The organism is Streptomyces sp. NBC_00029, from assembly GCF_045160505.1.
In the GTDB taxonomy this organism is placed as follows: domain Bacteria; phylum Actinomycetota; class Actinomycetes; order Streptomycetales; family Streptomycetaceae; genus Streptomyces.
Map to the genome: position 1 here is coordinate 4465172 of NZ_CP108292.1, position 55971 is coordinate 4521142.

Annotated in this window: 55 protein-coding genes, 9 tRNA genes, 1 other RNA gene and 1 pseudogene (2 of these 66 only partly in view); 35 read left to right on the plus strand and 31 right to left on the minus strand. The window is 71.6% G+C overall.

Features of this window, described 5'->3' with window-relative positions; genetic code table 11:
* The 5 genes from OG753_RS20880 to OG753_RS20900 form a co-directional block, all read right to left on the minus strand.
* Positions 1-607: the beginning of a DEAD/DEAH box helicase gene (locus OG753_RS20880; protein WP_327263243.1), read on the minus strand. It extends 1751 nt beyond the left edge of the window; the window shows 607 of its 2358 coding nt (coding positions 1-607); the start codon lies at positions 605-607; the stop codon falls past the left edge of the window.
* 278 nt (positions 608-885) lie between these two features.
* Positions 886-1419, minus strand: coding sequence for a hypothetical protein (locus OG753_RS20885; RefSeq protein WP_327263244.1), 534 nt, complete (start codon positions 1417-1419; stop codon positions 886-888).
* 99 nt (positions 1420-1518) lie between these two features.
* Complete coding sequence (crcB, locus tag OG753_RS20890) at positions 1519-1893, minus strand: fluoride efflux transporter CrcB (RefSeq protein ID WP_405789599.1); 375 nt, start codon at positions 1891-1893, stop codon at positions 1519-1521.
* Entirely contained in the window at positions 1890-2357 is a 468-nt protein-coding gene (locus tag OG753_RS20895) for a FluC/FEX family fluoride channel (protein WP_405792744.1), read from the minus strand. Before OG753_RS20895 ends, crcB begins: the two co-directional genes overlap by 4 nt.
* Positions 2358-2437: 80 nt before the next feature.
* Positions 2438-2788: a metallopeptidase family protein gene (locus OG753_RS20900; protein ID WP_030012899.1), complete on the minus strand. Its 351-nt coding sequence runs from the start codon at positions 2786-2788 to the stop codon at positions 2438-2440.
* A gap of 127 nt (positions 2789-2915) precedes the next feature.
* Here OG753_RS20900 and OG753_RS20905 point away from each other — a divergent pair.
* The 3 genes from OG753_RS20905 (at position 2916) to OG753_RS20915 (ending at position 3200) form a co-directional block, all read left to right on the plus strand.
* Positions 2916-2988: transfer RNA gene (locus OG753_RS20905), tRNA-Glu, on the plus strand.
* 39 nt (positions 2989-3027) lie between these two features.
* Positions 3028-3101: transfer RNA gene (locus tag OG753_RS20910), tRNA-Asp, on the plus strand.
* A 22-nt stretch (positions 3102-3123) separates the two neighbouring features.
* A tRNA-Phe gene (locus tag OG753_RS20915) sits at positions 3124-3200 on the plus strand.
* A gap of 38 nt (positions 3201-3238) precedes the next feature.
* Here the strand turns inward: OG753_RS20915 and OG753_RS20920 are convergent.
* The 3 genes from OG753_RS20920 to OG753_RS20930 form a co-directional block, all read right to left on the minus strand.
* Positions 3239-4087, minus strand: coding sequence for a cytochrome c biogenesis CcdA family protein (locus tag OG753_RS20920; protein WP_405789601.1), 849 nt, complete (start codon positions 4085-4087; stop codon positions 3239-3241).
* Positions 4084-4839 carry a DsbA family protein gene (locus OG753_RS20925; RefSeq protein WP_405789603.1) on the minus strand — a complete coding sequence of 252 codons (756 nt, stop codon included), beginning with the start codon at positions 4837-4839 and terminating at the stop codon, positions 4084-4086. Before OG753_RS20925 ends, OG753_RS20920 begins: the two co-directional genes overlap by 4 nt.
* A gap of 66 nt (positions 4840-4905) precedes the next feature.
* Complete coding sequence (locus tag OG753_RS20930) at positions 4906-5370, minus strand: hypothetical protein (RefSeq protein WP_405789604.1); 465 nt, start codon at positions 5368-5370, stop codon at positions 4906-4908.
* Positions 5371-5460: 90 nt separating this feature from the next.
* Here OG753_RS20930 and hrpA point away from each other — a divergent pair, with 90 nt between their 5' ends.
* Both hrpA and OG753_RS20940 read left to right on the plus strand, forming a co-directional pair.
* The gene (hrpA, locus tag OG753_RS20935; protein WP_405789606.1) at positions 5461-9399 is read left to right on the plus strand and encodes an ATP-dependent RNA helicase HrpA; all 3939 of its coding nucleotides are present in this window, start codon (positions 5461-5463) and stop codon (positions 9397-9399) included.
* Between the two features lie 81 nt (positions 9400-9480).
* Positions 9481-9554, plus strand: a tRNA-Asp gene (locus tag OG753_RS20940).
* 689 nt (positions 9555-10243) lie between these two features.
* Here OG753_RS20940 and bldC read toward each other — a convergent pair.
* Positions 10244-10450, minus strand: coding sequence for a developmental transcriptional regulator BldC (gene bldC, locus OG753_RS20945; RefSeq protein ID WP_003949541.1), 207 nt, complete (start codon positions 10448-10450; stop codon positions 10244-10246).
* 568 nt (positions 10451-11018) lie between these two features.
* Positions 11019-11873, minus strand: coding sequence for a hypothetical protein (locus OG753_RS20950; RefSeq protein ID WP_405792746.1), 855 nt, complete (start codon positions 11871-11873; stop codon positions 11019-11021).
* Positions 11874-12067: 194 nt separating this feature from the next.
* On the opposite strand from OG753_RS20950, the gene OG753_RS20955 reads away from it, so the two are divergent.
* Together OG753_RS20955 and OG753_RS20960 are read left to right on the plus strand one after the other, a co-directional pair.
* On the plus strand, positions 12068-13162 hold the full coding sequence (locus tag OG753_RS20955; protein WP_327263251.1) for a Glu/Leu/Phe/Val dehydrogenase dimerization domain-containing protein: 1095 nt from the start codon (positions 12068-12070) through the stop codon (positions 13160-13162).
* A gap of 291 nt (positions 13163-13453) precedes the next feature.
* The gene (locus OG753_RS20960) at positions 13454-13717 is read left to right on the plus strand and encodes a DUF3073 domain-containing protein (protein ID WP_030009392.1); all 264 of its coding nucleotides are present in this window, start codon (positions 13454-13456) and stop codon (positions 13715-13717) included.
* Between the two features lie 80 nt (positions 13718-13797).
* Here the strand turns inward: OG753_RS20960 and purM are convergent, their stop codons facing one another.
* Both purM and purF read right to left on the minus strand, forming a co-directional pair.
* Entirely contained in the window at positions 13798-14868 is a 1071-nt protein-coding gene (gene purM, locus OG753_RS20965) for a phosphoribosylformylglycinamidine cyclo-ligase (RefSeq protein ID WP_189972406.1), read from the minus strand.
* A gap of 91 nt (positions 14869-14959) precedes the next feature.
* Positions 14960-16477: an amidophosphoribosyltransferase gene (gene purF, locus OG753_RS20970; RefSeq protein ID WP_030726287.1), complete on the minus strand. Its 1518-nt coding sequence runs from the start codon at positions 16475-16477 to the stop codon at positions 14960-14962.
* Between the two features lie 149 nt (positions 16478-16626).
* Here purF and OG753_RS20975 point away from each other — a divergent pair, with 149 nt between their 5' ends.
* Together OG753_RS20975 and OG753_RS20980 are read left to right on the plus strand one after the other, a co-directional pair.
* Positions 16627-16722, plus strand: coding sequence for a putative leader peptide (locus OG753_RS20975; RefSeq protein ID WP_324617183.1), 96 nt, complete (start codon positions 16627-16629; stop codon positions 16720-16722).
* A gap of 58 nt (positions 16723-16780) precedes the next feature.
* Positions 16781-18271: a sulfatase-like hydrolase/transferase gene (locus tag OG753_RS20980; RefSeq protein ID WP_405789622.1), complete on the plus strand. Its 1491-nt coding sequence runs from the start codon at positions 16781-16783 to the stop codon at positions 18269-18271.
* A gap of 15 nt (positions 18272-18286) precedes the next feature.
* On the opposite strand, the gene OG753_RS20985 is transcribed toward OG753_RS20980, so the two are convergent.
* The 5 genes from OG753_RS20985 to purS form a co-directional block, all read right to left on the minus strand.
* Positions 18287-19090 carry an META domain-containing protein gene (locus OG753_RS20985; protein ID WP_327263253.1) on the minus strand — a complete coding sequence of 268 codons (804 nt, stop codon included), beginning with the start codon at positions 19088-19090 and terminating at the stop codon, positions 18287-18289.
* A gap of 51 nt (positions 19091-19141) precedes the next feature.
* Entirely contained in the window at positions 19142-19933 is a 792-nt protein-coding gene (locus OG753_RS20990; RefSeq protein WP_405789623.1) for a sterol carrier family protein, read from the minus strand.
* A 195-nt stretch (positions 19934-20128) separates the two neighbouring features.
* Complete coding sequence (purL, locus tag OG753_RS20995) at positions 20129-22378, minus strand: phosphoribosylformylglycinamidine synthase subunit PurL (RefSeq protein WP_327263255.1); 2250 nt, start codon at positions 22376-22378, stop codon at positions 20129-20131.
* A complete protein-coding gene (purQ, locus tag OG753_RS21000; RefSeq protein ID WP_030390145.1) occupies positions 22375-23055 on the minus strand; it encodes a phosphoribosylformylglycinamidine synthase subunit PurQ in 681 nt (226 codons plus the stop codon). Before purQ ends, purL begins: the two co-directional genes overlap by 4 nt.
* Positions 23056-23057: 2 nt before the next feature.
* On the minus strand, positions 23058-23303 hold the full coding sequence (gene purS, locus OG753_RS21005; RefSeq protein ID WP_030009438.1) for a phosphoribosylformylglycinamidine synthase subunit PurS: 246 nt from the start codon (positions 23301-23303) through the stop codon (positions 23058-23060).
* Positions 23304-23630: 327 nt separating this feature from the next.
* Between purS and OG753_RS21010 the strand changes: the two genes are divergently transcribed.
* The 8 genes from OG753_RS21010 to OG753_RS21045 all read left to right on the plus strand — a co-directional run bounded on the left by OG753_RS21010 (position 23631) and on the right by OG753_RS21045 (position 28073).
* Positions 23631-23948, plus strand: a complete 318-nt coding sequence (locus OG753_RS21010) for an Lsr2 family protein (protein ID WP_405789624.1) — start codon at positions 23631-23633, stop codon at positions 23946-23948.
* Positions 23949-24036: 88 nt separating this feature from the next.
* Positions 24037-24108 (plus strand) — tRNA-Gly (locus OG753_RS21015).
* Positions 24109-24182: 74 nt separating this feature from the next.
* Positions 24183-24255: transfer RNA gene (locus tag OG753_RS21020), tRNA-Gly, on the plus strand.
* Positions 24256-24398: 143 nt separating this feature from the next.
* Positions 24399-25343 carry an ABC transporter ATP-binding protein gene (locus tag OG753_RS21025; protein ID WP_327263257.1) on the plus strand — a complete coding sequence of 315 codons (945 nt, stop codon included), beginning with the start codon at positions 24399-24401 and terminating at the stop codon, positions 25341-25343.
* Entirely contained in the window at positions 25340-26104 is a 765-nt protein-coding gene (locus OG753_RS21030; protein ID WP_327263258.1) for an ABC transporter permease, read from the plus strand. Before OG753_RS21025 ends, OG753_RS21030 begins: the two co-directional genes overlap by 4 nt.
* Positions 26105-26126: 22 nt before the next feature.
* The gene (locus tag OG753_RS21035) at positions 26127-27368 is read left to right on the plus strand and encodes a sensor histidine kinase (protein WP_405789625.1); all 1242 of its coding nucleotides are present in this window, start codon (positions 26127-26129) and stop codon (positions 27366-27368) included.
* A complete protein-coding gene (locus OG753_RS21040) occupies positions 27365-27976 on the plus strand; it encodes a response regulator transcription factor (RefSeq protein WP_327263259.1) in 612 nt (203 codons plus the stop codon). Before OG753_RS21035 ends, OG753_RS21040 begins: the two co-directional genes overlap by 4 nt.
* Positions 27977-28000: 24 nt before the next feature.
* A tRNA-Gly gene (locus OG753_RS21045) sits at positions 28001-28073 on the plus strand.
* A 50-nt stretch (positions 28074-28123) separates the two neighbouring features.
* Here OG753_RS21045 and OG753_RS21050 read toward each other — a convergent pair.
* The 6 genes from OG753_RS21050 to ffs form a co-directional block, all read right to left on the minus strand.
* A complete protein-coding gene (locus OG753_RS21050) occupies positions 28124-29029 on the minus strand; it encodes a phosphoribosylaminoimidazolesuccinocarboxamide synthase (protein WP_405789626.1) in 906 nt (301 codons plus the stop codon).
* A gap of 99 nt (positions 29030-29128) precedes the next feature.
* Positions 29129-30616, minus strand: coding sequence for a N,N-dimethylformamidase beta subunit family domain-containing protein (locus OG753_RS21055; protein ID WP_327263261.1), 1488 nt, complete (start codon positions 30614-30616; stop codon positions 29129-29131).
* A gap of 239 nt (positions 30617-30855) precedes the next feature.
* Complete coding sequence (locus tag OG753_RS21060; RefSeq protein WP_405789628.1) at positions 30856-32718, minus strand: hypothetical protein; 1863 nt, start codon at positions 32716-32718, stop codon at positions 30856-30858.
* A 288-nt stretch (positions 32719-33006) separates the two neighbouring features.
* Entirely contained in the window at positions 33007-34260 is a 1254-nt protein-coding gene (purD, locus tag OG753_RS21065) for a phosphoribosylamine--glycine ligase (protein ID WP_327263262.1), read from the minus strand.
* A gap of 60 nt (positions 34261-34320) precedes the next feature.
* Entirely contained in the window at positions 34321-36492 is a 2172-nt protein-coding gene (locus OG753_RS21070; protein WP_405789630.1) for a DNA polymerase III subunit gamma and tau, read from the minus strand.
* A gap of 65 nt (positions 36493-36557) precedes the next feature.
* Positions 36558-36656: signal recognition particle sRNA small type (gene ffs, locus OG753_RS21075), an RNA gene on the minus strand.
* A 107-nt stretch (positions 36657-36763) separates the two neighbouring features.
* Between ffs and OG753_RS21080 the strand changes: the two genes are divergently transcribed.
* Together OG753_RS21080 and OG753_RS21085 are read left to right on the plus strand one after the other, a co-directional pair.
* Positions 36764-36851 (plus strand) — tRNA-Ser (locus OG753_RS21080).
* 200 nt (positions 36852-37051) lie between these two features.
* Positions 37052-37276 (plus strand): annotated as a pseudogene (locus OG753_RS21085) (restriction endonuclease); the annotation flags it as partial.
* Between the two features lie 64 nt (positions 37277-37340).
* On the opposite strand, the gene OG753_RS21090 reads toward OG753_RS21085, so the two are convergent.
* Together OG753_RS21090 and OG753_RS21095 are read right to left on the minus strand one after the other, a co-directional pair.
* On the minus strand, positions 37341-37688 hold the full coding sequence (locus tag OG753_RS21090) for a DoxX family protein (protein WP_327263264.1): 348 nt from the start codon (positions 37686-37688) through the stop codon (positions 37341-37343).
* Positions 37689-37854: 166 nt separating this feature from the next.
* Positions 37855-38667, minus strand: a complete 813-nt coding sequence (locus OG753_RS21095; RefSeq protein WP_327263265.1) for a VOC family protein — start codon at positions 38665-38667, stop codon at positions 37855-37857.
* A 112-nt stretch (positions 38668-38779) separates the two neighbouring features.
* Between OG753_RS21095 and OG753_RS21100 the strand changes: the two genes are divergently transcribed.
* A complete protein-coding gene (locus tag OG753_RS21100; RefSeq protein WP_327263266.1) occupies positions 38780-39382 on the plus strand; it encodes an HhH-GPD-type base excision DNA repair protein in 603 nt (200 codons plus the stop codon).
* A 225-nt stretch (positions 39383-39607) separates the two neighbouring features.
* Positions 39608-40081, plus strand: a complete 474-nt coding sequence (locus OG753_RS21105) for a cupin domain-containing protein (RefSeq protein WP_327263267.1) — start codon at positions 39608-39610, stop codon at positions 40079-40081.
* Here OG753_RS21105 and opcA read toward each other — a convergent pair.
* Both opcA and OG753_RS21115 read right to left on the minus strand, forming a co-directional pair.
* Positions 40030-40962: a glucose-6-phosphate dehydrogenase assembly protein OpcA gene (opcA, locus tag OG753_RS21110; RefSeq protein WP_327263268.1), complete on the minus strand. Its 933-nt coding sequence runs from the start codon at positions 40960-40962 to the stop codon at positions 40030-40032. The two genes, OG753_RS21105 and opcA, sit on opposite strands and share 52 nt — an antisense overlap.
* Positions 40963-40983: 21 nt before the next feature.
* Positions 40984-42594 carry a helicase HerA-like domain-containing protein gene (locus tag OG753_RS21115; RefSeq protein ID WP_327263269.1) on the minus strand — a complete coding sequence of 537 codons (1611 nt, stop codon included), beginning with the start codon at positions 42592-42594 and terminating at the stop codon, positions 40984-40986.
* Positions 42595-42682: 88 nt separating this feature from the next.
* On the opposite strand from OG753_RS21115, the gene OG753_RS21120 reads away from it, so the two are divergent.
* Positions 42683-42979: a type II toxin-antitoxin system VapB family antitoxin gene (locus tag OG753_RS21120; RefSeq protein ID WP_030010424.1), complete on the plus strand. Its 297-nt coding sequence runs from the start codon at positions 42683-42685 to the stop codon at positions 42977-42979.
* Between the two features lie 92 nt (positions 42980-43071).
* Positions 43072-43743: a LytR C-terminal domain-containing protein gene (locus tag OG753_RS21125; protein WP_327263270.1), complete on the plus strand. Its 672-nt coding sequence runs from the start codon at positions 43072-43074 to the stop codon at positions 43741-43743.
* A 76-nt stretch (positions 43744-43819) separates the two neighbouring features.
* Here the strand turns inward: OG753_RS21125 and upp are convergent, their stop codons facing one another.
* Entirely contained in the window at positions 43820-44455 is a 636-nt protein-coding gene (upp, locus tag OG753_RS21130) for a uracil phosphoribosyltransferase (protein ID WP_030010426.1), read from the minus strand.
* Positions 44456-44619: 164 nt separating this feature from the next.
* Between upp and OG753_RS21135 the strand changes: the two genes are divergently transcribed.
* The 10 genes from OG753_RS21135 to OG753_RS21180 all read left to right on the plus strand — a co-directional run bounded on the left by OG753_RS21135 (position 44620) and on the right by OG753_RS21180 (position 51518).
* Positions 44620-45564, plus strand: coding sequence for a universal stress protein (locus tag OG753_RS21135; RefSeq protein ID WP_327263271.1), 945 nt, complete (start codon positions 44620-44622; stop codon positions 45562-45564).
* Between the two features lie 83 nt (positions 45565-45647).
* Positions 45648-45827: a hypothetical protein gene (locus OG753_RS21140; protein ID WP_327263272.1), complete on the plus strand. Its 180-nt coding sequence runs from the start codon at positions 45648-45650 to the stop codon at positions 45825-45827.
* A 402-nt stretch (positions 45828-46229) separates the two neighbouring features.
* Positions 46230-46778, plus strand: a complete 549-nt coding sequence (locus tag OG753_RS21145) for a hypothetical protein (protein ID WP_401690014.1) — start codon at positions 46230-46232, stop codon at positions 46776-46778.
* Between the two features lie 50 nt (positions 46779-46828).
* Entirely contained in the window at positions 46829-47257 is a 429-nt protein-coding gene (tadA, locus tag OG753_RS21150) for a tRNA adenosine(34) deaminase TadA (protein ID WP_327266850.1), read from the plus strand.
* A 97-nt stretch (positions 47258-47354) separates the two neighbouring features.
* Positions 47355-47439: transfer RNA gene (locus OG753_RS21155), tRNA-Ser, on the plus strand.
* A 107-nt stretch (positions 47440-47546) separates the two neighbouring features.
* The gene (locus OG753_RS21160) at positions 47547-47837 is read left to right on the plus strand and encodes a hypothetical protein (RefSeq protein ID WP_401689878.1); all 291 of its coding nucleotides are present in this window, start codon (positions 47547-47549) and stop codon (positions 47835-47837) included.
* A gap of 483 nt (positions 47838-48320) precedes the next feature.
* On the plus strand, positions 48321-48482 hold the full coding sequence (locus OG753_RS21165; protein WP_184791566.1) for a hypothetical protein: 162 nt from the start codon (positions 48321-48323) through the stop codon (positions 48480-48482).
* Positions 48483-48733: 251 nt separating this feature from the next.
* Positions 48734-49588 carry an RNA polymerase sigma factor SigF gene (locus tag OG753_RS21170; protein ID WP_327263274.1) on the plus strand — a complete coding sequence of 285 codons (855 nt, stop codon included), beginning with the start codon at positions 48734-48736 and terminating at the stop codon, positions 49586-49588.
* 230 nt (positions 49589-49818) lie between these two features.
* Entirely contained in the window at positions 49819-50670 is an 852-nt protein-coding gene (locus OG753_RS21175) for an RNA polymerase sigma factor SigF (protein WP_030768885.1), read from the plus strand.
* Between the two features lie 50 nt (positions 50671-50720).
* Positions 50721-51518 carry a hypothetical protein gene (locus tag OG753_RS21180; RefSeq protein WP_405789635.1) on the plus strand — a complete coding sequence of 266 codons (798 nt, stop codon included), beginning with the start codon at positions 50721-50723 and terminating at the stop codon, positions 51516-51518.
* 132 nt (positions 51519-51650) lie between these two features.
* On the opposite strand, the gene OG753_RS21185 is transcribed toward OG753_RS21180, so the two are convergent.
* Positions 51651-51884: a hypothetical protein gene (locus tag OG753_RS21185; RefSeq protein ID WP_327263276.1), complete on the minus strand. Its 234-nt coding sequence runs from the start codon at positions 51882-51884 to the stop codon at positions 51651-51653.
* Between the two features lie 208 nt (positions 51885-52092).
* On the opposite strand from OG753_RS21185, the gene OG753_RS21190 reads away from it, so the two are divergent.
* Positions 52093-52485 (plus strand): MarR family winged helix-turn-helix transcriptional regulator, encoded by a 393-nt coding sequence (locus OG753_RS21190; protein ID WP_327266851.1) that lies wholly within the window; start codon positions 52093-52095, stop codon positions 52483-52485.
* A gap of 58 nt (positions 52486-52543) precedes the next feature.
* Positions 52544-54127, plus strand: a complete 1584-nt coding sequence (locus tag OG753_RS21195) for an MDR family MFS transporter (protein ID WP_405792748.1) — start codon at positions 52544-52546, stop codon at positions 54125-54127.
* On the opposite strand, the gene OG753_RS21200 is transcribed toward OG753_RS21195, so the two are convergent.
* Together OG753_RS21200 and OG753_RS21205 are read right to left on the minus strand one after the other, a co-directional pair.
* Positions 54117-54782 (minus strand): TetR/AcrR family transcriptional regulator, encoded by a 666-nt coding sequence (locus tag OG753_RS21200; protein ID WP_405789637.1) that lies wholly within the window; start codon positions 54780-54782, stop codon positions 54117-54119. The two genes, OG753_RS21195 and OG753_RS21200, sit on opposite strands and share 11 nt — an antisense overlap.
* A gap of 122 nt (positions 54783-54904) precedes the next feature.
* Positions 54905-55971, minus strand: the end of a protein-coding gene (locus OG753_RS21205; RefSeq protein WP_405789639.1) for an ArnT family glycosyltransferase. It continues 1162 nt past the right edge of the window; the window shows 1067 of its 2229 coding nt (coding positions 1163-2229); the start codon falls outside the window, past its right edge; it ends in the stop codon at positions 54905-54907.

The window sequence follows — 55971 nt, forward strand, 5'->3', positions numbered from 1 at the left end:
GACGGCCGGGGGTGGCGACGAGGACGTCGACACCGCGCTCCAGGGCGTAGATCTGGTTGCTCATGGAGGTACCGCCGCAGACGACCTTCATCTTCAGGCCGAGCACGTCGCCGTAGGGCTGGAGCGCGTCCGCGACCTGCATCGCGAGCTCACGGGTCGGCGTGAGGATGATGGCGCGGGGCTTCTTCTTGTCCGTGTGACCGCCGGCCAGCGAGGCCAGGGTCGGCAGACCGAAGGAGAGGGTCTTGCCGGAGCCGGTGCGGCCGCGGCCCAGGATGTCCTTGCCGGCCAGGGCGTCCGGGATGGTCGCGGCCTGGATCGGGAAGGGGGCGGTGACGCCGTTCTGCGCGAGCTTGCGCACGATGCCCTCGGGGAGACCGAGGTCGCCGAAGGTGATCGAGGGCTCGGCGTCGTCGTCGGCGTCGTCGAAGTCGGTGGTCGAGTCCTCGAAGGACCCGTCGGTGTTCACGTCGGCCTCAAGAGCCTCGATGATCTCGTCCGCCTCAGCGGCCTCGATCGCCTCAGTGACCACAAGGGCCTCGGCGTCGATGATCTCGTTGGAGTCGTTCTCGGGCATGACGGAACGGTCAGAGCTGGAAATGGACATGCGAAATGCGAAACCTTCCGGAGTCTCGGCACGCGCCCAAACTCCGTGAATCGCAAATCGACCGCCTCAATGCGGTCAGCCACGGCTAGGGAGAGTACGCGCCACACGGCGCTCTTCGGATTCGGCGCCGGGCAATGGGATCAAACGATCTATAACCATACGCACCCTCCCCGGGGTCTGGCAAGTCAGTCCAGCAGAAACGTCCCTGACCTGCACAAACACCCTCGGGGCAGTCACCGGACCCGGCTCCGACGCAGCCGGCCGGACGCCCGCCCGGCCTAGAGTTCGGGCACCGGCGCGATGGTCGGCTCGGGCTGCGGGGTCGACGGCTGCGACGTGGGTTCCGTCACAGGCGGAGTCGTGGCGGGCGGCTGCGGAGTCGGGCTCGCCGACTGCTGTCCGCCGGCCGCACCGCCCGGGCCGCCGGCTCCTCCCGAACCGCCCGTGGTGGGTTCCTGCGGGCCCTGCCCGCCCGCCCCGCCGCCCGGTCCCGCCGACGGCGCGGGCACCCCCGGCTGACCGCTCGGCGCGCCCGCGCTCGGCGAGGCGCCGGTCGCGCCGGAGGCCTTGCCGTCCTCCTTGGGCCTGCCGTCCTGGCTCCCCGGACCGCCCTTGGCACCGCGCCCATTGCCGTGGACGCCGGAGCCGCGCCCCGTGACGGTCCCCGCACCCGCCTCGGCGCCGCTGCGGTGGTCCCCCGGGGCGGAGGGCCCGGGCTTCGCCGCGTCCTGGCCGATGCTCATGCAGCCGGCCGTCGCCGCGACCGCGAGCGCGGTGACGGCCAGTCGGAGGGAAGCGGACAACTGGCGCACGGGGGCACCTCCGGAGCCTGAAAGTGAACTTTCCGCATGAGCGGGTCAATGTGCCCAACTCCCTTCGGCCCGTGAGGGACACGCCCTCGGCCGAACACCTCAGGCGAAGAGCTGCCGCGCCACCTGCGCGCCGAGCCGTACGGCGCCCAGCCCGACCAGCACGGACGCCACCACGTTCGCCGCCGCCAGGAACCCGTGTCCGCGTTCGGCAAGCCGCAGCGTCTCGTACGAGAACGTCGAGTACGTGCTCAGCGCCCCGCACAGCCCGGTCCCCAGCAGCAACTGCAGCTGCGAGGAGGCTGCTCCGGCCAGCGCCGCCCCGGCCAGCACCCCGAGCACCAGGCACGCGCTCGCGTTGACGACGAAGGTGCCCCAGGGGAACGCGGAATCGTGCCGCGCCTGCACCCCACGGTCCATCAGGTAGCGCAGCGGCGCGCCGAACGCCGCGCCCGCCACCACGAGCAGCCAGTTCACCGGCCGCCCCCGCGACGCCCCCGGGCGGCGACCGCGAGCGCGTACCGCGTGGCCGAGGCCCCCGTCCACACCGCGCCGAGCGCCAGGGCGACCGTGAGCACGGCGTAGGCCGACGCGGTCCCGGCCTCCCCTGCGTCCAGGAGCCGCGAGAGATCCACCGCGTAGGTGGAGAAGGTGGTGAAGCCGCCGAGCACACCGACCCCGGCGAAGGGCCGCAGCAGCGGATGCGGGGACGTCCGGCCGCCCTCGCTGATCAGCACCATGAGTACGCCGATCAGCGCGCTGCCGGAGGCATTGATCCACAGGGTCGCCCAGGGGAGGGCCCCGGGCACGGCGGGCCACAGCAGGGAGATCCCGTACCGCGCCGCGCCCCCGATCGCACCGCCGGCCGCCACCGCCGCGAGCACCCGGCCCTGCGGCTCGGCGCGCTGCGCGGGCACGTGCAGGTCGACGTCCGGATCGATCGCCTCCGCCGCCCCGTCACCGGGAACGGGCGGGAGGGGAGGGACGGGCGGGACAGGTGGGACGGGCGGGCCCGATCCGGTCACCCGTACCCCAGCGCGTGCAGCCGTTCGTCGTCGATGCCGAAGTGGTGGGCGATCTCGTGCACCACGGTGACCTCCGTCTCCGCGACCACGCTCTCCCGGTCCTCGCACATCCGCAACGTGGGATTCCGGTAGATGGTGATCCGGTCCGGCAGCACCCCGGCGTACCACTCGCCGCGGTCCGTCAGCGGGGTCCCCTCGTAGAGCCCGAGCAGCTCGGGGTCGTCGGCGGGCGGTTCGTCCTCGACGAACACCGCCACGTTGTCCATCAGCCGCGTGAGCTCCGGCGGGATGCGGTCCAGGGCCTCTGCGACGAGCTCTTCGAACTCCTCGCGCGTCATCTCCAGCACCCGGCCATTGTCGCTCCGCGGCGGCCCCGTCCCCCGCCCGGGGGAGAAACCGTTTTGGCGATAGCTCACCGGATCCCATATGCTTCTCACGTCCCCGACGCGCTGAGAAGTGCCCGGCGGGCCTTTAGCCCTCATCGTCTAGTGGCCCAGGACGCCGCCCTTTCAAGGCGGTAGCACGGGTTCGAATCCCGTTGGGGGTACGCATTACCGTGTGCAAGACTTGTTCTCGCACACTGCAAGGACCTGTGGAGCAGTTGGTTAGCTCGCCACCCTGTCAAGGTGGAGGTCGCGGGTTCAAGTCCCGTCAGGTTCGCTGAAGCCGGAAACGGTTTCGTGGCTGGGTAGCTCAGTTGGTACGAGCGATCGCCTGAAAAGCGATAGGTCGCCGGTTCGACCCCGGCCCCAGCCACCATCAAGAAGGCCCCGTCCATCGGACGGGGCCTTCTGTGGTTACTCCCCCTCGGCCTCGGCCGGCGGCCGCTCCCGCTCCCGGCCGCGCCACTGCACGACGCCTACGGCCGCCGCCCCGGCGGCGACCAGCCCGAGCAGCGCCCAGTCGGGGACCGCGTCCGCCAGTGAGCCGACCCACTGCTCGACCGCGAACGAGTCGTCCACGTCCAGGAGCCCCGGCAGCGCGCTCGCCCCGTCGTACGCGAGGAACAGCGCCCCCAGGGTGATGAAGAACAGCCCGGACAGCAGCGAGGTGGTGTGCAGCTCGAAGCGGCCGACCCGCAGGGCGCGCCCGCGCAGCCAGCGCCGCCGGCCCAGCTCGAACCGCTCCCACAACAGGGCCAGCAGGAAGAGCGGCACGGCCATGCCCAGGGCGTAGACCGCGAGCAGCAGGCCGCCGTAGACGGGGCTGCCGCTCACCGCGGCGACGGTCAGGACGCTGCCCAGGATCGGGCCGGCGCAGAAGCCGGCCAGCCCGTAGACGGCGCCGAGCGCGTACACCGACAGGGCGGTGGTCGGCCGGATCCGCCCCGACAGCTCCGAGATCCGCTTCGGGGCGAAGCCGAGGCCCAGGATCTGCGCGAGGCCGAGCCCGATGATCAGCCAGCCGCCGGCCAGGACGAGCTGGTCGCGGTTGCTGTGGAAGAACCGTCCGGCGTACGAGCCGGCCGCCCCGAGGGGTACGAGGGTGCTCGCGAGGCCCGCGTAGAAGATCCCGGTGCGCGCCAGCAGCCGCGAGGTGGAGTCGATGGAGTACGCGAAGAAGGCCGGCAGCAGCAGCGCGCTGCACGGGCTGAGCAGCGCGAGGAGGCCGCCCAGCAGGGCGGCCAGGTATCCGATGTCGGTCACTGCTTCGCCGCCCCGGTCTCCGCCTCCGCCTTCGCCGCGGCGATCGCGGCGGTGAAGGTGGCAAGAGGCTGGGCTCCGGCGATCGGCCTGCCGTCCAGGAGGAAGGAGGGGGTGGAGGTGACACCGATGCGGTAGCCCTCCTCCTGGTCCTTCTTCAGGGCCGCCGCGGCCTGCTCGCCGGCCATGTCCGCCTCGAAGCGCTGCAGATCGGGGACACCGGCCTCGCGGGCCAGCTCCACGAGCCGCGGCCCGGCGAAGCCCTTCTCCTTGGAGCCCTCCGCGTACGCCGCCGCGTGGAAGGCGTCGAAACGGTCCTGCTGCCCGGCCGCCCAGGCGGCCTTGGCGGCGGCCTCGGATTCCGCGCCGAAGATCGGGAAGTTGCGCCACTCGATGCGCAGGGTGCCGTCCGCGACGTACTTCTTCACCAGTTCGGGCTCGGTGTCCCGGGCGAACTTGCCGCAGTAGCCGCACTTGAAGTCGGAGTACTCGATGAGCACGACGGGCGCGTCGGCGCGGCCGACGGCGAGCTTGTCGCCGGACTCGCGGCGGGCCAGCGCCTTGAGTTCGGCGGCGGCGGCGTCGGTGCGGGGCGCGGTGCGGGGCGCGGCCACGGCGCCGGAGCCGGAGCCGGCCGGGCCGCTCTCGGCGGGTTTGGTGGCCTGCCACGAGACGACGCCGAGGGTGATCGCGGCGAGGGCGACCCCGGCGGAGATCAGCAGGGGCTTCGTGGAGGTCGTACGGGACGAGGGCATGCGGGGGCTCCAGTGCTGCGGGTGGTGCGGGTGATGTGGGCGGGACCGGTGGGACGACCGGTCGGCCTAGACCCGCATCACGCACAGCTCCAGGGGGTCGGGCGCCGGGCGGCCGGGTCCGCGTACGAGGCCCCGTACGGGCATCGCCGCGGGGGGACCGGCCTCTTCGGGCGCCGACCGGACCGGCGGGACCTGCGCGTGCTCGCCCCGGGCGCGCGTGGGAACGGCGGGCGCAGCGCCGCGCTCGGGGCCGGCGGGCGCGCAGGCGGGCCCGCCCGCGTCGGCGGACACGGCCGCGTGCGGCCGGGCCGGGGCCGAGGCCGGCGTCGAAGGCGGGGCCGGTGCCGGAGCCGGAGCGGGGGCCGAAGCGGATGCCGGAGCAGGGACCGAGGCGAAGGCCGGAGCCGGCGCCGTCCGGTGCGGGGCGACCGCCACCGCCGGGGCCGCGCAGCCCAGGAGTACCGCCAGGACCACGCCGAGCAGGCTCCAGACGTGGCGGGGGCGGGACAAGGTGGGCTGCCTCTCATTCATACGGCCGACGGACTCGTCCCGAAATGGTACGGGTCCACCCGACAAATGCGTTCGCCACCCGGAGGGCCCAGGTGAGATCCTCGATCAGGTATGTCTACTTCCTTCGCCGCCCTGCAGACGCTTCTCGGTGAGATCCCCCTCCGTGACGCGCACCGCCTCGGCCGCCGCCTCGAGGGCGCCCGCCGTATCCGCAAGCCCGAGGCCAAGCAGGCCGTGCTCGACGAGATCGCCGCGGAGGCCACCAAGGCCGCCGCGCGACTGGCCGGCCGTGCCTCGCGGATGCCGGAGATCACGTATCCCGAGAACCTGCCCGTCAGCCAGAAGAAGGACGAGATCGCCGAGGCGATACGCGACCACCAGGTCGTGATCGTCGCGGGCGAGACCGGGTCCGGCAAGACCACGCAGATCCCCAAGATCTGTATGGAGCTGGGCCGCGGCGTCCGCGGCATGATCGGGCACACCCAGCCCCGCCGGATCGCCGCCCGCACGGTCGCGGAGCGGATCGCCGAGGAACTCAAGTCCGAGATCGGCCGGACGGTCGGCTGGAAGGTCCGCTTCACCGACCAGGTGGATCAGGACGCGACCTTCGTGAAGCTGATGACCGACGGCATCCTGCTCGCCGAGATCCAGACGGACCGCGAGCTGCGCGCCTACGACACGATCATCATCGACGAGGCCCACGAGCGGTCGCTGAACATCGACTTCCTGCTCGGCTACCTGGCCACGCTGCTGCCGAAGCGCCCCGACCTCAAGGTCGTCATCACCTCGGCCACCATCGACCCCGAGCGCTTCTCCCGGCACTTCGGCGAGGCGCCGATCGTCGAGGTCAGCGGGCGTACCTATCCGGTGGAGGTGCGCTACCGGCCGCTCCTGGAAGAGGACTCCGAGGATTCGGACCGCGACCAGATCACCGCGATCTGCGAGGCCGTGGACGAGCTCCAGTCCGAGGGGCCTGGCGACATCCTGGTCTTCCTCTCCGGCGAGCGGGAGATCCGCGACACGGCGGACGCCCTGAACAAACGCAGCCTTCGCTTCACCGAAGTCCTCCCCCTGTACGCGCGCCTCTCGCACGCCGAGCAGCACCGCGTGTTCCAGCAGCACACCGGCCGCCGGATCGTCCTGGCCACCAACGTCGCCGAGACCTCGCTCACCGTCCCCGGCATCAAGTACGTGATCGACCCCGGCACCGCCCGGATCTCCCGCTACAGCCACCGCACCAAGGTCCAGCGCCTGCCGATCGAGCGGATCTCGCAGGCCAGCGCCAACCAGCGCAAGGGCCGCTGCGGCCGGACCAGCGACGGCATCTGCATCCGGCTGTACTCCGAGGACGACTTCGACTCCCGTCCCGAGTTCACCGACGCCGAGATCCTGCGGACGAACCTGGCCTCCGTCATCCTCCAGATGACCTCGGCCGGCCTCGGTGAGATCGAGAAGTTCCCCTTCATCGACCCGCCGGACCACCGCAACATCCGCGACGGCGTCCAGCTGCTCCAGGAGCTCGGCGCGCTGGAGATGGGCGAGAAGTCCTCCGCGGAGGGCAAGCGGGGGCAGCGCCTGACGCAGATGGGCCGGCAGCTGTCCCAGCTGCCCGTCGACCCGCGGCTGGCCCGCATGGTCATCGAGGCCGACAAGAACAACTGCGTCCGCGAGGTCATGGTCATCGCGGCGGCCCTGTCCATCCAGGACCCGCGCGAGCGGCCCTCGGACAAGCAGACCCAGGCCGACCAGAACCACGCCCGCTTCAAGGACGAGACCAGCGACTTCCTCTCGTTCCTGAACATGTGGCGCTACGTGCGCGAGCAGCAGAAGGAGCGCGGCTCCTCCTCGTTCCGCCGGATGTGCAAGCAGGAGTACCTGAACTACCTGCGGATCCGCGAGTGGCAGGACATCTACTCCCAGCTGCGCACGGTCGCCAAGGGCATGGGCATTCACGTCAACGAGGCCGATGCCCCCGAGCAGGTCGTCCACGTCTCCCTGCTGGCCGGTCTGCTCTCGCACATCGGGCTCAAGGACACCGACAAGAACGAGTACCTCGGTGCCCGCAGCGCCAAGTTCGCGATCTTCCCGGGCTCCTCGCTCTTCAAGAAGCAGCCGAAGTTCGTGATGTCGGCCGAGCTGGTGGAGACCTCGCGGCTCTGGGCCCGGGTGAACGCCAAGGTGGAGCCCGAGTGGGTGGAGCCGCTGGCCCAGCACCTGATCAAGCGCACGTACAGCGAGCCGCACTGGGAGAAGGACCAGGCGGCCGTGATGGCGTACGAGAAGGTCACGCTGTACGGCGTGCCGATCGTCGCCCAGCGGAAGATCAACTACGGCCGCATCGACCCCGAGGTCTCGCGCGAGCTGTTCATCCGCAATGCCCTGGTCGAGGGCGACTGGCGCACGCACCACAAGTTCTACGCGGACAACCGCAAGCTCCTCACCGAGGTGGAGGAGCTGGAGAACCGGGCCCGTCGCCGCGACATCGTGGTGGACGACGAGACCCTCTTCGACTTCTACGACCAGAAGATCCCCGACCACGTGGTCTCCGGGGCGCACTTCGACTCCTGGTGGAAGCACAAGAAGCGCGAGGAGCCCGAACTCCTCGACTTCGAGCGCGCGATGCTGCTGACCGAGAAGGCGGCCGGGGTCACCAAGGCCGACTACCCGGACTCCTGGCGGCAGGGTCAGCTGAAGTTCCGGGTGACCTACCAGTTCGAGCCGGGCGCGGACGCGGACGGCGTGACCGTCCACATCCCGCTCCAGGTGCTGAACCAGGTCACCGACGAGGGCTTCGACTGGCAGATCCCGGGCCTCCGCGAGGAGGTCGTCACCGAGCTGATCCGCTCGCTGCCGAAGCCGATCCGCCGGCACTACGTGCCCGCGCCGAACTTCGCCGGCCGCTTCCTGGACACGGCGGTGCCCCTGCAGGAGCCGCTGCCGGTCACCCTCGCCCGCGAGCTCCAGCGGATGGTCGGGGTCCCGGTCTCGGCCGAGGACTTCGACCTCACCCGGATCCCCGACCACCTGAAGATCACCTTCCGGATCATCGACGAGCGCCGCAAGAACCTCGCCGAGGACAAGGACCTGGAGGCCCTGCGGCTCAGGCTGAAGCCCAAGGCCCGCCAGGCCCTGTCCAAGGCCGCCGCGGCCACCGCCGAGCGCGCGGGCGGGGAGTCCGTGGAGCGGACCGGCCTGACCGACTGGACGATCGGCACGCTGACCAAGGTCTTCGAGACCCGCCGGGCCGGTCAGCCCGTGAAGGCGTACCCGGCGCTGGTGGACGAGGGCTCGACCGTCTCCGTACGGCTCTTCGACACCGAGGCCGAGCAGCAGCAGGCCATGTGGCTGGGCACCCGGCGGCTCATCCTGCTGAACATCCCGGTGAACCCGGCGAAGTTCGCCTCGGACCACCTGACCAACCAGCAGAAGCTGGCCCTGTCCAGGAACCCGCACGGCTCCATCCAGGCGCTCTTCGACGACTGCGCGACCGCGGCGACCGACCGGCTGATCGCCGACCACGGCGGCCCGGCCTGGGACGAGGCGGCCTTCCGGAAGCTCTACGAGGCGGTCCGCGCGGACCTGGTGGACACGACCGTGCGCACGGTCGGGCAGGTTCAGCAGGTGCTGGCCGCCTGGCAGGCCTGTGAGCGCCGCCTGAAGGCCACCAGCAGCCTGGCGCTGGTCGCGAACATCCAGGACGTCAGGACGCAGCTGGCGGCCCTCGTGCCGGCGGGCTTCGTGACGCTCACCGGGCTGCGCAGGCTGCCGGACCTGATGCGCTACCTGGTGGCCGCGGACCGGCGGCTCCAGCAGATGCCCACGGGCGTCCAGCGCGACACCACGCGCATGGAGAAGGTCCACGAGATGCAGGACGAGTACGCCTGGCTGCTGGAGCAGTTGCCGAAGGGGCGGCCGGTCCCGTCCACGGTCACCGACATCCGCTGGATGATCGAGGAACTGCGCGTCAGCTACTTCGCGCACGCCCTCGGGACGGCGTACCCGGTCTCCGACAAGCGGATCGTGAAGGCGGTGGATGCGGCGGCGCCGTGACCCTTGCCGTGATCGGGTTCGACTGCACCCCCTGAGCTGCGGTACAGTCTGATTCGTAGCCGCCCAGCGGCCGCAAATCTAGGACCTGTGGAGCAGTTGGTTAGCTCGCCACCCTGTCAAGGTGGAGGTCGCGGGTTCAAGTCCCGTCAGGTTCGCAGAAACGTCAGGGCCCGTATCCCTCTGGGGATGCGGGCCCTGACGCGTTGGCGGGTGGCACCGCCCGGGGGGCCTTGGGGGCCGCCAGGGGCCCGTGGAGCGCCCACGTCGCCCGTGAACGCGTCCGGGCGCCCCTGCGAGGCTTCCGGGCCGCGTACGAGCCCGCCCCGAGCCCCGCGCCCGCGAAAGGACGCGCCGAGCACCCCGGGCGCACCGCGAGCGTGTGGAGCCGGCGGCGAAACGCGCCGGGGGAGCACCGCCGGGTGCCGGAAGGTGTCGGAGGAAGGCGTCGGAGGACGCCGCCGGGCCGGCCGCCACCGCGAATACCCCGTTCGCATGAGGTGCCTCGCGATGAGCATCCCCTTTACGGGGTGCATTACCGGATATACAAGAGTGATCATCTGTGACGGGAGTCACCGCATGAGTTTTTGAGACTCATACTTTTATCGCACTCATACGCCCGCTCGATAGAATATGTGCAATGGCACCTACCTCGTCGGCGCCCCCACGCGATCCTGAGACGGCCCTGACCTGGGCATAAAAAAGATCGCGCTGGACCCGGCGGAGTCCAGCGCGATCGAACGACCTGTGAACCTGTTGGGGCAGGCTCGGCCGTATGAAGCTATGTGGGTTTCATCGGATTGGGGGACCCGATATAAACCCGGTAAAGCGGGGTGTTTGCGCGACCTCAGGCCTCGCTGCGCTGCTGCGGAATTCCCGCGAGCAGTGCGCGAACCTCGGCCTCGCGGTACCGGCGGTGTCCACCCAGGGTGCGGATGGACGTGAGCTTGCCAGCCTTGGCCCAGCGGGTGACCGTCTTCGGGTCCACGCGGAACATCGTGGCAACCTCAGCCGGGGTCAGCAGCGGCTCGGCATCAGGGGTGCGAGCGGTCATGAGCGGCCTCCTCGGGAGAACCGAACCATCTCGGTTCTTTCCTCTAAATTCTGCACCTTGGCCCGCGGTGCCCGAAATGGACATACGCGGGCCGAGTCGGTTATAGGACGAACGGCTTGTCCTCGGCACTACAACTACACCATCCGTCCAGCCTCGACGGCCAAACCGACGGAATTGCCCTCCGAGGTGTTCATCAGCGGCGGAAGCCGATGGACCGTCCCATAACGGACAGTCACCCCACTGTGACGATCAGTCACAGAGCGATCAGGAGTCGTCAGACCCCCCGTAGAGTGCAATGCCGAGCATTCCGCCCTTAGTTGGGCGGAAGGAACCCTCCCCGGACTCCTTGTCCTATTTTGGCACGAGGGTAGGGGAAGGGCGCAAGGGTGTAGTTAGTGCGGTCCGTCACGCTTGGGCCAATGGCCCGTATCGGGACGTAGGTCCTGGTACTACGTCCCAAATGCCACGATCAGGGCTCTGATCAGCCACTTTTGACCGATCGACCGATACCGGACGATACGTACGGACCCCCCGATGGTGCGAATAAGTCACACCGACCACTTTCGGCCTAATTCGCGAAAAGTCGCTCCCGGACGGCCCTCCAGCGCTCCGCCAGCTCCCCGTACGCCTCCGTCGCCCCCTCCGTGTCCCCGGCCCGCAGGGCCTCGATCCCCGCCGCCAGGTCCCCCGCCGAGCGGTCGGCCGCCAGCCGGTCCGCCGGCAGCGCGTGCAGCAGCCCGCCGTAGTCCAGCTCGACCATCGAGCTCGGATGGAACTCCTCCAGCCAGCTCCCCACCTCCACCAGCCCGTCGGCGAGCATTCCGTACCCCTCTGCGTCGCGCAGGGTCCGCAGGGCCCGGGCGAGCCGCCGCCGCGCCTGCACCATCGGCGTGCGGTAGCGCAGCCGCTCGCCCGGCACGTACTCCCGCTCCTCGTCGGCCACCAGCACGAACCAGCGCAGCGGAACCTGCCAGACGCCCGTACGGATCCAGGGGCGCGCGTCCGGGTTCCGTACGCGCCAGCGCTCGTACTCCTCGGCCGCCTGCAGGCGCATCCCCGGGGGGAGCGCCGCGTCCAGCACCGGGCGCGGGAACCACTCGACGAGTTCCTGGAGGGCCAGCCAGCCGCGGAGCCGGGTGCGCCAGGGGCAGACCAGCAGCGCCCCGTCGACCACCGTCGTGAAGGCGTCCGCGCTCTCGTGCACCGGCACCCCCACCACCGGGACCCGCACCAAATCCGCCAGTGAGCGGCGCAGTTCGTCCTGGGCGGTCGGGGCATCCCCGCGCCGGGCGTAGTCGGACCAGTGCGCGCGCTCCGGCTCGGCGAAGGCGGCCAGCGGCTCGTAGACGCGCAGGTAGGAGGCGTAAGGGACGGTCGGCGCCGAGCGCGCGGAGGACAGCGGTGGATCGGAGGATTCGCTCACGCTCACGTACTGCCCTCATCCGGGGTCCGGTTCACCTCGGGGCGTCCCGCGACCTCCCGTACTCCGGGAGTGTTTCGATCCTCGGACAGGTCACCTACAGGCGGCCCACAGGTCTTACTCTGCTCCCAGCACGCCCTCCCCCACCCGCAGGGCGGGCGTCTTTCCGCCGCATCTCTTCCATGGGAGTCACCACCGTGACCGAAATGACCGACGGCGTCCTGCACACCCTGTTCCGTACGGAGCAGGGCGGCCACGAGCAAGTCGTGCTGTGCCAGGACCGCGCCACCGGCCTGAAGGCCGTCATCGCCATCCACTCCACCGCCCTGGGCCCCGCCCTCGGCGGTACGCGCTTCCACGCGTACGCCTCCGACGAGGAGGCCGTCCTCGACGCGCTGAACCTCTCGCGCGGCATGTCCTACAAGAACGCCCTCGCCGGTCTCGACCTCGGCGGCGGCAAGGCCGTGATCATCGGCGACCCTGACGTCCTGAAGACCGAGGAACTGCTCCAGGCCTACGGCCGGTTCGTGGAGTCCCTCGGCGGCCGCTACGTCACCGCCTGCGACGTCGGCACCTACGTCGCCGACATGGACGTCGTGGCCCGCGAGACCCGCTGGGCGACCGGCCGCTCCCCCGAGAACGGCGGCGCCGGCGACTCGTCGGTGCTCACCGCCTTCGGTGTCTTCCAGGGCATGCGCGCCAGCGCCCAGCACCTGTGGGGCGACCCGACCCTGCGCGGCCGCAAGGTCGGCGTGGCCGGCGTCGGCAAGGTCGGCCACTACCTGGTCGAGCACCTGCTGGAGGACGGCGCCGAGGTCGTGATCACGGACGTGCGCAAGGAGTCCGTGCAGCGGATCCTCGACAAGCACCCGGGCAAGGTCACCGCGGTCGCCGACACGGACGCGCTGATCCGCACCGAGGGCCTGGAGATCTACGCCCCCTGCGCACTCGGCGGCGCACTGGACGACGTCACCGTCCCGGCGCTGACCGCGAAGATCGTCTGCGGTGCGGCGAACAACCAGCTCGCCCACCCGGGCATCGAGAAGGACCTCTCCGACCGCGGGATCCTCTACGCGCCGGACTACGTGGTCAACGCGGGCGGTGTCATCCAGGTCGCCGACGAGCTGCGCGGCTTCGACTTCGACCGCTGCAAGGCCAAGGCGACGAAGATCTTCGACACCACACTGGAAATCTTTGCTCGCGCGAAGGCGGACGGTATCCCGCCGGCCGCCGCGGCCGACCGGATCGCCGAGCAGCGGATGGCCGACGGCCGCGCCGCGCGCGCGGTCTAGGCACTTCCCGGGGCTCTCCTGGTGCGCCCGCCGGGGTGCGGCGAGACGGAACTCACTGCACTTCGGCGGGTCGCCCGCCAGGAAAAGGTTAAAATCGCAGCTGACCAGCGAGGACGGGGCGCCTTGCTGGTTCTGCACCGGGGCGCGTCATGCGGGCGGCGTACCGTATGGCCGCGGAAGCAGGTACCGTTAAACCCCTACGGACGGTCTCTCCATGGAGAGCCCGCTCCGAACCATGAACGCGTGTCAGACTCTGGGGCCGTCGAGCCCCGTCACCGAGGGGGTCGAGCCATGGGGCGCGGCCGGGCAAAGGCCAAGCAGACGAAGGTCGCCCGCCAGCTGAAGTACAGCAGCGGCGGGACTGACCTCTCGCGTCTGGCCAACGAGCTGGGCGCATCGACCGTGGAACCGCTGCCTGTCAGCGAGCCGGTCGAGGTAGACGACGACGAACTGGACGAGGACGACCCGTACGCTCGGTACGCGGACCTCTACAACAGGGATGACGACGACGAGGACGAAGAGTCCGGGCCGTCGTCACAGCGTCGCGGCGCTTGACGCCCTGAGGCGTCTGCACGTCAGACAAAAAGACTGAAACCCGGTCCAGGGCATCGCCCCGGGCCGGGTTTCAGTGCTGCTCAGCTCGCGTAGGAACCGGTCAGGGTCGCACCCTCGGTGCGGTCGCCGCGGTCCAGGATCTCTCCCGCGACCCACGCGTCGACACCCCGGTCGGCCAGCGCGGTCAGGGCCACGTCCACCGACTCGGCGGGCACCACGGCCATCATGCCGACGCCCATGTTCAGCGTCTTCTCCAGCTCCAGCTGCTCCACCTGCCCGGCCTTGCCGACCAGGTCGAAAATGGCGCCGGGGGCCCAGGTCGTACGGTCGACCGTGGCGTGGAGGTGGTCCGGGATGACCCGGGCCAGGTTCGCCGCGAGGCCGCCGCCGGTGATGTGCGAGTAGGCGTGCACCTCGGCCGTGCGGGTGAGGGCCATGCAGTCCAGCGAGTAGATCTTGGTGGGCTCCAGGAGCTCCTCGCCGAGGGTCCGTCCGAGCTCCTCGACGTGCTGGTCGAGCGACATGCCGGCGCGGTCGAAGAGGACGTGGCGGACCAGCGAGTACCCGTTCGAGTGAAGGCCGGACGAAGCCATCGCGATGACGGCGTCACCCGTACGGATGCGATCCGCGCCGAGCAGGCGGTCGTACTCGACGACGCCCGTTCCGGCACCCGCCACGTCGAAGTCGTCCGGGCCCAGCAGCCCGGGGTGTTCGGCCGTCTCGCCGCCCACCAGGGCGCAGCCGGCGAGGACGCAGCCCTCGGCAATGCCCTTGACGATGGCCGCGACACGCTCGGGGTGCACCTTGCCGACGCAGATGTAGTCGGTCATGAAGAGCGGCTCGGCGCCGCAGACGACGATGTCGTCCATGACCATCGCCACCAGGTCGTGGCCGATGGTGTCGTACACGCCGAGCTGGCGGGCGATGTCCACCTTGGTGCCGACGCCGTCGGTGGCCGAGGCGAGCAGCGGGCGCTCGTAGCGCTTGAGGGCGGAGGCGTCGAAGAGGCCGGCGAAGCCGCCGAGGCCGCCGAGGACCTCGGGGCGCTGCGTCTTCTTCACCCACTCCTTCATCAGCTCGACGGCGCGGTCGCCCGCTTCGATGTCCACGCCTGCGGCTGCGTAGCTGGCACCGGTGGTCTTCTCTGTCATGACAGGAGAGAGCTTTCGTGTCGTTACTGCGTGTGGTGCCGGGCCCTGGGAGAAGCCTCAAAGACAGGGCCCGGCGCAGGTTGAGCCAGGGCTACGGGCGACGGAGCGCGTCGGCGGCGTCCGTGCCGCCGGCCAGCTCGGTCTCCAGGAGCTGCTTGCCCAGGAGCTGCGGGTCGGGCAGCTCCATCGGGTACTCGCCGTCGAAGCAGGCACGGCAGAGGTTGGGCTTCTGGATGGTGGTCGCCTCGATCATCGCGTCGAGCGAGATGTAGGAGAGGGAGTCCGCGCCCATGGAGGTGGCGATCTCGTCGACCGTCATCCCGTTGGCGATCAGCTCGGCCCGGGTGGCGAAGTCGATGCCGAAGAAGCACGGCCACTTCACCGGCGGCGAGGAGATCCGGATGTGGACCTCCGCCGCGCCGGCCTCGCGGAGCATCTTGACCAGGGCGCGCTGGGTGTTGCCGCGGACGATCGAGTCGTCGACGACAACCAGGCGCTTGCCCCGGATGACTTCCTTGAGGGGGTTGAGCTTGAGGCGGATGCCGAGCTGGCGGATCGTCTGCGAGGGCTGGATGAAGGTCCGGCCCACGTAGGCGTTCTTGACCAGGCCGGATCCGTACGGGATCCCGCTGGCCTCGGCGTATCCGACGGCGGCGGGCGTGCCGGATTCCGGCGTCGCTATCACCAGGTCGGCATCGACCGGGGCTTCCTTGGCCAGGCGCCGGCCCATCTCGACACGCGAGAGGTAGACGTTCCGGCCGGCGATGTCGGTGTCCGGGCGCGCCAGGTAGACGTACTCGAAGACACAGCCCTTGGGCTTCGCTTCCGCGAATCGAGAGGTGCGCAGACCGTTCTCGTCGATCGCGATGAGCTCGCCCGGCTCGACCTCGCGGACGAAGCTGGCGCCGCAGATGTCGAGGGCGGCGGTCTCACTCGCGACCACCCAGCCGCGCTCCAGGCGGCCGAGGACCAGCGGGCGGATGCCCTGCGGGTCACGGGCGGTGTAGAGGGTCCCCTCGTCCATGAAGACGAGGGAGAAGGCGCCCTTGACCTGAGGCAGGACCTTGGCGGCCGACTCCTCGATGGTCAGGGGCTTGCCCTCGTCGTCGGTCTGACCGGCGAGCAGGGCGGTGACCAGGTCGGTGTCATTCGTGGCCGCCACCTGGGTGGCACGGCCGTCCTGACGGGGGAGGTCGGCGACCATCTCGGCAAGCTCGGCGGTGTTCACCAGGTTGCCGTTGTGACCCAGGGCAATGGAGCCGTGGGCGGTCGCACGGAAGGTCGGCTGGGCGTTCTCCCAGACGGAGGCCCCGGTGGTCGAATAGCGGGCGTGACCGACCGCGATATGACCTTGGAGCGAGCCGAGAGAGGTTTCGTCGAAGACTTGGGAAACGAGGCCCATGTCCTTGAAGACGAGGATCTGGGAACCGTTGCTCACAGCGATTCCCGCGGACTCTTGTCCGCGGTGCTGCAGTGCATACAGTCCGAAGTAGGTGAGCTTGGCGACCTCTTCACCCGGAGCCCAGACACCGAAGACGCCGCAAGCGTCCTGGGGGCCCTTTTCGCCGGGGAGCAGGTCGTGGTTGAGTCGTCCATCACCACGAGGCACGCTTCCGAGTGTAGGCGAGATCGACCACTGGTCCGAATTGGGGATGGCCGGGAAATGTCACAGCACGGAGGGTGACGGATCCCTTCCGTCTCGCTATCCGGAATGCCCTTGTTGACAGGCGCATGGGCATTCGTCCAGGCTCTCGCCCCATGCAGCCTCTCGGTGACCGGACGGTCACCCTCGTCGAGCGCCGGCACGTGGACCTTGTCCGTGTCGCGAGCGCCATCTGTCGCTGTTCTGCGTAGTCACACGCCGCTTTCCGTTCTTTTTCTTTCCTGAGCCCTGCCCCGAGTCCGCCCTGCCGTGCCGCGCGCCGTCCCGCGCCGCCCGGGGCGGGCCGGCAGGCCATGCCTTGGAGTACCTGTGACCTCGTACGAACCCAACCTGTCCCGGCGCGCCTTCGGCGGCGCGGTCGGCGTGAGCGCGGCCGCCGCGGCGGTGGGGCTCGGCGCCTCCCCCGCAGCCGCGGCCCCGGCCGCCGGGGACGGGCAGAACGCGCCCCGGGAGCGGGAGTTCCGGGCCGGGAAGCGGGGGCCGTCCCGCCGTCCGAACATCCTGTTCATCCTCGGCGACGACCTCGGCTGGGCCGACCTCTCCTCGTACGGCTCCCCGCACATCGAGACCCCGAACCTGGACCGCCTCGCCCGCCAGGGCGTCCGGTTCACCGACGCCTACTCGGGCTCCGCGACCTGCTCACCGACCCGGTTCAGCCTCTACACCGGGCGGTACCCGGGCCGCACCAGGGGCGGGCTGGCCGAACCGATCGCCGACAAGTCGGTGGGCCTGGACCCCACGCACCCGACGCTGGCCTCGCTCCTGAAGTCCGCCGGCTACGCGACCGCGCTGATCGGCAAGTGGCACGCCGGCTACCTGCCCGACTACAGCCCGACCAGGTCCGGCTGGGACGAGTTCTTCGGCAACTTCGGTGCCCTGGAGTACTACTCCAAGCTGGGCCTGGGCGGCGAGTACGACCTCTACGAGGGCGACGCCGAGTACAAGGACCTGCGCTACTACACCCGGATCATCACCGAGCGGGCGAGCGAGTACGTCTCCCGCGACCACCACGGCAGGCCGTGGCTGCTGAACCTCAACTTCACCACCCCGCACTGGCCGTGGATCGCCGACGGGGACACCGGGCAGAGCGCCGAGATCGTGGCGCGGATCAAGGCCGGCGACGGGCGCGCCCTGTGGCACCAGGACGGCGGCTCGGTAGAGAAGTACAAGGAGATGGTCGAGGACCTCGACCGCTCGATCGGCAAGGTGCTGGCGGCGCTGAGGCGTTCGGGCCAGGAGGAGGACACCCTCGTGGTCTTCTCCAGCGACAACGGCGGCGAGCGCTTCTCGTACAACTGGCCGCTGTCCGGCAACAAGGCCTCCCTCCAGGAGGGCGGGATCCGGGTGCCGAACATCGCCCGCTGGCCCGCCCGGCTGGACGGCGGCCAGGTCAGCCACGTCCCGGTGTTCAGCCCGGACTGGACGGCGACGCTGCTGGAGCTGGCCGGGGCGCGTCCCGACCGGGCCCACCCTCTGGACGGGGTGAGCCTGGCCGGATACCTGCTGCGCGGTGAGAAGGTGGCCGAGCGGGACCTGTTCTGGCGGGTGCGGGGGGAGCGGGCGCTGCGCCGCGGCGACTGGAAGTACTACCGGGGCAAGGCGGGCAGGGACCAGCTGTTCAACCTGGCCGGGGACGTCCGCGAACAGGCCGACAGGGCGGCCCTGGAGCCGGCCCGGCTGGCGCAGCTGCGGGCGGCCTGGGAGAAGGTGGACGCCGGCCTCCTGCCGTACCCCGGCTGACCCGGCCCGTCAGGGTCATTCCGCGGCCGAGGCCGCCTTCGCGGTCAGGCCCTTGCCGTCGGGCGCGGAGAGGGTGAGGGTCTCGCCCGCGATCGTCGCGGTGAGCGGGTCGGCGAACAGCGCGGTCAGCGCCCGTTCGACCTCGCCCACCGGGCCCTCGCAGGCCATCCGGGTCGAGGTCAGCGGCCCGAAGGTGACCACGGATCCCGCGACGGTGGCCCGGGCGCTGAACCGGTTGCAGCCCAGGCTGCCGCTCACTGCGAAGTCGGGGGCGATGGTGAACTGCGCCTTCCCTGCCGCCTCGGCGGGCAGGGAGGCCGCGGTAGCGCCGCTGACCAGCGACTCCACGGTCCACCGGGTCGTCGTGAGCGGGGCGTCGGGGACCGCCGGCGTCGAGGTCATGGCGATGGTGCTCCCGTCGGCGGCCTTCAGGGTGAGCCGGTCGGGGCCCCGGTCGATCGTCATCCTGCCCCGGAACACCTTGGCGAAGGCCGTCTCGAACTCCATGTCCGCGCAGGCCATGGTGGTCGAGGCGCCCGGCGTGACGGTCACCGCGGAGGGACCGTCGGAGGCCACCACCGCCGTGAAACCGTTGCAGCCGTAGTTGCCCTTGGCCTCGTTCTCGCCGATCTCCAGGCGGGCGGTCCCGGGCGCATGGAGCGTGCGACCGCCCGTGGTCAGGGACTCGACGGCCCAGGAACCCGTGGGGTCGGGGTGCCAGACGCTCCCCGAGGCCTCTTCCCGGCCGCAGCCGGCCAGGGCGAGGGCCAGTACGCAGGCCAGGCCCGCGGAAGTGTGGACGTGCCGGAGGGTACGCATGCCCCTGGGACGGGCCGGGCGCCGCAGCGGTTCCACCGGGGCCACCACCGCTCAGCTCATCAGGGGGAGCAGCGCCGACAGGTCGGCCCGCTCGCCGCTGGCCCGTACGTGCGCCTCGTCCAGCGCCTCGGCCCATGCCGTACGTCCGGTCGCGAGCCGGATCCAGGTCAGCGGGTCGCTCTCCACGACGTTCGGCGGGGTGCCGCGGGTGTGCCGCGGGCCCTCGATGCACTGGACCACCGCGAAGGGCGGGATGCGCACCTCGACCGAGCCGCCCGGTGCCTTGAGGGCGAGGGCGTCGGCGAGCAGCCGGGTGCAGGCGGCCAGCGCCTGCCGGTCGACCGGGATGTCCAGTCCGGTGGCCCGGTTCAGGTCGTCGGTGTGGACCACCAGTTCCACGGTCCTGGTGATCAGGAAGTCGGCCAGGGTCATGTCCCCGATCCACAGGTCCAGCACCCGGTCGCCCCGGTTCGCCGCGAGGGCCTCGGCCATCCGGGAGGCCGCCCGGGCGTACAGCTCGGACAGCGGGGCCCCGGTCAGGGTCTCCCGGGCCGCTTCGGAGATCTTCCCGGCGAGGGAGGCGGTGGCGAAGGGCCATTCGACGGCCGACAGCTCGGCAACGGCGGCGGGCGGCCGGGCCAGGCCCCCGGCCAGCGAGTCGGCGATCCAGGCGATGTGCCCGGCCAGCTCGGCGACGCTCCAGTCACCGAGCCCGCTGGGCCGTGCCAACCGCTCGGGCCCCAACTCGCCCACGGCGCGGCCGACATGCGCGAACTGCGCGGTGACGGCCGCACGGATCCGGGCGGGGTCGTAGGTACGCGGCTTCTTCCCTCGGGGCGGCATGCCCCGACCCTACTCGGGGGCCGGCGGCGCCGGCCCCGTGCCGCCGCGCCGCTGCGCGGTGTCCGTCGCGTGGGCGGCGTGGGCGGCGAACAGCTCGGCGGGCATCGGCGGGCAGCGGGCCCCGGGCGGCGCTGCCGACGCCACGAGCCCCCGGCCGGAGGAACCGGCCGGGGGCTCGTGGCAGAGGCGATGGGATCAGGCCAGCAGGGCCGGGATCGTCGTCTCGTGGGCCTCGCGGAGCTCGGCCAGGGGGAGGGTGAACTCGCCCTGGATCTCGATCTCCTCGCCGTCCACCACACCGATGCGGGCGACCGGCAGGCCCCGCGCACCGCACATGTCGGTGAACCGGAGCTCCTCGCTGCGCGGGACGGCCACGATGGCACGGCCCGCGGACTCGGAGAACAGGAAGGTGAAGGCGTCCAGGCCCTCGGGGACCACGACGCGCGCGCCGTTGCCGCCCTTGAGGCAGGACTCGGTGAGCGCCTGGATCACGCCGCCGTCGGACAGGTCGTGCGCGGCGTCGATCATGCCGTCGCGCGAGGCGGAGATCAGGATCTCGGCGAGCAGCTTCTCGCGGCCCAGGTCCACCTTGGGCGGCATGCCGCCGAGGTGGTCGTGGACGACCTGCGACCAGGCCGAGCCGCCGAACTCCTCGGCGGTGTCGCCGAGCAGGTACAGCAGCTGGCCGGCCTCCGCGAACGCCATCGGCGTACGGCGGTTGACGTCGTCGATCACACCGAGGACCGCCACGACCGGGGTCGGGTGGATCGCGATGTCGCCCGTCTGGTTGTACAGCGAGACGTTGCCGCCGGTCACCGGGGTGCCCAGCTCCAGGCAGCCGTCCGCGAGGCCCCGGCAGGCCTCGGCGAACTGCCACATGACGTCCGGGTCCTCGGGGGAGCCGAAGTTCAGGCAGTCGGAGATGGCCAGCGGCTTCGCGCCGGTCGCCGCCACGTTGCGGTACGACTCCGCGAGTGCCAGCTGCGCGCCCGTGTACGGGTCGAGCTTGGCGAAGCGGCCGTTGCCGTCGGTGGCCATGGCCACGCCGAGGTTGGACTCCTCGTCGATGCGGACCATGCCCGCGTCCTCGGGCTGCGAGAGCACGGTGTTGCCCTGCACGAAGCGGTCGTACTGGTCGGTGACCCACGACTTCGACGCCTGGTTCGGGGACGAGACCAGCGCGAGGACCTGCGCGCGCAGCTCCTCGGAGGTCTGCGGCCGCGGCAGCTTGCCGGCGTCGTCCGCCTGGAGCGCGTCCTGCCAGGACGGGCGCGCGTAGGGGCGGTTGTAGACGGGGCCCTCGTGGGCGACGGTGCCCGGGGGCACGTCCACGATCTGCTCGCCGTGCCAGAAGATCTCCAGGCGCTCGCCCTCGGTCACCTCACCGATGACGGTGGCGATGACGTCCCACTTCTCGCAGATCTCCATGAAGCGGTCGACGTACTGCGGCTCGACGATCGCGCACATGCGCTCCTGCGACTCGCTCATGAGGATTTCCTCGGGCGAGAGCGTCGCGTCGCGCAGCGGCACGGTGTCCAGCTCGACCCGCATGCCGCCGGAACCGGCGGAGGCGAGCTCGGAGGTCGCGCAGGAGAGCCCGGCGCCGCCGAGGTCCTGGATGCCCGCGACCAGCTTCTCCTTGAAGATCTCCAGGGTGCACTCGATGAGGAGCTTCTCCTGGAAGGGGTCGCCGACCTGCACCGCGGGGCGCTTGGTGGGCTTGGTGTCGTCGAAGGTCTCGGACGCGAGGACCGAGACGCCGCCGATGCCGTCGCCGCCCGTGCGGGCGCCGTAGAGGATGACCTTGTTGCCGGGGCCGGAGGCCTTGGCGAGGTGGATGTCCTCGTGCTTCATCACGCCGATGCAGCCGGCGTTGACCAGCGGGTTGCCCTGGTAGCAGGCGTCGAAGACCACCTCGCCGCCGATGTTGGGCAGGCCCAGGCAGTTGCCGTAGCCGCCGATGCCGGCGACGACGCCGGGCAGGACGCGCCGGGTGTCGGGGTGGTCGGCGGCGCCGAAGCGCAGCGGGTCCACGACCGCGACCGGGCGGGCGCCCATCGCGAGGATGTCGCGGACGATGCCGCCGATGCCGGTGGCCGCGCCCTGGTAGGGCTCGATGTACGACGGGTGGTTGTGCGACTCGACCTTGAAGGTGACCGCGTAGCCCTGGCCGACGTCGACGACGCCGGCGTTCTCGCCGATGCCGACGAGCATGGCGTCGTTCTGGGGGGCCTTCTCACCGAACTGCTTCAGGTGGACCTTGCTGCTCTTGTACGAACAGTGCTCGGACCACATGACCGAGTACATGGCGAGCTCGGCACCCGTGGGGCGGCGGCCGAGGATCTCCCGGATCCGGGCGTACTCGTCCTCCTTGAGGCCGAGTTCCTTCCAGGGCTGGGAGGCGTCCGGGGTTTCGGTGGCGTTCTTGACGGTGTCGAGGCTCATGCGCTGACCAGCTTCTTCAGGACCGAGGTGAAGAACGGGAGACCGTCGGTGCGGCCCGTCCCGATCAGCGGCTCGACCGCGTGCTCGGGGTGCGGCATGAGACCGACGATGTTGCCCGCGGCGTTGGTGATGCCGGCGATGTCGCGCAGCGAACCGTTCGGGTTGCCGTCCAGGTAGCGGAAGGCCACGCGGCCCTCGGCCTCCAGTTCGTCGAGCGTGCGCTCGTCGGCGGTGTAGCGGCCGTCCATGTTCTTGAGCGGTACGGAGATCTCCTGGCCGGCGGTGTAGTCGCCGGTCCACGCGGTCTCCGCGTTCTCCACCCGCAGCTTCTGGTCGCGGCAGATGAAGTGCAGGTGGTTGTTCCGGAGCATCGCCCCCGGCAGCAGGTGGGCCTCGGTGAGGACCTGGAAGCCGTTGCAGATGCCCAGGACGGGCATGCCGCCCCTGGCCTGCTCGATGATGGTCTCCATCACCGGCGAGAAGCGGGAGATGGCCCCGGCGCGCAGGTAGTCCCCGTAGGAGAAGCCGCCCGCGAGGACGACCGCGTCGACCTGGTGCAGGTCCTTGTCGCGGTGCCACAGCGAGACCGGCTCGGCCCCCGCGAGGCGGACGGCGCGCAGCGAGTCACGGTCGTCGAGCGTTCCGGGGAACGTGACGACTCCGATGCGAGTGGTCACCGTCAGGCCTCGACCTTCACGGTGAAGTCTTCGATGACGGTGTTGGCGAGGAACGTTTCGGCCATCTTGTGGATGCGGTCGAGGGCGGCCTGGTCGACCGGTCCCTCCACCTCGAGCTCGAAGCGCTTCCCCTGGCGGACGTCGGCGATCCCCTCGAAGCCCAGGCGCGGCAGTGCACGCTGCACCGCCTGGCCCTGGGGGTCGAGGATCTCCGGCTTGAGCATGACGTCGACTACGACGCGTGCCATCGGGCACTCCCGTGTGGTGGTTGGTGCGAAGGCGGTTCCATCAGCGTACCCGGCCAAAATTTCTACGCGGGTAGATATCCCGGGGCCGCGCTCACCGCGCCGTTTCGGCTTCACCAACGCTTCGCAAAATCCCCCGGAAAACCACGTGCCCGGCATTGCGGCGGGACACGCGGAGAGAATTAACTGGGCTTCGCAATGCAATGGGAATCGAGGTACAAAGGAATCACTCCGGATTCCGGATGAAAGTTGCATTGCCCCGAAACATCCACACAGGCGACATCACCGCACGTCAGCAGGTGGCGACGTCGCACGAAGGGACCGATATCCGTGGCGCAGCGCGTAGTAGTCACGCTCTCCGACGACATCGATGGCGGAGAAGCGACGGAAACGGTCGTGTTCGCTCTCGACGGAAAGTCCTACGAGATCGACCTCAATGTGGCGAACGCAAAGAAACTGCGGAAGGGCCTGGCCCCCTTCGTGGCCGCCGGCCGCCGCCAGTCGCGCTCGGGGAAGGCGTACAAGCACACCTCCGTCGCCCCTGACCCGGCGGTCGTCCGCGCCTGGGCCCGGTCGAACCAGCACGAAGTGCCCCCGCGCGGCCGCATCCCGAAGAAGATCTACGAGGCCTACAACGCGGCCCACTGAGCGTCGATTTGCCATGCACCCCCATCCGTCGGCTAGTGTGTGGATCACGCCAAGGGGCCAGGCCGCAGGTCAAAGCCTCCGAGGTCGTGCGGGTGTAGTTCAGTAGCAGAACATCCCTCTTCCAGAGGGAAGGCGCAGTGTGCGATTCCTGTCACCCGCTCTGCATCACTTCCGGACCACTGCTGTGGATCGGGTAGAGTGATGCACGCATCGCCTCACGGCAATGCAGTGCATGCGGACGTAGCTCAGTTGGTAGAGCACCACCTTGCCAAGGTGGATGTCGCGCGTTCGAGTCGCGTCGTCCGCTCTGTATGAAGAAGGCCCCGGTCATTATGATCGGGGCCTTCTTCGTGTTCCCGTACCCGGATACCCGCGGCCCCTGACAAATGTCATCCCCGGCGGTGACAGCGCGCACTGCCCGCCCGGCCCCGGCGCCGCGAGCCTTGAACCATGACTGACACCGTGATCGAAGCCGAGGGCCTGCGCCGCGGCTATGCAGGAGGGTTCGAGGCCGTACGGGGCGTCTCCTTCTCCGTGGCCCGGGGCGAGATCTTCGCCCTGCTCGGCACCAACGGCGCCGGCAAGACCTCCACCGTCGAACTGCTGGAGGGACTGGCCGCGCCGAGCGGGGGCCGGGTCCGCGTCTTCGGTCTCGATCCGTACACGCGGCGGGCCGAGGTCCGCCCGCGCACCGGAGTGATGCTCCAGGAGGGCGGCTTCCCCTCCGACCTGTCGGTGACCGAGACCGTCCGGATGTGGGGCGGGGTCACCACCGGCGCCCGCCCGGCGGCGGAGGTGCTGGAACTGGTCGGCCTGGCCGCGCGGTCCTCCGTACGCGTCAAGCAGCTGTCCGGCGGCGAACGGCGGCGACTGGACCTGGCACTGGCCCTGCTCGGCCGGCCCGAGGTGCTGTTCCTGGACGAACCGACCACCGGAATGGACCCGGAGGGGCGCCGGGACACCTGGGCTCTGGTCCGGGACCTGCGCGCGCAGGGCACCACGGTGCTGCTGACCACGCACTACCTGGAGGAGGCCGAGGAGCTCGCGGACCGCCTCGCGATCCTCCACGAGGGGGAACTCGTCCTGTCCGGCAGCCCGGCCGAGGTGACCGCGACGCGGCCCGCCCGGATCCGCTTCACCCTGCCGGCCGGGGTGCCCGCGGCCCGGCTCCCGCTGGCACTGCGCGCTGCGGCCTACGGGCAGCGCGTGGAGGTCCGTACCGAACAGCTCCAGGACGATCTGACCGAACTGCTCGGCTGGGCCCGGGAGCAGGGCGTGGAACTGATCGGGCTCGACGCCCGGTCCGCCTCCCTGGAGGAGGCCTTCCTGGAGATCGCGGAGAACCGCCGCAGCGCCGGCGGCCGCACCGAGGACACGAAGGCGGGGACCCGATGAACACGCTCACCCTGAACCCCGGCCGGCTCGCCGCGCTCGGCCGCTCGGAGCTCACCCTGCTGGTGCGCAACCGGGCCGCCCTCAGCGTGGCCGTGCTGATGCCCCTTCTGATGGTGTTCGTCCTGCGCTCCTCGCTCAGCGGGGTCGAGGGCGCCGAGGCCGTCGGAGAGGCCACCTTGACCGGCGGGATCGGCATGGTGCTGATCCTCGTCGTCCACATGAACCTGGTCTCCGCCTACGTCGCCCGGCGCGAGGAGCTCGTCCTCAAGCGGCTCCGCACCGGCGAGGCGAACGACTTGGAGATCCTGGCCGGAACCGCCCTGCCCGCCGCCGTCCTGGCCCTCGGGCAGATCGCCGTCCTGTCCGTCGGCGGCGCGATCGCCCTCGACGTGCGCATGCCGCGCAATCCGCTGCTGCTCGTGGCGGGCGTGCTGGCCGGCATCGTGCTGCTGGCCGGGCTCTCCGCCCTGACCAGCTCCTTCACCCGCACCGTGGAGACCGCGGGCATCACCACGCTGCCGCTGTTCCTGGCCACCGTGCTCGGCTCGGGGCTGTTCATGCCCACGGACTCGCTGCCGGACCTCGCGGCCTCGCTGTGCGAACTGCTGCCGCTGAGCGGGGTGATGTCCCTCGTGCGGGCCGGGTGGAGTGGCGGCTCGGCGGGCGGGGACCTGCTGGGGGCCGGGCTCAACACCTTGGCCTGGACCGTGATCACCGTGTTTGCTGTTCAGAGGTGGTTCCGGTGGGAACCGCGCCGGTAGGGCGAGTCGGGGGACGGGGACCGTGTCGAAGATGACGGGGTGGTGGAAGAACCGCAGCAGTGCGGGGAAGGTCGAGCTGTACACGCGGGGGTCGTTCCACCTCTTCGTGATCCTGGAGGTCCTGTCCTTCGCGCTGACCCCGCTGGCCGCCGCGGCCGCCGAGCAGAACTCAATCGTGGTGCCCACCTCGCTCTTCGTGATGATGTGCGCCCACGCGGCACTGTGCGGCGTGCTGGCCTCCAAGGCGCTGCACTGGGTGGTGGGGCGGCGCGAGCGCCCCACCCGGCTGGCGGTCGCCACCGCCCTCGCGACGGCGGCGTGCGTCCTGGCCGTCCTCGCGCTCCGGGCGATGGACCACATCACCCAGATGACCGTCGCACCGACGCTGGTGGCGGGACTGACCTGGTTCGCCTCCGGTTCGCTCGTCCTGTGCCTGAGGTCGGTGCGGCAGATGTGGTACATCGTGGCGGTCGCGGCGCCCGCCACGGGACTGGCCGCGATCGGCTTCGGCGTTCCGGTCGCGACCGCCTTCGGGTACGCCGTCGGCGTGCTGCTGGGCAGCCTGTTCTTCGGCGCCACCTGCGGGTTCTCCGCCTGGCTGCTGACGACCGTCTACGAGCTCGACCGCTCCCGCGAGGTCCAGTCCCGTCTCGCGGTGGCGGAGGAGCGGCTGCGGTTCGGCCGGGACCTGCACGACGTGATGGGCCGCAACCTGGCCGTGATCGCCCTCAAGAGCGAGCTCGCCGTCCAGCTGGCCCGGCGCGAACGCCCGGAGGCGGTGGAGCAGATGATCGAGGTGCAGCGAATAGCGCAGGAGTCCCAGCGAGAAGTACGGGACGTGGTGCGCGGCTATCGGCAGGCGGACCTGGCGGTGGAGCTGGAGGGCGCGCGCGGAGTGCTGCGAGCGGCCGGAATGGACTGCCGGGTCGACTTCCGGACCGACCGGGAGCTGAACCCCGACGTCCAGTCGGCGCTCGGCTGGGTGGTGCGCGAGGCCACGACGAACGTGCTGCGGCACGGGGACGCGCAGCGCTGCCGGATCAGGCTGACCGCGCCGGACGCCGGCCCGGTGACGCTGGTGGTGGAGAACGACGGGGCACCGGAGGCCCCGGCCGGGCCCCCGGGCTCGGGGCTGGCCGGGCTGCGGGAACGACTCGCGGCCCTGGACGGGACGTTGCAGGCGGGCCTGGTCGGCGACGGCCGGTTCCGGCTGCGGGCGGAGATCCCGGACCGACGACTGCAAGAACTGGAGGTACCGGCGTGAGCCCCGTACGCGTACTGCTCGCCGATGACGAGCATCTGATCCGGGGCGCCTTGGCGGCGCTGCTGGCGCTGGAGGACGACCTGGTCGTCGTCGCGGAGGCGGCCTCGGGTCCCGAGGCGCTGGCGATGGCACGGGCGCACCGGCCGGACGTGGCGGTGCTGGACCTGCAGATGCCGGGGGCGGACGGTGTGAGTGTCGCCACATCCCTGCGGGCCGAGCTGCCGGGCTGCCGAACCATGATCGTGACCAGTCACGGCCGTCCGGGGCACCTGAAGAGGGCCCTGGCGGCGGGAGTGCGGGCCTTCGCCCCCAAGACCGTCTCGGCGCAGCGGCTGGCCGAGCTGATCCGTACCGTGCACGCCGGAGGGCGTTATGTGGACCCGGAGTTGGCTGCCGACGCGATCAGCGCGGGGGACTCGCCACTGACCGCGCGGGAGGCGGAGGTGCTCGAACTCGCGGCGGACGGGGCACCGATCGCGGAGATCGCTGAGCGGGCGTCGCTGTCGCAGGGGACGGTGCGGAACTACCTGTCGTCGGCGGCGACGAAGCTGGGTGCGGAGAACCGGCACACGGCAGTGCGTCTCGCACGCGAGCGGGGTTGGGTATAGTAGTTCTCGCGTTACGGCGCACCTGCGGACATAGCTCAGTTGGTAGAGCACCACCTTGCCAAGGTGGATGTCGCGCGTTCGAGTCGCGTTGTCCGCTCTGTAACGAAGAAGCCCCCCGGTCCTCGGACCGGGGGGCTTCTCTCGTTCCTACGACCAGGACTGGCCGGTCAGGCGCTCGAAGGCCTCGATGTACTTGGCGCTGGTCCGGGCGACGACCTCGTCCGGGAGGGCCGGCGGCGGGAGCTCGCCCTTGCGGTCCCAGCCGGAGGCCGGGGAAGACAGCCAGTCGCGGACGTACTGCTTGTCGAAGGAGGGCTGCGAGCGGCCCGGCTCCCACTGGTCGGCCGGCCAGAAGCGTGAGGAGTCCGGGGTCAGCACCTCGTCGGCGGCGACGAGGGTGCCGTCCTTCGGGTCGAAACCGAACTCGAACTTGGTGTCGGCCAGGATGATCCCGCGCTCACGGGCGATGTCCCGGGCGCGGCCGTAGACGGCGAGGGTGGTCTGGCGCAGCAGCGCCGCCGTCTCGGGGCCGGTGGTGCGCGCGACCTCCTCGTAGGAGACGTTCTCGTCGTGCTCGCCGACGGCGGCCTTGGCGGCCGGGGTGAAGATCGGGGCGGGCAGCTCGGAGCCGTCCACGAGCCCCTCGGGGAGGCCGAGCCCGCAGACGGTACGGGTCTGCTTGTACTCGGCGAGGCCGGAGCCGGTGAGGTAGCCGCGGGCCACGCACTCGACGGGGACCATGTCGAGGTTGCGGCAGATCAGCGTGCGGCCGGCCCAGTCGGCGGGGGCGCCGGCGGGCAGGTCGGTGGAGATGACGTGGTTCGGGACGAGGTCCGCGAGCTGGTCGAACCACCACAGGGAGAGCTGGGTCAGGACGCGGCCCTTGTCCGGGATCTCGGTGGGCAGCACCCAGTCGAAGGCGGACATGCGGTCGCTGGCGACCATGACGAGGCGGTCTTGCTCGTCGCGGTAGAGGTCGCGCACCTTGCCGGTGTGGAGGTGGACGAGGCCCGGAACCTGAACCGGCTCGGGCTTTTCGACGAATCCGGACACGGGGTCTCCCTGTGGTTCTGTATGAAGCGCACCCCGATTCTCGCGCACCTGTGTCCCCTCCTGCGGACAGGGGTGGGTCGGTCGCGGGTCGGTCGTAGGTCAGTCGCGCTTGCAGATCCGGTCGAGGAGATTGGCCGTGGCCCGCTGCACCCGCTCGTCCACGTGCCCGGGGCGGTCCAGGGCCGGGGACCACGCGAACGTGCCGGAGGCGAAGACCAGCGCGCCGCTCGGCGCCCGGTAGAGGGAGGTCTCCTGGTGGCGGCGGTGGCCCTCGCTGTCGAGGTACGGGGAGTGCGCCAGCAGGATCCGGTCGTCGTGCTCGGGCAGCTGGGTGCGCGGGAAGTAGCGGTCGGCCTCGCCGGCGACCAGGCCGGGCAGCTCGTCGTTCTCGCCGGCGCCGGTGGAGTCCCAGAGCCAGTGCGTGGCGTTGCGCACGATCAGGGGGGCGGGTTCGGGGACCCGGCCGGCGTACTGGATGCCGAGCAGCTGCTGCTCCGGGCGGTCGACCTCGCGCCAGAGGCTGGGGCGGCCCGGGCCGCGCCGTTTTCGGCAGGTCAGGAGCCGGTCGTCGACCCCGGAGGGGGACGGGCCCAGCTCGACCTGCCAGTACATGGTGTTGGCGGAGAGGAAGACGAGCGAGGTGCCGTGGCGGCGGGCGCGCTCGACGGTGCGGCGCATGGGGGCGGACCAGTACTCGTCGTGGCCGGGGAAGACCAGGCCGCGGTAGCGGGTGGGGTCGACGCGGCCGGCGTGCAGGTCGCGGGTGTCGGCGTAGGCGATGTCGTAGCCGTAGCGCTCGGCCCAGCGGATGAAGTCGTAGGCGTGGCCGACGTGCAGGGGCAGGCCCGCGCCCGCGTAGGGGCGGTCGAAGGAAACGGTGACGGCCGCGTCCTGCTCGCCGAGCAGCCGGCCGTCCTCGTCCCAGGCGTGGTAGAGGCTGGCACCGCTGCGGCCGTCCTCCGGATAGAGGTTGTAGGCCTGCCAGGTGATGTCGGGGAGCAGGAGCAGGAGGTCGGCGGGGTGGTCGTCGCGGACCGTGAAGGGGATGTGGGAGCGGTAGCCGTCGGCGGTGGTGAGCACGGCGACGTACGCGCCGACACTCCAGTAGGAGGGCACCTGGAGGCGCCAGGACAGCCACCAGTGGTGGCAGGAGACCGTGCGGTCGGCGGCGAGCGGGGCCGGCTGGACGATGCCGGAGAGACGGGGACTGGTGGTGATCTTGGAGGCTCCGTCGCCGCCGTAGTGGCCGATCCGGTAGACGTCGACGGAGAACTGCTGGGGCGGGTCGACGGTGATGTGGAAGTCGATGGCCTCGCCGGGGGCCACCCCGCCGGTCGAGGCGAAGCCCTTGATCTGGCGGTGCACGTCGTCGGCGGTGCGGGGCCCGCCGTTGCCGCGGGCGCGCGGGATCTGGCCGGTTCCGGCCGCCGCGGCGGCCGGGTCCACGTACCAGGGCACGACCTGGCCGGTGTCGTCGAAGTAGAGCTCACTGCCCCGGAACCAGGGCAGGGGGCCCTGTCCGAAGGGGTCGGTCACCGCGTGCGCGAGCGCACCTGACTCCCAACGCCGGATCTGGTCCGCACCCATGACCGCTCCCCTCCCTCGCTCCCCCGAACGGGCGTACATCGCCTCGGAGCACGGCTCACGGCTGAGCTGAGACGGCGTTTTCCGGCACCCGCTTCAGGTCGTCCAGCCGCGACCGGTCCCAGCACATCACATAACGCACGCAGTCCGTCACTGTTCGTCGCGAATTGACGGGACCGGAACATTCACGTCCGGTTGTCCGTGCGAGCCGTCACCCTCCCGAAGGGTCGCCCGGGCCCGCGTCAGACCAGGCGTACCGGCTTCTCCGGGCGGACACCGAGCGCCGAGAGCCAGTCCCGCAGCGGCTCCGGGTTACCCTCCTCGACCAGGCACAGCACTCGGGGGGCCAGGTCGGAGCGGCGGTCGCCGCCCACCAGCAGGACCGGCCCGTCGAGCCAGTCCAGCCCGGGGGTGGCCCCGGCCGAGTCCACGGCCGCGCAGCACACCATGGCCGTGACGTGGTCGGCCAAGAGGTCCCGGCCGGTGCGCGGCGGCTGGAGCGGGAACAGCGGAACGGCGTCCGCGCCGCGGGCCTTCCCCGCTCCGGCGGCGGGTCCGGCGGCCCGCTCCTCGCGGGCCAGTTCACCACTGAGCCGGCCGGCCAGTGCCTCGCCCGCCGCGCCCTCGCCGCCGAGGTCCGTGAGGTAGCCCAGGACCCGCTCCAGCGTGGGTCCGGCGAAGCCGTCGGCGGTGGGCGCCGCCGGGGAGTCGGCGGCCGCGAGCGTGGCGGGGCCGGCCGCTCCGGCGGATCCGGATCCGGAGGCACCCGGGCCGCCGGGCCGTGCGGTGGCCCCGACGGGCTTGTTCTGAGCACCTGAGGCAGTCGGCGTGCTGGAGGTGATTGAGGTGCTGGAGGTGTTCGAGGTGCCCGGAGTGGCCGGAATGGCGGATCCGGAAGGGCCGGCGGGCAGCCCCGCCGGGACGGCCAGGGCGTCCAGTGCCGCGTGCAGGCGGCCCGCCTCCGTCCGCCACTTGCGGTCCACGACCTCCTCCGGATACGCCGTCCAGTCGACCGGCGACCAGTCCGGCCCGGCCTCGGCCGGACCGCCGTGGAAGAGCCGCGCGGCCAGCAGCGACGTCGCCTCGTCGATCAGCCCGGGCTGCTCCAGCAGGTCACAGGCCGGGCGCTCGCCGAGCCGCGAGGTGAACCCCTCGGCCAGCCGGTCCCGCCGGGACAGCTCGGTCAGCGCGGAGACCACCCCGGCGTCGAGGTGCGCGGGCCAGCGGCCCATCCGCCAGGCGGGCAGCGCGACCCGGGTCAGCAGCCGGTCCCAGCCCGCGTAGGCGAGGCCGACCTGCTCCTGGGCGACGATGCGCAGCCCGTAGTCCACACCCTGTGCACGATCCGAGGCGGCCGCGGCCACCCCGCGCTCCATCTCGGCGGCGTCCGTCCGGCACAGCCGCAGCAGCAGCCGGGCCGGCGCGGCGATCCAGCCGAGGCCGCGCCTGCTGCCCACGTCCACGGCCGCGTCCAGGCCCCGTACAAAGCCTCGCGCGTCGGCTATGTCCGGGTGCGCGGAAGGTCCCGTACCGGCGACGACGGGCGCGAGGACCGCCCGTAGCTCCGCGACGCGCATCCACCACAGGAACGGCGAGCCGATCACCAGCACGGGGGCGGCGCCCGGCTCGGACTCCGGCCCGACGGGTCCGGCCGTACCGGCGGACGCGCGGGCGGCGCCGCGGCGGTGGGCCGCATGCGTGCGGTCCTCCAGCCAGCTGTCGCAGTCCGGGGTGAGGGCTATCGCCGAGGGCGGCGGCACGTCCATCCGGTCGGCCAGGTCCCGCACCAGCCGGTAGAGATCGGGCGCGGCGGCCTCCGAGAGCGGGACCGTCGGCGTCACGGCGGGGCTCGCCCGCAGCACCACGGCGGCGAACGCGCCGCCGACGAGGAGCACCAGGGCGGCGACCACGCAGACGACGAGGGTCACCGCGGGCCAGGGGTCACCGGCCAGCCGGCCCGTCATCCGGGCGGCGACCAGCACCACCGCGAGGGCGGCGGGCAGCAGCCCGACGGCCAAGGCCCTGCTGCGCACGCGCAGCACGGCCAGAGCGCGGGAACGCGCGGACGGCACGCCTGCTTCCATGATCGAACCGGTTCCGGACACGGCCGGACCTCACCCCCTCTGCCCTGCGGCGACGTTGCTCACTCCCCCACTGTGACACCCGCCACCGACATCGCAATGCCGGTGGGCCAAGTGCCGGAATGCTTGGCATCGCACCCTAGTTGGGGCACGCTCGGGCGTCAGGCAGACCGGGTGACGATCACCCGATGGAATGGCTTTGGGTAAAGGTGGATGCGTTCGAACGCGGCCGGATGCAGACGCACGCGAACGCGCCCGCGGGCCCGGGCGCACGAGGTGCGCACCGGGCCCGCGGGTCTGTGAAGCCGCTGGTCAGCGGCCCCCGGCCGCCTTGGCCGCAATATCGGTACGGTGCTGCGAGCCGTCGAGACGGATGCGCGCCACCGCCTTATACGCCTTCGCGCGGGCCTGCGCCAGATCGGAACCGGTCGCCGTCACCGACAGCACGCGGCCGCCCGCGCTGACCACCGTGTTGCCCTCGCGCCGGGTGCCGGCGTGCAGCACGTAGGCATCGGGCTCGTCCTCGGCGGCCACGTCGATCAGACCCTCGATCGGGTCCCCGGTGCGGGGGGTCTCGGGGTAGTTGTGGGAGGCGATGACCACCGTGACGGCCGCGTCCTCGCGCCAGACGAGCGGGGGCAGCGCGTCCAGGGTGCCGTTGGCGGAAGCCAGCAGCACGCCCGCGAGCGGGGTGCGCAGCCGGGCCAGGACCACCTGGGTCTCGGGGTCGCCGAAGCGGGCGTTGAACTCGATGACCCGGGTGCCGCGGCCGGTGATCGCGAGGCCGGCGTAGAGCAGCCCGGAGAAGGGGGTGCCGCGGCGGCGGAGCTCGTCGACGGTCGGCTGGAGGACCAGCTCCATGACCTCGTCGACCAGCTTCGGGTCGGCCCAGGGCAGCGGGGAGTACGCGCCCATGCCGCCGGTGTTGGGGCCCTCGTCGCCGTCCAGCGCGCGCTTGAAGTCCTGCGCCGGCTGGAGCGGGACCACGGTGACGCCGTCGGTGATGGCGAAGAGGGAGACCTCGGGACCGTCGAGGTACTCCTCGATGACCACGCGGTCGCAGCTGAGCGCGTGCGCGCGGGCGACCGCCAGGTCCTCGGTGACCACGACGCCCTTGCCGGCCGCGAGGCCGTCGTCCTTGACGACGTACGGGGCACCGAAGGCGTCGAGGGCCTCGTCCACCTCTTCGGGGGTGGTGCAGACGTAGCTGCGCGCGGTCGGGACCCCGGCCGCGGCCATCACGTCCTTGGCGAAGGCCTTGGAGCCTTCGAGCTGCGCCGCTTCGGCCGAGGGGCCGAAGACGGGGATGCCGGCCGCGCGGACGGCGTCGGCGACGCCCGCGACCAGCGGGGCCTCCGGGCCGACGACCACGAGGTCGGCGCCGAGTTCGGTGGCGAGTCGGGCGACGGCTTCACCGTCGAGGGCGTCGACCGGGCGCAGCGTGGCCACGTCGGCGATGCCGGCATTGCCGGGAGCGCAGTACAGCGCGGAGACGGCGGAGTCGAGGGACAGAGAGCGGCACAGGGCATGTTCGCGGGCGCCGCCGCCGATGACGAGGACCTTCACGCTGCTCAGCCTAGCCGGGACGGCGCGGTCGGCTTCGTGCGGCCACCCAATCAGGACCGACTACTCATTTGTGTATTCCTCCACAACGGTGGCTCCGAGCTCGCGCACGATCAGGTCGTGTCCGGTGAGGGCGCTGTCGACGAGGTCGGGATCGTCGTCCTCCGCGAAGTCGTCCTCGGGGGCGACCGGCGGGGGTGCCTGCTGTACGGGGGGCTGCGGGGCGGGAGCCGACTGCTGGGGCTGCTGCGGCGGCGCGTACTGCTGGGCGGGCGGCGCCTGCGGGGCGGAGTACTGCTGCTGCTGCGGGGGCGGCGGGCTGTAGGCGGGGGCGGGCGCGGCCGGGGCGCCGTACGAGGAGGTCTGGATCGGGGCCGGGGATCCGCCGCCGATAACGGCCTCGATCTTCCAGTTGACCTGGAACTGCTCGGCCAGGACCGCCTTCAGCACGTCTTCGCTCCCGCTGCTGGCGAAGTTGTCGCGGGCTCCGACATTGGGGAAGCCGAGCTGGAGGGTGGTCCCGTCGAAGCCGGTGACCTGGGCGTTCTGGCTGAGCAGGATCCAGGTGAAGCGGCGGCGGTTCTTGACGGCCTCCAGGACGCCGGGCCACATCGCCTGCACCTGCCCGGCTCCGGCGGCCATGCCGGGGGAGGGGGCGGGGGCTGCGGGGGCCTGCGCGGGCGCGGCGGCCGGGGCGGCCGGCGCGGGGGCGGACGCGGGTGCGGAGGCGCTGGGCCAGGCTCCGGCGGCAGGGGCCGCGGGGGCCTGCGCGGGCGCCGGAGCCGCCGAGGCTCCCGGCCAGGCGCCGGGGGCGCCGCTCCCGGGCTGCGCGGCCCCGGGCCAGGCGCCGGGCGCGGGGGCCGCGGCGGCGGGCGCCGGGGCGGAAGCGGCGGGGACGGGCGCAGGAGCGGGCACCGGGGCGGCCTGCACCGGCTCGGGCGCCTGCACCGGCGCGGCGGCACGCACGGCGGCGACACCGCCGCCGGGACCGGCGGGGGCCATGGGATGCGCCTCGGGCCCGGGCACGTACCCCAGGGCGGGCCCCGCGACCGGCGGCGCGGCGAAGGCCGCGGCGGCGCCGCTGCGCTCCAGCCGGTCGAGCCGGGCCTGGAAGGACCGCTCGTCGTCGAAGGCGGCGGGCAGCAGCACGCGGGCGCAGATCAGCTCCAGCTGCAGCCGCGGCGAGGTCGCGCCCCGCATCTCGGTGAGCCCGGTGTTGACCAGATCGGCGGCGCGCGACAGCTCGGCCGCCCCGAACACGGACGCCTGGGCCTGCATCCGCTCCACGACGTCGGCGGGGGCGTCGATCAGCCCCTTCTCCCCGGCGTCCGGCACGGCGGCCAGGATCACCAGGTCGCGCAGCCGCTCCAGCAGGTCGGCGACGAACCGGCGCGGATCGTTGCCGCCCTCCACGACGCGGTCGACGACCTCGAAGGCCGCGGCCCCGTCCCCGGAGGCGAAGGCGTCGATGACGGAATCGAGCAGGGACCCCTCGGTATAGCCGAGCAGGGACGTGGCCATGGCGTACGTCACACCGGCGTCGGTGGCGCCGGCGAGCAGCTGGTCCATGACGGACATGGAGTCACGCACGGAGCCGGCGCCGGCGCGCACGACGAGCGGCAGCACGCCGTCCTCGATGCTGGCGCCCTCGCGGCCGCAGACCTCGCCGAGGTAATCGCGCAGGGTGCCGGGCGGGACCAGCCGGAAGGGGTAGTGGTGCGTGCGGGACCGGATGGTCCCGATCACCTTCTCCGGCTCCGTGGTGGCGAAGATGAACTTGAGGTGCTCCGGCGGCTCCTCGACCACCTTCAGCAGGGCGTTGAAGCCCGCCGAGGTGACCATGTGCGCCTCGTCGATGATGTAGATCTTGTAGCGGCTGGAGGCCGGCCCGAAGAAGGCCTTCTCGCGCAGGTCACGGGCGTCGTCCACACCACCGTGCGAGGCGGCGTCGATCTCGATGACGTCGATGGACCCCGGCCCGTTCCTGGCCAGGTCCCGGCAGGACTGGCACTCCCCGCAGGGGGTGGGAGTGGGACCCTGCTCACAGTTCAGACACCGGGCGAGGATGCGCGCGCTGGTGGTCTTGCCGCAGCCGCGCGGCCCGCTGAACAGGTACGCGTGATTGACCCGGTTGTTCCGCAGGGCCTGCATCAGCGGTGCAGTGACATGCTCCTGCCCGATGACCTCGGCGAACGACTCGGGGCGATAGCGGCGGTACAGCGCAAGGGACGACACGTATACGAGGTTATCCGGGCCCACCGACATCAGCGGCCCGCCGATGCCTCCACAGGGCGCCCGGAACGCAAAGCGCCCCCCACGCACCCGCCAGAGCCCACTTACCCTTGCTGCCTTCCGGCCCTGGGGGAGTTGGGTGAGATAGCGCCACGTGAGGGGCTGGCCCCACCCTAGCGGATGGAGGGCCCAGGAATCGAGCCGGACCCCGACCTGCCCTCCGCCCGACGATCACGTTCGCGAGCACCCCTCAACGTCTTGTATTGTTTGCGGCGGAGGATTCGCCTAGTGGCCTAGGGCGCACGCTTGGAAAGCGTGTTGGGGGCAACCCCTCACGAGTTCGAATCTCGTATCCTCCGCCAGTGCCTCACCGGGCACGATGTCGAAGAGCCCCACCGCTTGCGGTGGGGCTCTTCGCGTTCTCCGTCCCGGTTTCCGGAACGTGCCCAAGCGACCGCCGAGGACGACTCCTCCGTCATCCATCGATCTCCGTGCAGAGCACCGGGTGGAAGAACGGTCCTCGTGGATGTCCCCACCCGAATCCCGGCCGGGTTCCGGGCCGGTCGGGCGCAGCCCCGCGGCCCGTGAACACGTCATAGCGCTCGCGGGCCGCCCGGTCATCGGCCCGCAGCCGGGCGTCCGACCCGTGGCGACGCACCACCGCTCCTGGCACACCGCCCAGGTCTTCCACGGCACTCCGCGCCCCGGCACCGGTCTTCCCCGAAGCCGATCCCGCAGGGACTCGGGCAACCACCCGCAGGTCGGCCCTCGTACTCCCACGGGTTGAGCAAGACGGCGCCGGTCCGGGCCGCGCGCCCCGAGCAGCAGGAACCTTCGGGGGGCGGGGCTTCTCAGCCGTGGAAGCCGAGGGCCAGGGCGACGACCGCCGGGGCCGCGTAGATCACCGGGAAGGCGACGTGGGCGTAGGACTTCGCCCGGAGCACCGTGATCACGGCCCCCGCGAAGTACAGGGCGATCCCGACCGCCGCGGCGATGCCGGCCGCCGGTACGAAGAGGCCCGCCGCCAGGCCCGCCGCGCCCGCGGCCTTGGCGACGCCGAGCCAGGTCCACCAGGAGCGCGGAACCCCGTACTCGGTCAGCGGCTCGACGACCCACGCGGCCCCGAGGAACACCGAGACGGCCGAGAAACCGACCATGACGGCGCCGATCAGTGCGAAAACAACGGCAGTGGTGGACATCCGGCACTCCCCTCGGGCGGGCGCCGGTGCGGACTCGCTCCGGTCGGTTTCCCGCCTGCTTCACTCCACTGACCCGCCCCGCCCCACCCGTGTGACAGCCCGGGCGAAAAAGATTCCGCCCGGGCTCAGGGTCCGGTCCGAGGTGGGGGAGGGCGCGGGCCCGGTGTCAGCCGAAGGTCGGCATCTCACCCACCGTTGTCGACAAGTCGATCACAGCGAAGGCGGCGCCCTGCGGGTCGGTGACCGCCGCGAACCGGCCGAAGGGGCTGTCCATCGGGCCGAAGTGCAGCTTCCCGCCGTGCTTCTGCGTCTTGGACACCGCCTCGTCGCAGTCCGGCACGCCGAAGTAGATCTGGACGTACGACGGGATCTCGGGCGGGAACTCGTCGCCCATGCTCATCCGGCCCAGGACCGGCGTCCCGCCGCCGCCGACGCTGAACACCTTGAAGTCCATGTCGGCCGTATGGGGGTCGTCGCCTGCGTCCATCTGCTGGGCGCTGTAAGGGAAGACCTTCGGCAGGAACCCGTCGGCCTTGGCCGGCTCGCGGGTGAAGACCTCCGCCCACGCGTACGAGCCCGGCTCGCCCATCTTCTCGAAGCCCTTGTGCTCGCCCGGCTGCCAGACGCCGAAGACCGCGCCACTGGGCTCCTTCGCGATCAGCATCGTGCCGAAGGCGCCCACCTGCATCGGGCCCATCAGGACCTCGCCGCCGTTCGCCGTCACCTTCTCGGCGGTGGCCGCCGCGTCGGGCGAGGCGAAGTAGAGGCACCACTGCGAGGGCGCGTCGGCCCCCGGCATCGGCGGGACGACGGCCGCGACGGCCTTGCCGTCGGAGTAGGCCTGCGTGTAGTTGCCGTACTCGCTGCTGGCCTCGCCGAAGGTCCAGCCCAGCACGTCCGCGTAGAAGGTCTTGGCCCCTTCCACGTCGGCGAACATCGCGTCCACCCAGCACGGAGCGCCTTCGGAGAACTCAGACATGATCGATCGACTCCTCGTCTCGTACCTGTCGTCGTCGTAGACGGTCGTACTCACGCTAGGCGCGCGGTGCGGCGACCGCGCGGGGAGCGCCCCCGCGCGGGACGCTGGAGCCATGGACAAGGACATCACCATCCGGCTGGCACAGCAGCCGGAGGCGGACGCGCTGCTCGGCCGGAGCCCGCTCGCCGCGCTCGTCGGAATGCTGCTGGACCAGCAGGTGCCCATGGAGTGGGCGTTCTCGGGGCCCTGGACGATCGCCCAGCGGCTGGGCGCCGACGATCTCGACGCGCACACCATCGCCGCGTACGACCCGGAGGCCTTCGCCGCCCTGCTCTCCGAGAAGCCGGCCGTCCACCGGTATCCAGGGTCGATGGCGACGCGGATCCAGCAGCTGTGCGCGTACCTCGTCGAGCACTACGGCGGGGACGCGGAGGCGGTCTGGGCCGATGCCGGGACGGGGCAGGAACTGCTGAAGCGGCTCAAGGCGCTGCCGGGCTTCGGGGAGCAGAAGGCGCAGATCTTCCTGGCCCTGCTGGGCAAGCGGTTCGGCGTGCGCCCGACGGGCTGGCGGGAGGCCGCGGGCGGCTACGGCCCGGCGAACGTCTACCGTTCGGCGGCCGACATCACGGGCCCGGAGTCCCTGGCGAAGGTGCGGGCGCACAAGCAGGAGATGAAGGCCGCCGCGAAGGCCGCCAAGGCCGCGGGCGGCGCCTGATAGCCGGCCCCGGCCCGCCTACGGCCGCAACCCGCCCGGCCCTGCTCGGCCGTCCGCCCCTGTCCTGCCTCGGGATCCCCCGCCCCCGCTGCCGGATTCGCCCCGCCCCTGCTCCGGTATCCGTTCCGGTCCTGCTCAGCCCGTGGGGCGGGCCGGAATTGACCGGCACCACCGGGTCCTGATTGACCCCTGATTCCGGTCGATCATGCCCGTAGATTGGTGGACATGACAGAGATCGCGACCCGCGCCGCCACCGCCGAAGCCATTTACGACGCCCCGGGCAGCCTCATCACCCTGCTCACCGACACCGCCGAGCTCACCTGCAACACCGCCACCTTCGACGAGGGCGCGGCGGGTGCCCCGGTGCACTTCCACACCAAGGCCACCGAGTTCTTCCACGTCACCGCCGGAAAGCTCGACATCCTCGTCGACGACGAGATCCACACCCTGGGCGCCGGCGACTTCATCGCCGTCCCGCCGGGCGTCAAGCACGCCTTCGCCCCCGCGGCCGGCCACACCGCCGCCGTGTTCGTCGGCTTCACCCCGGGCATGGGCCGGTTCGACTACTACCGGCTCCTCGGCCGGGTCAACGCGGGCGAGGCCACCGTGCAGGACATCAAGGACAGCTCGGCGACCTACGACAACCACTACGCGGAGAGCCCCGTCTGGAGCGGCCGCCGCCGCAGCGCGGAGCCGTAGACCACGTCCGCGTCGAGGCGGCGCAGTTCCTCCGCGATCAGTTCCGCGCCGCTGCGGATCTTCAGTGCCACCTTGCGGTCCGGGCTCCCCGGCAGGCTCAGGGTGGCGAGCACGCCCGCGGGCCGGTCCACCCGTATCTCCCCGCCCGTCGTGTGCAGGGTGACCCTGGTGATCACCGGGCCCTCGCTCGCCACCCGGGCCACCATCACCCCCAGCCGGTCCTCCAGCCAGCGCGCCAGCAGCTCCGCGCTCGCGTTGTCCGGCTCGCTCTCGACCGTCGCCCCCGTGACCGGCAGCGGCTTCTGGTCCAGGGCTGCGGCCAGCAGCGACCGCCACGACGTGATCCGCGTCCAGGCCAGGTCGGTGTCGCCGGGCTGGTAGCCGGTGGCCCGCTGGTCGAGCACCCCGACCGTGTCGAAGGCGGCCGCCGCGTCCGTGATCCGGCGCTGCGCGAGCGCGCCCAGCGGGTCACCCGCCAGGTCGGTGGGGGCGTCGGCCGGCCACCAGGCCACCACGGGCGCGTCCGGCAGGAGCAACGGCAGGACGACCGAGCCGGCGTGCTCGGTCAGCGCCCCGTGCAGGCGCAGCAGCACGATCTCCCCGGTTCCGGCGTCCGAGCCGACCCGCAGTTCTGCGTCGACGCGGTTCGCGCGGAGCTTGAGCGGGCCGCGCGAGGTCCGCTTGATGACCGCGATGATGCGGCAGGGGTGCTCGCGGGAGGCCTCGGAGGCCGCGCGCACGGCGTCGTAGGCGTTCTCCTCGTCGGTGACGATCACAAGGGTCAGCACCAGCCCCATGGTCGGGCTGCCTATCGCCCGGCGGGCTTCGAGCAGGGCCCGGTTGACCTTGCTGGACGTGGTGTCGGTGAGTTCGGTCCGCATGGGCCAGAGTCTGTCACCGCGTCACCGCCGCTTGCGCGCCGTACCGAAGATCGAGCGGGAGATCTCCCTCCCGAGTTGAGTGCCGATCGAGCGGGCCAGGGAGCGGAACAGTCCGCTCCCCACCACCTGCTCGGCCAGCGAGGGATCCGGCTTCGGGGCACTGCGCGCGGTGCGCGCGGCTTCCTTCTCCGCCGCCGCGGCCTGCTTCTCGGCCTCGGCAGCAGCCGCGGCGGCCTCCGCCTGCGCCTCCGCGGCGGCCTGTTCGGCGCTGATCCTCTCGTACGCCGACTCGCGGTCGACCGGCTCCGCGTAGCGCGACCAGAGCAGCGAGGACTTCACGGCCCGCTCCAGGTCCGCCGCCTCGATCGGCCCCATCAGCGACTGCGGGGCGCGCAGCCGGGTCGCCGCGACCGGGGTCGGGGCGCCCTTCTCGCTCAGCACGGTGATGACCGCCTCGCCGGTCCCCAACTGCGTGAGCAGCTCCTCCAGGTCGTACGCGGAGTTGGGGAAGGTCTTCACGGTCGCCTTCAGCGCCTTGGCGTCGTCGGGAGTGAAGGCGCGCAGCGCGTGCTGCACCCGGTTGCCGAGCTGGGCGAGCACGTCCGCCGGCACGTCCTTGGGGGTCTGGGTGACGAAGAAGACGCCGACGCCCTTGGAGCGGATGAGCCGGACCGTCTGGGTGATGGCCGCGAGGAAGGCCTTCGAGGCGTCCTTGAAGAGCAGGTGCGCCTCGTCGAAGAAGAAGACGAGCTTGGGCTTCTCCAGGTCGCCGACCTCCGGCAGGTCGTTGTAGAGGTCGGCCAGCAGCCACATCAGGAAGGTGGAAAAGAGCTGCGGCTTGTCCGAGGCCGCCGGGAGTTCCAGTACGGAGACCAGCCCGCGCCCGTCCGCGGCCGTACGCAGGAACTCACCGGTGTCGAACTCGGGCTCGCCGAAGAACTCCGAGGCGCCCTGCTGCTCGAAGGCGGTCAGCGCCCGCAGGATCACCCCGGCGGTCACGGTGGACAGCCCGCCGATCCCCTTCAGTTCGGGCTTGCCCCGGTCGGAGACGAGGAAGGCGACGACCGCGCGCAGGTCCTTGAGGTCGATCAGCTCCAGGCCCTTGGTGTCGGCGTAGTGGAAGATCAGGCCGAGGGACTGCTCCTGCGTCTGGTTGAGCTGGAGGACCTTCGACAGCAGTACCGGGCCGAAACTGGTGACCGTGGAGCGGACCGGGATCCCGGGGCCGATCCCGCCCAGCGAGTAGAACTCGCACGGGTATCCGGTGGGCTTCCACGGCTGGGCCACGTCCCGGGCCCGTTCGTCGATCCTCCCGTCGGCCGTTCCGGGGGCCGAGATCCCCGAGATGTCCCCCTTGATGTCGGCGAGGAAGACGGGGACCCCGCCCGCCGACAGCTGTTCGGCGATGAGCTGGAGCGTCTTGGTCTTGCCGGTTCCGGTGGCTCCGGCGACCAGTCCGTGGCGGTTCAGCATCGCCAGGGGGATGCGGATCTGACGGTCGGGCAGGCACGCGCCGTCCCAGAGGAGGGCCCCGAGGTCGAGCGCGGGTCCGGTGAACGCGTACCCGGCGGCGATCTGTCCGGCCGGGCCGCTCTGGTCCGCCGGAACGGCGGGGTCGGTGCTCTCGCTCATGCATCACTCCCCAATTGGCACTGTTCGCCACTTTTGCACCACCGCCGCGAGGCTGCGCCCGCACGCACCGGCCCGGTAGGCTTTCCGTGTGATCTTCAAGCGCATCGGAAGCGGACGGCCCTACCCCGACCACGGCAGGGAAACCACCCGGCAGTGGGCGGACGTCGCGCCGCGCCCGGTCCGGCTCGACCAGCTCGTGACGACCAAGGGCCAGCTGGACCTCGAAACGCTGCTCGCCGAGGACTCCACCTTCTACGGCGACCTGTTCGCGCACGTCGTGAAGTGGCGGGGCGACCTCTACTTGGAGGACGGGCTGCACCGCGCCGTGCGCGCCGCCCTGCAGCAGCGCCAGGTGCTCCACGCGCGCGTCCTCGAGATGGACTGACGCTTCGCGTAGATTGCGCCTTTCGGGTCACCATTGACCTATCAGCAGATCATTTAGTAGGCATCGACACCGGGCCGCACTACGCTGCGCCCATGAGCATGCTCACTCCCCCCGGCATGGGCGGAAAGTACCGCGTCACGGGGACCGCCTATCCCCGTATGAGCCGTAAGCGGAGTCGTTCACGGATCGTCCTCGCCGTGCTCGGCTCGATCCTGGCGCTGGCCCTGGTCGGCTACGGGGCCCTGCAGCTCATCGACGTGTTCCGGGGCGACAGCCCCAAGCGGAACACGGCTGCGGGTGCCAAGGACTGCCCGACGACGCCTCCCGGAACCGCGGCGAAGGGCGGCCCCGCCGCCGCCTCCACCGCCTCGGCCGCCGCGAAACCGGCGGTCGTGCTCCCCCCGCCGGGGGAGATCACGGTCAACGTCTACAACGCGACTCCGCGTGCGGGTCTGGCCAAGGCCGTCGGTGACGAGCTGGCGAAACGCGGCTTCGTGATCGGCAACGTGGGCAACGCCCCGGCCACCTTCGACAAGCAGGTCCCCGGCACGGGGATACTGCTGGGCTCCCCCACGACCGACAAGGCCGTCTTCTCGGTCCTGGGCACCCAGCTCGCCGGCACCACCCAGCAGACCGACACCCGCGAGAGCGCGGACGTCGACCTGATCCTGGGCGACGCCTTCAAGGAGCTGAGTACGAAGGAGGACGCGGACAAGGCGCTGGCCCTCCTGGCCAACCCCCTGCCCGCGCCCAAGAACTGCTGACGCGCCGTACGGCCGTACGGTCCGCCGTACGGCTCGTACGGCTCGTACGGCCCGTACGGTCCGTCGTAGGGCTCTGCTACTCGGCCGAGCCGTACATCCGGTCGCCCGCGTCACCCAGGCCCGGCACGATGTAGCCGTGCTCGTTGAGCCGCTCGTCCACCGCGGCCGTCACCACCGTCACCGGCGTGCCCGCCAGCTCGCGCTCCATGATCTCGACGCCCTCGGGCGCGGCCAGCAGCACCACGGCCGTGACGTCGTCGGCGCCGCGCTTGATCAGTTCCTGGATCGCCGCGACCAGCGTGCCGCCGGTGGCGAGCATCGGGTCGACGACGTAGACCTGGCGGCCCGAGAGGTCCTCCGGCATGCGCGTCGCGTACGTGGAGGCCTCCAGGGTCTCCTCGTTGCGGACCATGCCCAGGAAGCCCACCTCGGCGGTCGGCAGCAGGCGCACCATGCCGTCGAGCATGCCGAGGCCGGCGCGCAGGATCGGGACGACCAGCGGGCGCGGGTGCGAGAGCTTCACGCCGGTGGTCGGGGCGACCGGGGTCTCGATGTCGGCCTGCTCCGTGCGCACGTCCCGGGTGGCCTCGTACGCGAGCAGGGTCACCAGCTCGTCGGCGAGCCGCCGGAAGGTGGCGGAGTCGGTGCGCTTGTCGCGCAGGGTGGTGAGTTTGTGCGCCACCAAGGGGTGATCGACGACCTGCAAACGCACAACATCCTCCAAAACTCAGCCTGCGACCTGCAAAAACGGTCGCACGACGCGACCTGCACCCAAAAGGCTACGCGCTGACGCGGCCCGTTCGCGTCCCCAGCGACGGCCGCGCCCGCCGCTTCCCTGCGGATGCGACCCGCGCGGACGCCCAGCAGGCTGGACAGATGAGCAACACACCGGTGATCGCGGCCGTCGACGGATCGGACCACAGCCTCAGGGCCCTGGAGTGGGCGCGGGCCGAGGCCGTCCGGCACGGCAGCGGGCTGCTGGTCGCCCATGTACTGCCCGACCACGCCCAGTTGTATGCCGGGCGCCGGGCATCGCTGCACGACTCCTCGCAGCCCGCGGAATTCGCCGACCCCGTCCGCGACTGGATCCTGGCCCTGCTCGGCGACGGCTCCCGGCTGCCCGAAGGGGTCACGTACGAGGCCCTGGAGGGCTCCGTCCCCGAGGCCCTGCGGGTGATCGGGTCCCAGGCCCGGGTCCTGGTGATGGGCTCCCGGGGCCGCGGCGGCTTCGCCAGCCTGCTGCTCGGCTCGAGCAGCCGCGCCGTGGCGAGCACGGCCGCCTGCCCGGTGGTCGTGGTCCCGCACGCGGAGCGCAGCGCCGAGGCCGACGCCGACGCGCAGCAGTCGGCCGGGCGGGTGGTGCTCGGGCTGCACGCCGCCGAGACCCCCGACGACGTACTGGCCTTCGCGTTCACCGAAGCGGCCGTGCGGGGGACCACCGTCCAGGTGGTCTCCGCGTACGCCATCCCGCCCTCGCCGACCCTGATGATCGACAGCCCCTTCGCGGTGATCCCGCCGGAAGGACTGGCCGACGGAGGGGACGGCGTACCGGCCGAACGGGAGATGCTGCGGTCCCAGACGGAGCGGCTGGCACCGCTGCGCGAGCGGTTTCCGGACGTCCCGGTCGAGCAGGCCGCCGTGCCCGGGGACCCGGCGGGCCGGCTGGTCACCGCCTCCCGGGCGGCGGCACTCGTCGTGGTGGGCCGCCACCATCCCCGGCGCACCGCGATGTCGCTGCCGATCGGCTCGGTGGCCCACGCCGTACTGCACCACGCGCACGGTCCGGTGGCCGTGGTCCCGACCCTCAAGGACGACTCCTGACCTGCGGCGGGTGGCATCAAACGGCCCGTCCGGGGGAAGGTGGGTGCAGGGGGGACGACCGGACCAGCCCAGGGTGGTGGCCGATGCCCGACACGCAGCCGAACGACGATGCGCCGGAGACCGCGGCGCAGCGCCGAGCACGCCGCGCGCAGTTCCTGCGCGACCTGATGGAGGCGCGCGAGCTGCGCGATCGCGTCCAGCCCCGCCGCGCCCGGGCGGCCCGAATGCGCCAGCAGATGCGCATGCGCACCTTCCGCTGGTGATCGCCCGGTTGCCGTCCGGCAATCCCCGGTGAGCCGGAGCATTCCGGCCCCGCGGGCCGGATCCGGCCCGGCAGGCGTGTGCGGCGCGGCCGCCGGCCCCCGTCGCCCCCGGCCCCGGCACGCCGCGACACGACGGCGACACGACGACGACACGTCCGGGCCGCACCATCCGCCCCACAGCCCTCGCCACGGCCCCGCCGCCCCCGCGCCGCAACCCCGCACGGCCCCTGCCGGGGCACGGCGCGGCACGACGCAAGCGCGGAAGACCTCTCGCAAAGCCGCTGTTTCTGCCACGATGCCGATTGGGCGGGGTACGGGCGGCGAGCAGCACGGCCGCTTTGCCCCAACCTCCGGCCGGGGGGACCTCCAACCGGCATGTCTAAGACCAGTGGGAGAGTCACGGTGTATTTCGCCGCACTGCTCGCGCGCACCGAAGACGGGTGGGAAGCGAGCGACATGGAACTCGACGACGTCGAGTCCCTCAGTGATCTGATCGATCTCGCCCGGTCCGCCGCTGTCGACGACGACACGGTGGTCGCCCTCATCGAGCAGGAGGACGCCTGGTTCGGCGTCGTCCGCGTGGACGGCGAGGAGGACCCGCGGTACTTCGTGTCGAACGCCTCCGCGGCCGCCCGCAGCTCCTACGGCTCGATGCTGACCAAAGAGCTGCTGGGCAGCGACGAGGAGGACGACGAACTCGACGACCTGGACCTGGACGGCACCGAGGACGGCGAGGAGGATGCCGTCGCCGCGTTCACGGACGAGGACGCCGACGAGGACGAGACGGGCGGGACCGGTGCGGAGCCGGTACCGGCCGGTCCGCTCGGTGACCCCCTGCTGCTGGACGACCTCGGGGTGACCAACAAACAACTGATGACCCTGGACGGGGACGCACTCTCGGAGATCGCCGATTCCCTCGGCGCCACCGAGGTCCTGGAGGCCGTCCGCTAGTGCTCCCTGCGAACACCGACGATCCCGTACGGGACCCGTGGCGGGACTCCATGCGCCTGGCGCTCCAGGAGGCCGCCCGGGCGGTGCCGGCCGGCGATGTGCCGGTCGGCGCCGTCGTGCTGGGCCCGGACGGGAAGGTCCTCGCCACCGGGTACAACGAACGCGAGGCGACCGGCGACCCCACGGCGCACGCCGAGGTGCTGGCATTGCGCCGGGCGGCCGCCGAGCTCGGGGAGTGGCGGCTTCCGGGGTGCACCCTCGTGGTGACCCTGGAGCCGTGCGTGATGTGCGCGGGCGCGCTCGTGCAGTCCCGCGTCGCCCGGGTCGTCTACGGCGCGGACGACGAGAAGGCGGGCGCCGCGGGGTCGCTGTGGGACCTCGTACGGGACCGCAGGCTCAACCACCGCCCCGAGGTGGTCCGCGGCGTCCTCGCGGACGACTGCGCACGGCAGCTGACGGACTTCTTCCGCCACCTCTGAGCCGGAGCGGGCCGGAAAAGGCCTGCGTACGGCCGCTGCGACGCCACCGGACCCACCGATTTCGGCGGATGGGGGTCCTTAGGCTAGGATCCATCTCGGTAGTGTGTCCGAGTGGCCGAAGGAGCTCGCCTCGAAAGCGAGTATGGGGCAACCCATCGGGGGTTCAAATCCCTCCACTACCGCTTCGACCGAGAGCCCCGCCCCGCAAGGGTCGGGGCTCTCGGCGTATTCCGATCGCCTCTCCGGAGGACCCCGCGTGACCGCCCGCCCCCTCGGCCGTTGTCACGGCATGACCAAGACCCAGCGCATGCTCGCCGCCATCGCCCTCGCGGGGGCCGCCGCGGGCCTCGCCGCACCCGCCGCCTCGGCCGCCCCGATCTCCCCCCTCACCCTTCCGGACCTGCCGGCCGCCGCCCCGGGGATGCCGGCCGGGGCCCAGCCCGCATCCGTCCAGGAGATCGGGTCGCAGCTCAGCGCCGGTGCGAACCAGCTCAACGCGCTGATGGAGCTGCCCAACCACCTGGCCCCGGTCATCGCACCCGTACAGCCGCTCACGGACCTGGTCGGCGGCCTCGAGTAGCTCGCGCAGCTCCCGAGCGCTCCGTCTCCCCGTCTCCCCGGCTCTCCGGCTGCTCCCCGGCTCTCTTCGAGGCTCCCGAGCTCCCGCAGGTCCGGGCGCTCCCGCAGGCCCGGGCGCTCCGGGCCGGTGCGGGGCAACGCGAAGAAGGCCCCGACCGGGGTCGGGGCCTTCGACGGCCGGGACGGGGGAAGCGGCATCGGGGGGACAAGGCCGCTTCCCCCGATGAGGACGGACCGCCGGTCCGGGCCGCGGTCAGGGGGAAGCTCGCGGCCCGGACCCCGCAGAGAGGCCCTGTCCCTCACCCACCGGTTTCCTGCCAGAACCGGTGGGCTCACACCAATCCTGCGGCCACCGCACCCGCCCGCCCCACGGCAAAGGGCCCGGAAGACCGGGCCATTGGTCCTTAAAGGACAGGTGAGTGCCCAATCCTGACCGGTTAGACTCACCCGACTTGCAAGGACCGGTTGGGGAGGCCGCCCGCACGTGGACACCAAGAAGCTCATCACGGGTGCCCTCACCGTGTTCGTCCTCTTCGTGATCATCACCCAGCCGAAGAGAGCGGCCGAGATCGTGGAAATAGGCTTCCAGGGGATATCGGATGCCGCCTCCGGCATCGGCGAGTTCATGACCGAACTGGTGCGCTGACCCGTACGCTGAAGCGGTTCCCGGACTTCCGGCCCCCCATCCGACGGGTGGGGGGCTTTTTGCATACCCACCACCAGGCGCAATGCCCCGATATGCCCAACTTGCCCTCAACACGGCGATATACGGTGCTTGCACACAGTGCACATCTCTTGTGATGCTATGACCGCTTTTGATGGAGAGTTGACTGAAGGGGTGGCGTGACCGTGCCGGCCAGTACTGCACCTCAAGTGCCACCCCAGCAGGACCCCCAGGTGCCCCTCCAGTCGGAGCCCCAGCGGGAACACCGCCAGGAGCCCCTCCAGGAGCCGCCCGAGGAGCCCCCGGTCGCGCCGAGACCCCCGAGCAGGGGCGCGGACACCCGGGCCCTCACCCAGGTCCTCTTCGGCCAGCTGAAGGGCCTGGAACCGGGCACCAGCGAGCACAGCCGGGTGCGCGGGGCCCTCATCGAGGCCAACCTCCCGCTCGTCCGGTACGCGGCCGCCCGCTTCCGCAGCCGCAACGAGCCGATGGAGGACGTGGTCCAGGTCGGCACCATCGGCCTGATCAACGCCATCGACCGGTTCGACCCGGACCGCGGCGTGCAGTTCCCGACCTTCGCGATGCCGACCGTCGTGGGCGAGATCAAACGGTACTTCCGCGACAACGTCCGCACCGTCCACGTGCCGCGCCGCCTCCACGAGCTGTGGGTCCAGGTCAACGCCGCCACCGAGGACCTCACGACCCTCCACGGCCGCACCCCGACCACCGCCGAGATCGCCGAACGGCTGCGCATCTCCGAGGACGAGGTGCTGTCCTGCATCGAGGCCGGGCGCAGCTACCACGCGACCTCCCTGGAGGCCGCCCAGGAGGGCGACGGCATGCCCGGACTGCTGGACCGCCTCGGCTACGAGGACCCGGAACTGGCCGGCGTCGAGCACCGCGACCTCGTCCGCCACCTCCTCGTCCAGCTGCCCGAACGCGAGCAACGGATCCTGCTCCTGCGGTACTACAACAATCTGACGCAGTCCCAGATCAGCGTGGAACTCGGCGTCTCCCAGATGCACGTCTCCCGCCTCCTCGCCCGGAGCTTCGCCCGACTGAGATCCGCAAACAGGATCGAGGCGTAACCGGAACGAGTGGAGATCATTCACACGTTTCCCGACAGATCGGGCTGATCGCCCTCTGACCTCGTCTGTCGCTGGAGATATATGTCGACATGGCGCTACAGCGCGTTGCCGACATGTGACATTCTGCGTGAACCGCGTTTGCCGCAGCCCCGCCTCCGGTATTCAGGTGGAGGCTGCGTTCCTCCGACGGACGCGCCGTACGCGACCGTCCGCGACCTCAAGGGGGTGGCATGTCCGTAGACCAGGGCAGCTCCAAGGTGCTCACGCTCGTCAAGAGCGCGCCAGCGCCGACAGCACCTGTAGCGTCCGACCGCTCGGAAGCCATCGACACACGCACCCTCTCCCGCTCCCTCTTCCAGCGACTTGCCGCCCTGGATGCGGACAGCCCCGAACGGGCGTACGTACGCGACACCCTGATCGAGCTGAACCTGCCTCTCGTGCGCTACGCGGCCGCTCGGTTCCGCAGCCGCAACGAGCCGATGGAGGACATCGTCCAGGTCGGCACCATCGGCCTGATCAAGGCGATCGACCGCTTCGACTGCGAACGCGGCGTCGAGTTCCCGACGTTCGCGATGCCGACCGTCGTGGGCGAGATCAAACGATTCTTTAGGGACACCTCCTGGTCCGTCCGCGTCCCGCGCCGGCTCCAGGAACTGCGCCTGGCGCTGACCAAGGCCAGTGACGAGCTCGCCCAGAAGCTGGACCGCTCGCCGACCGTCCCGGAGCTGGCCGCCGTACTCGGGGTCTCGGAGGAGGACGTCGTCGACGGCCTCGCCGTCGGCAACGCGTACACGGCCTCCTCGCTCGACTCGCCCTCCCCCGAGGACGAGGGCGGAGAGGGCTCGCTCGCGGACCGCCTCGGGTACGAGGACACCGCGCTCGAGGGCGTCGAGTACCGCGAGTCCCTGAAGCCGCTGCTCGCCAAACTCCCGCCCAGGGAACGGCAGATCATCATGCTGCGGTTCTTCGCGAACATGACGCAGTCGCAGATCGGCGAGGAGGTCGGCATCTCCCAGATGCACGTCTCCCGGCTGCTGACCCGCACCCTCGCGCAACTGCGCGTGGGCCTCATCGGGGAGTGATCAGGCGCCTCTCGCTTCCCAATTGACGATCCGTCAGGAAAACTGGCGGGATGCGAAAGGGATCGCGAGCGGCCGTCGCCACCACCCTGCTCGCCCTGTGCTGCACGGCCGCCGCCGGCCTCACCGGCTGCGGCGGCCCGGCACGGGACGGCTACGTCGCCGTGGGCGCCGCGGCCCCGGGCCCCGAACGGGGCGCGGGGGAGAACGTGGCGCCGCGGGCTCCGGTGGAGTTCCAGCAGCTCGGCGGCTCTGACGCGGCGGGCGGATCCACCGCGTCCTCCGAGACCGCCCCTACGACGACCGGTCCCGCGGGATCCGGGACCCCTGGCGGCTCCACCCCGGGCGGAGCCACCACCACCGGCCCCGGCGGCTCCGCAGGTACCCCCGGAACCCCGGCAGGGCCGGGCCGGACCCCACCGGCCCCCGGCACACCGGACACGCCGACCGGGCCCACCGCTCCGGGCTCACCGGGCACGCCGACGAGCCCGCCCACCGGTCCGGGCGGGCCCGGCACGACCCCGCCGGCTCCGCCCGCGTCCACGCCGGCGCGCCTGACGCTGTCCACACCGGTCAGGGCGGCCGCGGCCGACCGCTGGTGCGAGCGGGTCACCGTGACCTTCACCAACACCGGCACCACTGCGGCTCGTTCGGGCACGGCCAGCTTCGCCACGCACATCATCGGCGCGCTCGGCGTCGACTGGGCCACGATCACCACGACCCAGCCCCTGCCGGCGCCTCTGGCGGGCGGGGCCTCAAGGACGCAGACCTACACGGTGTGCGTGGAGTCCTGGCGGGTACCGCTGGGCATGCACGTGGACACCCGGAAGGTCACTGCCACCTGGAGCTGAGGAGTCCGGGCGGCGCGCAGGAACCGCCGGAGCCCCGGCCGGCCCCCTGTCCGGGCCCGCGTGCGAGGCTCCGCGCGGGGCTCCGCCCAGGCCTCCGTGCGGGGCTCCGCACGGGCCTGCGTCCGGGCCCTGTCAGATCAGCATCCAGGCGGCCACGCCGATGACGAGGACGAGCGCGAGGACCAGCCCCGCGATCACGGCCGGGCTCGACCCGGACCGTCCCTGCTCCGCGCGGCGCTGCTGACGGGCTCCCGGACCCGCCTGGCGGGCCGGCGCGGCCTCCTCGACGAAGGCCCGGAACATCTGCGTGCTGCCCGCGGGGTCGTAGTTGCCCTCGGGGACCTGTGAGTTGTGGTTGTCAGCCATGGAGCAGGACCCTAGCCGGTTTTCCGATTCCTTTACCGCCCCACCCCCCAGATTCATTTGCCTGTAGCAACCATCCGCTTCTAAGGTTGCCTCAAGCAACGAGATGGGGGACCCGGTGACCGTGCAGACCGCGCCGACCGCGCCGACGACTCAGTGCACTCCGGCCGACTCGGCCACTCCCACCACCCGAGCCACTCCCTACGCGGAGCTGGCCCGCCAGCTCACCGGCATCGGCGCGGTCAAGCGCGAGCTCGCCCGCAGCCTGCCCCCGGACTGCCCGCCCGGCGCCGCCGCCGTCCTCACCGTGCTCGACCGGCACGGGGAGATGCGGCTGAGCCGGCTGGCCGAGTTCATGGCGGTCGACATCTCCGTGACCAGCCGGCACGTCACGCACATCGCCGACCGCGGCTGGATCGAGCGCGAGACCGACCCGGGCGACGGACGCTGCCGGATCCTGCGGATCACCCCGACCGGACGGGCGCTCCTCGGCGAGCTCGGCGCCCGGTACACGGCCTCGCTGGAAAGAGCCCTCCGCGACTGGTCGCCCCAGGACATCGACGTACTGAACACCCTGCTGGCCCGACTCCGATCGAGCTTCTAGACGAAGGAAAGACATGGCCCAGTCGGAGACGACGACCGACAACCACCCGCCCACGTCCATGGCCACACAGGTGACCATGACCCACCCCCAGATCATGAAGGCGCTGTCCGGGCTGATGCTCGGCATGTTCGTGGCGATCCTGTCGTCCACGATCGTCTCCAACGCCCTCCCCCAGATCATCAGCGACCTCGGCGGCACCCAGTCCTCGTACACCTGGGTGGTCACCGCCGCCCTGCTGTCGATGACGGCGGCGACCCCGCTGTGGGGCAAGCTGTCCGACCTCTTCAGCAAGAAGCTGCTGGTCCAGATATCCCTGGTGATCTACGTCCTCGGCTCCGTCGTCGCCGGCATGTCCCAGAACACCGGCACGCTGATCGCCTGCCGTGTGGTCCAGGGCATCGGCGTCGGCGGCCTTTCCGCCCTGGCGCAGATCGTGATGGCGGCCATGATCTCCCCGCGCGAGCGCGGCCGGTACAGCGGCTACCTCGGCGCGGTCTTCGCCGTCGCCACCGTCGGCGGCCCGCTGCTGGGCGGTGTCATCACCGACACCGAGTGGCTGGGCTGGCGCTGGTGCTTCTACGTCGGCGTACCGTTCGCGGTCATCGCGCTGATCGTGCTCCAGCGCACCCTGCACCTCCCGGTCGTGCGCCGCGACGTCAAGGTCGACTGGCTGGGCGCCTTCCTGATCAGCGGCGCGGTCTCGCTGCTGCTGATCTGGGTCACGCAGGCCGGCGACTCCTACGAGTGGATCTCCTGGCAGACCTGGGCGATGACGGGCGGCGCGCTCGCGCTCGGCCTGCTCTTCGTCCTCGTCGAATCCCGCGCGAGCGACCCGATCATCCCGCTGCGGCTGTTCCGCAACAAGACCATCACCCTGGCCTCCGCGGCCTCCCTGTTCGTGGGCATCGCGATGTTCTCGGGCACCGTGTTTTTCAGCCAGTTCTTCCAGTTGGCCCGCGGCGAGTCCCCGACGATGTCCGGAATCCTCACGATTCCGATGATCGCCGGCCTCTTCGTCTCCTCCACCCTTTCCGGTCAGGTGATCACCAAGACCGGTAGGTGGAAGGCCTGGCTCGTCTCCGGCGGCGTGCTGCTGACGGCCGGCCTGGGTCTGCTCGGCACCCTGCGGTACGACACCCCGTACTGGCACATCGCGGTCTACATGGCGGTGACCGGCCTCGGTCTCGGCATGATGATGCAGAACCTGGTCCTCGCCACCCAGAACCAGGTGGCCCCCGAGGACCTGGGCGCGGCCAGCTCGGTCGTCACCTTCTTCCGTTCCCTCGGCGGCGCCATGGGCGTCTCCGCGCTGGGCGCGGTCATGGCGAACCGGGTCACGCACTACGTCCAGGAAGGCCTCGCCGCGCTCGGCCCGAAGGCCGCGGCCCTCGGCCACGGCGGCACCGCCGGGGGCGGGATCCCCGACCTCGACAAGCTGCCCGCGCCGATCCGCGAGGTCATCGAGTCCGCGTACGGGCACGGCGTCGGCGACGTCTTCCTCTACGCCGCCCCGTTCGCGCTGCTCGGACTGGTCCTGGTGGTGTTCATCAAGGAGGTCGCCCTGCAGTCGAAGCCGGCGGCCCACGCCCCGGCGGCGGCTTCGCCCGAGCCGGCCCCCGCCGAGGCCGTCATCAAGGCCTAGCGGGAGCCCGGCCGGCCGGTGCCTTGGCCTCGATGCCCGCGATCAGGACGTCGAGCGCGAGGCAGAAGTCGCCCTCCGGCGCCCGCCGGACCGTCCCGCCGCAGCCGTGCAGGAACTGCGAGAGGGCCAGGTGGGCGCCGGTCCGTGCGGCGTCCACCAGGCCGGTGGCGTCCAGCAGCCGCTGGAGGGCGGCGTCGAAGGCCCGCGCGTGCGGGCCGATGTTCGGGTACGCGGCGGTGAGCGGAGCCACCCACGGGTGGTCCGTCAGCACCCGCCGGTAGCCACGGGCCAGCGTCTGCAACCGGCCCGGCCAGCCCGCCTCGTCACCCTCCACGGCACCCCCGGGTGCGCCCTCCGTCGCCGCGGCCGGCAGCCGGAGCTCGCCCAGGGCGCTGTCGAGGGCGAGTTCGAGCAGATCCTGCTTGGTGTCCACGTACCAGTACAGGGACATCGCGGTCACCCCGAGCCCGGCGGCCAGCCGCCGCATCGAGAACCGGGCCAGCCCTACGGCGTCGAGCAGCCTCACGGTGGCGGCGGTGATCCGTTCCCGGTCCAGCCCGGAGGGTGCCTCGCTGCGACGTCTGGCGGGGGCGGCGGGCCTGGCGGTCAGCCACACGCTGGTCCGGGTCTCGCCGGGATCGGCCGCGGTCACCATGCAGGCACCCTCCTCACGACAGGTGGATCAGTCCGGAATGCCCGGTCCGCCCTCTTGATGCTAGGGGGTGTCCTGCCGATCGGGCCGGATCAGGGAGCGGGTTCGGGTGCGGTGGGGCCGGATCAGCTCGTCGGGGCCGTCAGGTCGTAGAAGGTCGCTCCGCCGACCGTGGACGCCTTGAAGGTGGCCTTGATCCAGGTCTCGATGTCCGAGCTCGTTCCCCCGCCCGGGCCGCCGCGACCGCCGCCCTGGCCGCCACCGCCCATGCCGCCCTCGGGGGTGCCGGCTGCATCGGTGCTCGTGCCCTGGCCGATGAACCAGTGGATCTTCCCCTCCCGCACGTACTTCTGGAACTGCTCCAGGGTCGGCGAGGGGTCACTGCCGTTGAAGCCACCGATCGGCATGACGGGCGCACCGGAGGCCAGCTGGTAGCTCGCCGCGTTCTGGGCGCCGATGGCTGCCGCCGCCCAGGTGTAGGAGCCGGCGTCGGTGGTGAGGGCCTTCTTGGCCTCCGCGCTCACCCGGGCGCCGTTGAGCAGGCCGCCCGGACCGCCCTGGCCGCCGCCGAACCGCTCGCCGCCGCGTCCACCCGTCCCGCCTTGACCCTGGCCCTGGCCCTGGCCTTGGCCCTGCGGCGTCCCGCCCTGGCCCTGCCCTGCGCCCTGCGGTGGGATGCCGCCCTGCTGACCGGCGCCCGGCCGGCCACCGTTCCGCTGACCACCCGGACCGCCCTGGCCGCCCTGGCCGCCCTGGCCGCCCTGGAGCATCTCGCCGGGACCGCCCGCACCGCCGGGTCCACCGGGGCCGCCCATCATCCCGCCGGGTCCGCCCCGGCCGCCCGCCACCGCCGGGCCGGCCGTCACGATCGAGCCGGTGTGCCCGGTGCTCACCGTGGTCAGGCAGTACGCCAACGGCCCGGCCAGCGCCGCCGCGAGGCCCAGCCCCGCCGCGGCCTGCAGCATCCGGCGCCCGCCCCGCGCGGCGAACGGCAGCGCGAGCGCTGCGAGCAGCCCGCCCACCAGGACCGCCCAGCGCAGCCACGGCAGGTAGCCGGTGGCCCGGCCGAGCAGCACGAACGACCAGACCGCCGTCAGGGCGAGCGTGCCGGACAGGGTGACCGATGCCGCCCTGCCGCCCCGCTCCTCCCACAGCACGGCGACGCCCATGCCGATCAGCGCGGCCACGAACG

Excerpts from the sequence above, each read along its gene's own strand:
- OG753_RS20925 (WP_405789603.1), bottom strand. The coding sequence starts at position 4,839 with ATGCCCTCGTCCCGTACGACCTCCACGAAGCCCCTGCTGATCTCCGCC.
- OG753_RS20930 (WP_405789604.1), bottom strand. The coding sequence starts at position 5,370 with ATGAATGAGAGGCAGCCCACCTTGTCCCGCCCCCGCCACGTCTGGAGC.
- hrpA (WP_405789606.1), top strand. The coding sequence starts at position 5,461 with ATGTCTACTTCCTTCGCCGCCCTGCAGACGCTTCTCGGTGAGATCCCC.
- bldC (WP_003949541.1), bottom strand. The coding sequence starts at position 10,450 with ATGACCGCTCGCACCCCTGATGCCGAGCCGCTGCTGACCCCGGCTGAG.
- OG753_RS20960 (WP_030009392.1), top strand. The coding sequence starts at position 13,454 with ATGGGGCGCGGCCGGGCAAAGGCCAAGCAGACGAAGGTCGCCCGCCAG.
- purM (WP_189972406.1), bottom strand. The coding sequence starts at position 14,868 with ATGACAGAGAAGACCACCGGTGCCAGCTACGCAGCCGCAGGCGTGGAC.
- OG753_RS20975 (WP_324617183.1), top strand. The coding sequence starts at position 16,627 with ATGCAGCCTCTCGGTGACCGGACGGTCACCCTCGTCGAGCGCCGGCAC.
- OG753_RS20985 (WP_327263253.1), bottom strand. The coding sequence starts at position 19,090 with ATGCGTACCCTCCGGCACGTCCACACTTCCGCGGGCCTGGCCTGCGTA.
- OG753_RS20990 (WP_405789623.1), bottom strand. The coding sequence starts at position 19,933 with ATGCCGCCCCGAGGGAAGAAGCCGCGTACCTACGACCCCGCCCGGATC.
- purL (WP_327263255.1), bottom strand. The coding sequence starts at position 22,378 with ATGAGCCTCGACACCGTCAAGAACGCCACCGAAACCCCGGACGCCTCC.
- purS (WP_030009438.1), bottom strand. The coding sequence starts at position 23,303 with ATGGCACGCGTCGTAGTCGACGTCATGCTCAAGCCGGAGATCCTCGAC.
- OG753_RS21025 (WP_327263257.1), top strand. The coding sequence starts at position 24,399 with ATGACTGACACCGTGATCGAAGCCGAGGGCCTGCGCCGCGGCTATGCA.
- OG753_RS21030 (WP_327263258.1), top strand. The coding sequence starts at position 25,340 with ATGAACACGCTCACCCTGAACCCCGGCCGGCTCGCCGCGCTCGGCCGC.
- OG753_RS21055 (WP_327263261.1), bottom strand. The coding sequence starts at position 30,616 with ATGGGTGCGGACCAGATCCGGCGTTGGGAGTCAGGTGCGCTCGCGCAC.
- OG753_RS21090 (WP_327263264.1), bottom strand. The coding sequence starts at position 37,688 with ATGTCCACCACTGCCGTTGTTTTCGCACTGATCGGCGCCGTCATGGTC.
- OG753_RS21095 (WP_327263265.1), bottom strand. The coding sequence starts at position 38,667 with ATGTCTGAGTTCTCCGAAGGCGCTCCGTGCTGGGTGGACGCGATGTTC.
- OG753_RS21100 (WP_327263266.1), top strand. The coding sequence starts at position 38,780 with ATGGACAAGGACATCACCATCCGGCTGGCACAGCAGCCGGAGGCGGAC.
- OG753_RS21105 (WP_327263267.1), top strand. The coding sequence starts at position 39,608 with ATGACAGAGATCGCGACCCGCGCCGCCACCGCCGAAGCCATTTACGAC.
- opcA (WP_327263268.1), bottom strand. The coding sequence starts at position 40,962 with ATGCGGACCGAACTCACCGACACCACGTCCAGCAAGGTCAACCGGGCC.
- OG753_RS21115 (WP_327263269.1), bottom strand. The coding sequence starts at position 42,594 with ATGAGCGAGAGCACCGACCCCGCCGTTCCGGCGGACCAGAGCGGCCCG.
- OG753_RS21125 (WP_327263270.1), top strand. The coding sequence starts at position 43,072 with ATGAGCATGCTCACTCCCCCCGGCATGGGCGGAAAGTACCGCGTCACG.
- OG753_RS21135 (WP_327263271.1), top strand. The coding sequence starts at position 44,620 with ATGAGCAACACACCGGTGATCGCGGCCGTCGACGGATCGGACCACAGC.
- OG753_RS21140 (WP_327263272.1), top strand. The coding sequence starts at position 45,648 with ATGCCCGACACGCAGCCGAACGACGATGCGCCGGAGACCGCGGCGCAG.
- tadA (WP_327266850.1), top strand. The coding sequence starts at position 46,829 with ATGCGCCTGGCGCTCCAGGAGGCCGCCCGGGCGGTGCCGGCCGGCGAT.
- OG753_RS21160 (WP_401689878.1), top strand. The coding sequence starts at position 47,547 with ATGACCAAGACCCAGCGCATGCTCGCCGCCATCGCCCTCGCGGGGGCC.
- OG753_RS21175 (WP_030768885.1), top strand. The coding sequence starts at position 49,819 with ATGTCCGTAGACCAGGGCAGCTCCAAGGTGCTCACGCTCGTCAAGAGC.
- OG753_RS21180 (WP_405789635.1), top strand. The coding sequence starts at position 50,721 with ATGCGAAAGGGATCGCGAGCGGCCGTCGCCACCACCCTGCTCGCCCTG.
- OG753_RS21185 (WP_327263276.1), bottom strand. The coding sequence starts at position 51,884 with ATGGCTGACAACCACAACTCACAGGTCCCCGAGGGCAACTACGACCCC.
- OG753_RS21195 (WP_405792748.1), top strand. The coding sequence starts at position 52,544 with ATGGCCACACAGGTGACCATGACCCACCCCCAGATCATGAAGGCGCTG.
- OG753_RS21200 (WP_405789637.1), bottom strand. The coding sequence starts at position 54,782 with ATGGTGACCGCGGCCGATCCCGGCGAGACCCGGACCAGCGTGTGGCTG.